This window comes from Clostridium sp. UMB9555A, from assembly GCF_030222355.1.
GTDB classification, from domain to species: Bacteria; Bacillota; Clostridia; order Clostridiales; family Clostridiaceae; genus Sarcina; species Sarcina perfringens.
Map to the genome: position 1 here is coordinate 691,716 of NZ_JASORQ010000002.1, position 57,671 is coordinate 749,386.

The 57,671-nt window shown below is 28.2% G+C and carries 41 protein-coding genes and 1 pseudogene (2 of these 42 cut by a window edge); 10 read left to right on the forward strand and 32 right to left on the reverse strand.

Annotation, left to right across the window (positions count from 1 at the left end; translation table 11 throughout):
• A protein-coding gene (locus tag QP548_RS08545; RefSeq protein WP_061426909.1) for a heavy metal-binding domain-containing protein crosses the window boundary here: on the forward strand, positions 1-221 show its 3' portion. 100 nt of this gene lie to the left of the window's left edge; the window shows 221 of its 321 coding nt (coding positions 101-321); its start codon lies off the left edge, out of view; it ends in the stop codon at positions 219-221.
• 330 nt (positions 222-551) lie between these two features.
• Here the strand turns inward: QP548_RS08545 and QP548_RS08550 are convergent, their stop codons facing one another.
• Positions 552-4,436, reverse strand: a complete 3,885-nt coding sequence (locus QP548_RS08550) for a beta-N-acetylglucosaminidase domain-containing protein (protein WP_061426907.1) — start codon at positions 4,434-4,436, stop codon at positions 552-554.
• 207 nt (positions 4,437-4,643) lie between these two features.
• Here QP548_RS08550 and QP548_RS08555 point away from each other — a divergent pair, with 207 nt between their 5' ends.
• Positions 4,644-5,405, forward strand: a complete 762-nt coding sequence (locus QP548_RS08555) for a DUF1189 domain-containing protein (protein ID WP_061426905.1) — start codon at positions 4,644-4,646, stop codon at positions 5,403-5,405.
• 255 nt (positions 5,406-5,660) lie between these two features.
• On the opposite strand, the gene QP548_RS08560 is transcribed toward QP548_RS08555, so the two are convergent.
• Positions 5,661-6,203 carry a GNAT family N-acetyltransferase gene (locus QP548_RS08560; protein WP_061426903.1) on the reverse strand — a complete coding sequence of 181 codons (543 nt, stop codon included), beginning with the start codon at positions 6,201-6,203 and terminating at the stop codon, positions 5,661-5,663.
• A 470-nt stretch (positions 6,204-6,673) separates the two neighbouring features.
• Here QP548_RS08560 and QP548_RS08565 point away from each other — a divergent pair, with 470 nt between their 5' ends.
• Positions 6,674-7,339, forward strand: coding sequence for a YitT family protein (locus QP548_RS08565; protein ID WP_061426901.1), 666 nt, complete (start codon positions 6,674-6,676; stop codon positions 7,337-7,339).
• A 183-nt stretch (positions 7,340-7,522) separates the two neighbouring features.
• On the opposite strand, the gene QP548_RS08570 is transcribed toward QP548_RS08565, so the two are convergent.
• The 4 genes from QP548_RS08570 to QP548_RS08585 form a co-directional block, all read right to left on the reverse strand.
• Positions 7,523-7,966 (reverse strand): GNAT family N-acetyltransferase, encoded by a 444-nt coding sequence (locus QP548_RS08570; RefSeq protein WP_061426899.1) that lies wholly within the window; start codon positions 7,964-7,966, stop codon positions 7,523-7,525.
• A gap of 103 nt (positions 7,967-8,069) precedes the next feature.
• Positions 8,070-9,197 (reverse strand): aminopeptidase, encoded by a 1,128-nt coding sequence (locus tag QP548_RS08575; RefSeq protein ID WP_061426897.1) that lies wholly within the window; start codon positions 9,195-9,197, stop codon positions 8,070-8,072.
• 243 nt (positions 9,198-9,440) lie between these two features.
• Positions 9,441-9,914 (reverse strand): hypothetical protein, encoded by a 474-nt coding sequence (locus QP548_RS08580; protein WP_061426896.1) that lies wholly within the window; start codon positions 9,912-9,914, stop codon positions 9,441-9,443.
• A gap of 147 nt (positions 9,915-10,061) precedes the next feature.
• Positions 10,062-11,837 carry an aminopeptidase P family protein gene (locus QP548_RS08585; protein ID WP_061426893.1) on the reverse strand — a complete coding sequence of 592 codons (1,776 nt, stop codon included), beginning with the start codon at positions 11,835-11,837 and terminating at the stop codon, positions 10,062-10,064.
• A 363-nt stretch (positions 11,838-12,200) separates the two neighbouring features.
• On the opposite strand from QP548_RS08585, the gene QP548_RS08590 reads away from it, so the two are divergent.
• The 3 genes from QP548_RS08590 (at position 12,201) to QP548_RS08600 (ending at position 14,154) form a co-directional block, all read left to right on the forward strand.
• The gene (locus QP548_RS08590) at positions 12,201-12,764 is read left to right on the forward strand and encodes an accessory gene regulator AgrB (protein ID WP_061426892.1); all 564 of its coding nucleotides are present in this window, start codon (positions 12,201-12,203) and stop codon (positions 12,762-12,764) included.
• Between the two features lies 1 nt (position 12,765).
• Positions 12,766-12,888, forward strand: coding sequence for a hypothetical protein (locus QP548_RS08595; protein WP_257722256.1), 123 nt, complete (start codon positions 12,766-12,768; stop codon positions 12,886-12,888).
• Between the two features lie 171 nt (positions 12,889-13,059).
• Positions 13,060-14,154: a sensor histidine kinase gene (locus QP548_RS08600; RefSeq protein WP_224386862.1), complete on the forward strand. Its 1,095-nt coding sequence runs from the start codon at positions 13,060-13,062 to the stop codon at positions 14,152-14,154.
• A 61-nt stretch (positions 14,155-14,215) separates the two neighbouring features.
• Here the strand turns inward: QP548_RS08600 and QP548_RS08605 are convergent, their stop codons facing one another.
• Complete coding sequence (locus QP548_RS08605) at positions 14,216-14,785, reverse strand: GNAT family N-acetyltransferase (protein ID WP_061426890.1); 570 nt, start codon at positions 14,783-14,785, stop codon at positions 14,216-14,218.
• Positions 14,786-15,178: 393 nt separating this feature from the next.
• Here QP548_RS08605 and alr point away from each other — a divergent pair, with 393 nt between their 5' ends.
• Positions 15,179-16,339: an alanine racemase gene (gene alr / locus QP548_RS08610; RefSeq protein WP_011010085.1), complete on the forward strand. Its 1,161-nt coding sequence runs from the start codon at positions 15,179-15,181 to the stop codon at positions 16,337-16,339.
• Positions 16,340-16,449: 110 nt separating this feature from the next.
• Here alr and QP548_RS08615 read toward each other — a convergent pair whose 3' ends face one another.
• From QP548_RS08615 to QP548_RS08670, 12 genes and pseudogenes are all read right to left on the reverse strand, one after another.
• Positions 16,450-16,629 (reverse strand): hypothetical protein, encoded by a 180-nt coding sequence (locus QP548_RS08615; protein WP_061426888.1) that lies wholly within the window; start codon positions 16,627-16,629, stop codon positions 16,450-16,452.
• A 260-nt stretch (positions 16,630-16,889) separates the two neighbouring features.
• A complete protein-coding gene (locus tag QP548_RS08620; protein ID WP_061426886.1) occupies positions 16,890-23,192 on the reverse strand; it encodes an alpha-N-acetylglucosaminidase TIM-barrel domain-containing protein in 6,303 nt (2,100 codons plus the stop codon).
• Between the two features lie 340 nt (positions 23,193-23,532).
• A complete protein-coding gene (locus QP548_RS08625; RefSeq protein WP_003454088.1) occupies positions 23,533-23,706 on the reverse strand; it encodes a small, acid-soluble spore protein, alpha/beta type in 174 nt (57 codons plus the stop codon).
• 106 nt (positions 23,707-23,812) lie between these two features.
• A complete protein-coding gene (locus QP548_RS08630) occupies positions 23,813-25,189 on the reverse strand; it encodes an MATE family efflux transporter (RefSeq protein WP_061426884.1) in 1,377 nt (458 codons plus the stop codon).
• A gap of 188 nt (positions 25,190-25,377) precedes the next feature.
• Positions 25,378-25,836, reverse strand: coding sequence for a hypothetical protein (locus tag QP548_RS08635; protein ID WP_061426882.1), 459 nt, complete (start codon positions 25,834-25,836; stop codon positions 25,378-25,380).
• Positions 25,837-25,989: 153 nt separating this feature from the next.
• Complete coding sequence (locus tag QP548_RS08640) at positions 25,990-27,426, reverse strand: DEAD/DEAH box helicase (protein WP_061426879.1); 1,437 nt, start codon at positions 27,424-27,426, stop codon at positions 25,990-25,992.
• Between the two features lie 303 nt (positions 27,427-27,729).
• Positions 27,730-27,909: a hypothetical protein gene (locus tag QP548_RS08645; RefSeq protein WP_061426877.1), complete on the reverse strand. Its 180-nt coding sequence runs from the start codon at positions 27,907-27,909 to the stop codon at positions 27,730-27,732.
• Positions 27,910-27,998: 89 nt separating this feature from the next.
• Positions 27,999-28,729: pseudogene (locus QP548_RS08650) on the reverse strand (IS1595 family transposase); the annotation flags it as partial.
• A 228-nt stretch (positions 28,730-28,957) separates the two neighbouring features.
• Positions 28,958-30,079, reverse strand: coding sequence for a glycerate kinase (locus QP548_RS08655; protein ID WP_003465955.1), 1,122 nt, complete (start codon positions 30,077-30,079; stop codon positions 28,958-28,960).
• A gap of 223 nt (positions 30,080-30,302) precedes the next feature.
• On the reverse strand, positions 30,303-31,562 hold the full coding sequence (locus tag QP548_RS08660) for a GntP family permease (protein ID WP_061426875.1): 1,260 nt from the start codon (positions 31,560-31,562) through the stop codon (positions 30,303-30,305).
• Positions 31,563-31,707: 145 nt separating this feature from the next.
• Entirely contained in the window at positions 31,708-32,769 is a 1,062-nt protein-coding gene (locus QP548_RS08665; protein ID WP_061426873.1) for a CdaR family transcriptional regulator, read from the reverse strand.
• Between the two features lie 296 nt (positions 32,770-33,065).
• A complete protein-coding gene (locus tag QP548_RS08670; RefSeq protein ID WP_061426871.1) occupies positions 33,066-34,238 on the reverse strand; it encodes an iron-containing alcohol dehydrogenase in 1,173 nt (390 codons plus the stop codon).
• A gap of 240 nt (positions 34,239-34,478) precedes the next feature.
• On the opposite strand from QP548_RS08670, the gene QP548_RS08675 reads away from it, so the two are divergent.
• Entirely contained in the window at positions 34,479-35,036 is a 558-nt protein-coding gene (locus QP548_RS08675; RefSeq protein WP_061426869.1) for a GNAT family N-acetyltransferase, read from the forward strand.
• A gap of 256 nt (positions 35,037-35,292) precedes the next feature.
• On the opposite strand, the gene QP548_RS08680 is transcribed toward QP548_RS08675, so the two are convergent.
• The 5 genes from QP548_RS08680 to QP548_RS08700 form a co-directional block, all read right to left on the reverse strand.
• Positions 35,293-38,361, reverse strand: coding sequence for an alpha-mannosidase (locus tag QP548_RS08680; RefSeq protein WP_061426867.1), 3,069 nt, complete (start codon positions 38,359-38,361; stop codon positions 35,293-35,295).
• Between the two features lie 511 nt (positions 38,362-38,872).
• Positions 38,873-39,412, reverse strand: a complete 540-nt coding sequence (rbr, locus tag QP548_RS08685) for a rubrerythrin (protein ID WP_061426865.1) — start codon at positions 39,410-39,412, stop codon at positions 38,873-38,875.
• Between the two features lie 217 nt (positions 39,413-39,629).
• Positions 39,630-40,547 (reverse strand): hypothetical protein, encoded by a 918-nt coding sequence (locus QP548_RS08690; RefSeq protein ID WP_061426863.1) that lies wholly within the window; start codon positions 40,545-40,547, stop codon positions 39,630-39,632.
• A gap of 164 nt (positions 40,548-40,711) precedes the next feature.
• On the reverse strand, positions 40,712-41,854 hold the full coding sequence (locus QP548_RS08695) for a pyridoxal-phosphate-dependent aminotransferase family protein (protein WP_061426861.1): 1,143 nt from the start codon (positions 41,852-41,854) through the stop codon (positions 40,712-40,714).
• 206 nt (positions 41,855-42,060) lie between these two features.
• A complete protein-coding gene (locus QP548_RS08700; protein ID WP_075808120.1) occupies positions 42,061-46,047 on the reverse strand; it encodes a discoidin domain-containing protein in 3,987 nt (1,328 codons plus the stop codon).
• A gap of 136 nt (positions 46,048-46,183) precedes the next feature.
• Between QP548_RS08700 and QP548_RS08705 the strand changes: the two genes are divergently transcribed.
• Complete coding sequence (locus tag QP548_RS08705; RefSeq protein WP_061426857.1) at positions 46,184-46,486, forward strand: Dabb family protein; 303 nt, start codon at positions 46,184-46,186, stop codon at positions 46,484-46,486.
• A gap of 144 nt (positions 46,487-46,630) precedes the next feature.
• Here QP548_RS08705 and QP548_RS08710 read toward each other — a convergent pair whose 3' ends face one another.
• From QP548_RS08710 to cloSI, 4 genes are all read right to left on the reverse strand, one after another.
• Positions 46,631-48,169: a glycoside hydrolase family 31 protein gene (locus QP548_RS08710; protein ID WP_061426856.1), complete on the reverse strand. Its 1,539-nt coding sequence runs from the start codon at positions 48,167-48,169 to the stop codon at positions 46,631-46,633.
• A 250-nt stretch (positions 48,170-48,419) separates the two neighbouring features.
• Positions 48,420-50,468, reverse strand: a complete 2,049-nt coding sequence (locus QP548_RS08715) for an FtsX-like permease family protein (RefSeq protein WP_061426854.1) — start codon at positions 50,466-50,468, stop codon at positions 48,420-48,422.
• Positions 50,458-51,225 carry an ABC transporter ATP-binding protein gene (locus QP548_RS08720; protein WP_061426852.1) on the reverse strand — a complete coding sequence of 256 codons (768 nt, stop codon included), beginning with the start codon at positions 51,223-51,225 and terminating at the stop codon, positions 50,458-50,460. The genes QP548_RS08715 and QP548_RS08720 overlap by 11 nt, the downstream gene beginning before the upstream one ends.
• A gap of 268 nt (positions 51,226-51,493) precedes the next feature.
• The gene (cloSI, locus tag QP548_RS08725) at positions 51,494-53,062 is read right to left on the reverse strand and encodes a clostripain (protein ID WP_061426849.1); all 1,569 of its coding nucleotides are present in this window, start codon (positions 53,060-53,062) and stop codon (positions 51,494-51,496) included.
• A gap of 391 nt (positions 53,063-53,453) precedes the next feature.
• Between cloSI and QP548_RS08730 the strand changes: the two genes are divergently transcribed.
• A complete protein-coding gene (locus tag QP548_RS08730; protein ID WP_061426848.1) occupies positions 53,454-54,065 on the forward strand; it encodes a hypothetical protein in 612 nt (203 codons plus the stop codon).
• Positions 54,066-54,489: 424 nt separating this feature from the next.
• On the opposite strand, the gene QP548_RS08735 is transcribed toward QP548_RS08730, so the two are convergent.
• From QP548_RS08735 to QP548_RS08750, 4 genes are all read right to left on the reverse strand, one after another.
• Entirely contained in the window at positions 54,490-55,200 is a 711-nt protein-coding gene (locus tag QP548_RS08735) for a Fic family protein (protein WP_061426846.1), read from the reverse strand.
• Between the two features lie 283 nt (positions 55,201-55,483).
• Positions 55,484-56,494, reverse strand: a complete 1,011-nt coding sequence (locus QP548_RS08740; RefSeq protein ID WP_061426843.1) for a sensor histidine kinase — start codon at positions 56,492-56,494, stop codon at positions 55,484-55,486.
• Positions 56,491-57,159: a response regulator transcription factor gene (locus QP548_RS08745; protein WP_003449171.1), complete on the reverse strand. Its 669-nt coding sequence runs from the start codon at positions 57,157-57,159 to the stop codon at positions 56,491-56,493. The genes QP548_RS08740 and QP548_RS08745 overlap by 4 nt, the downstream gene beginning before the upstream one ends.
• A 162-nt stretch (positions 57,160-57,321) precedes the next feature.
• A protein-coding gene (locus QP548_RS08750) for an MATE family efflux transporter (protein ID WP_061426841.1) crosses the window boundary here: on the reverse strand, positions 57,322-57,671 show its 3' end. Its footprint extends 967 nt past the window's final position; the window shows 350 of its 1,317 coding nt (coding positions 968-1,317); its start codon lies beyond the right edge, outside the window; its stop codon occupies positions 57,322-57,324.

Consider the following 57,671-nt stretch of genomic DNA (forward strand, 5'->3'; position numbering starts at 1 on the left):
ATATTACTGCAAGTTTTAAAAACTTGGTTGGTGGTGAAATGACTTCTTATACAGAAATGCTTACAGAAGCTAGACAAATTGCTATAGGAAGAATGGTTGATGAAGCTGAATCTTTAGGTGCAAATGCTATCATAGGAATGAGACTTGTTTCTTCTTCTCTTACTGCTGGCGCTGCTGAAATGGTTGCTTATGGTACAGCAGTTATTTATGAAGATGCCTAGATAGGAAGTGTTTTTATGATTATATTAGGATTAATTGCCCTATTTTATGGCTCTATGATTCTAGGATCTATAATTTTAATTATTTGGGCAATTAGGAGTAGACTTAAAGAAAAAAAACGTGAAAAAATTGATCACGAAAAATATAAAAAATACTAATTTTAGTTTGGTGTATACTTATATTTTAGTTCAATACTGACTTTATATGTTTTTTAAGATTTTCTTTAATATAATAATATAATAAAAAATTTCTATTAAATAAATAGCTGTATCAAAATAAGTTTTACTTTTGATACAGCTAATATATTATACAATAATTCTATTTCTTTTTAATTACTTTCTCTTTTTAATAGTTACTCCTCCAAGTGTAGCTAAAGCTGCACCTACTAGCATTAACTCACCTGCTCCTAAAGGTGATCCAGTGTTTGGAAGATTTCCATTCTCATCCTTATTGTCTTCATTTTCATTCTTATCTCCAGAGTCTTCTTTGTCTCCTTCACCTTCAGAACCATTTTCTCCACCTTCTGGTTTACTTGGCTTATTCTCCTCTTCTTTATTTGGCTCTGAATCAATAAAGTTATTTATTTTATTTGTTAAATCCTCATATGCTCTTACAATCTCATCATCTGAAGCTTTATTATTTAATAAATTCTCAATATTTTTTAATGCTTCTTCTAACTGAGTTCTTTCTTCATTTTTTTTATCTTTATTCTCAACTAAAACATCTTTTCCACGCTGAATTTCATTTTTAATATCTTCAATTATAGAATCTAAAGATACAAAGGTAGGTTTTACTTCAAAGATTTCCACCTTTCCAGCATCTTTTTCCCACACTAACTTTACAGATACTAATTGTCTTGGATTCTTAAGAACAAGCTCATTTAATCCCTTATCTAATACTCCAAGGTCTAAAGTTTCTCCATTTACAGTCTTTCCAATAACTTTCGCTCCTGATAAATTATCTGTACTCTGAGCAACTGTAACTTTTGAAACTAGTCTCTCATTAAAAATTCTACGTAGAAGATAATCTCCACTGTTAATTTCACCTTCTGGTATATATGCAGAATTTAAATTATTATCTCTTATATTCTCACTTCTATCTGTATAAGTTCCCTCTGAAGTAGCCTTAGTCTCGAATTCTTTTACTGTTTTGTTTACAGTAAATTCTCTAACTCTAGACCAACGATCCTTATATCCAGTTGAAATAACTCTAACATATCTAGCTTTTACATCTAAATCTTTTATTAAGGTATCAGTTCCTTCTACAACACCTAACTTTGTCCAATTTTCTCCATCTAAAGAATACTCAATATCTCCATCCATATAATCTCCGCCTGGTCCTTGAACTAAGCTTATATCTCTAATTTTCTTTTCTACCCCAAGATCTAATTGTACAAAGTCACCTTTTTTAATAGTATCTGAGCATACAAAAGATGTACCATAATCATTATCAGCAACAAAATCAGGATGTATATTTGCGTTTGAGCTTATTCTTCTATTTGTTGAAACTATTCCATTAGAATATCCTTCTAATGAAATCTTAATTTCATTAATATTAGCTTCAGTTTTTTCCTTCGCTCTTATTCTAAAGAACTTTCCTACTAAAGGAGTCTCATCATTAAAGCTAGTTCCATTGCAAACTTCTTCCCACTCTATATTATCAAAGGAACTTTCTAACACAAATTTATTGCTTTCTACATCTCCTAAGACTTCAAATCCAACTACATTTTTAACATCATTTATAGCAAGTCCTATAGAATCTCCCTCTTCAAAGGAAACCTTATTTATATTGCTTGCAGATATAATTTCATTTTCTCCCTCTGAAGACTTATTAATATTTGAGTCTTTAACTTCTATACTTCCTATTAATTTTTCCTTACTCTTTCCAGTATTAACTTTAAAATCTCTAACATATAACTTATTTTCAGAGTCTGAAAGAGCTCTATATCTTATAAATCTAGCCTTTATTCCTGTTTCAACTAGTAATTCCCTCTCTCCCTTATTAACCTCTAACTCTGTCCAATTTTCTCCATCTAATGAATACTCTATTACTCCATTTGTTAAAACATCTGTATCATTATTATTTCTTCCCATAAGAAGATATATGTCTTTAATCTCTTCAGCTTCTCCTAAATCAAATCCTATGAACTCATCCTTTTGTACTGGCGCTGCTGACCAAAAGCCTGTATTATCTTTATCATCAAACATATAATTTGGAACGTGCGTTTCTTCAGAAATAAACCATTCTGAATATTTATGATCAGCAATATTTCCAATTGATGTATAAGAATATTCCTTCTCCTCTAAAACAGTAGTTTCCTTATTGAAATATTCATTTCCAACTTCATGGACTTTTCTTATAAATGGATCTACCACATTGTTAGCAATTGTAGCTTTTATTCCATCTAAATTTCTAAGAAGTTTTATTCCTTCAAAACTATCACTCCAGAACTCTGACATATCCTTATTTACTATATCTTGTAATATTTCTATAGATTTAAGTCCAGCATTTCCATAAATCTCAAACTTTGATAAGTGTGAATCTAATTGATTTAATAAAGCTTTATTTTCTAAATTACTTCTTAATTTATTTGGCACCTGAACCATTTTAGAAAACTCATTTTGTAAATTGCTTAATTCTAAACTAATATCAGAACCTGCTTCCCACTTTTCCCATAAGCTATCTATAGTATTTTTAATCTCTGGTGAGTCTGGTCTTCCTGTATCTAATCTAGTTGAATGATTAGCAAAAATCTTAAATTCTTCTTTCATTTCTCCTGCAATAATTTCAATAGCTTTATCCCATGATTTTTCTGCTTCATATGAAACTGAATTCCATCCATAATCAGATCCTGTTAATGTGGAAACCTTTGATGCATCAGAAAATCTCATAGGATTGACTATGAATCCTGACACTTCCTCATCTAAATTTCTATCTAAATCATATATTGGTCCTAAAGCCATTTTATCCTCTTTATAATCATTAACAGGATAATTCCACCATAACATCATTTTTCTATTGTATACATTTGAAACCTTCTTTGCATCCTCTAAGCTAACTCCATTTGGAGGAATAACATCATTTCCTGTCCACATTACTTCAATATCCTTATCCAAAGTTTCTGCAAATTCTTTAGTATAAGTTTTTACCTCTTCTCCATTAAACATTGAGCTTCCCCAATATTCTACTGGAACAGTTATTAATGGCTTAACTCCTTCTTTATTTTTTATAAATTCTTTATTAAATCTATTTAAAACTTCTGCTTGTTGAACTCCACTACGATTCTCTATGTCGTCCCAAAGAATTGCAAAGCTTCTAACTCCCATATCATATAAAGTCTCCGCTTTATTTATTAAAGCTTTAAAATCTGCTTCTCCCTCAAACTTTATATCTAAACCTGGTGATATTGCAAAAACAAAATCAACCTTATTTTCATTAGCTGTTTTTATAAGTTCTTTCATTCTATCTAATTCAGAAGCTGGATAAGGCTCTCTCCACTTTTCTCTATGATATGGATCTGACTTTGGAGCATATATATAAGCATTCATTTTATATTCTCCATACATTTTTATTTGATCCAATCTTTCCTCTTGAGACCATGGTGTTCCATAGAAACCTTCAACTACAGCTCTCATTTTAAAACTCGGCTCATCTTTTATAATAACTTCATCTAAGATAACCTTATTATCTTCCTTTTTAATTAATTGCTTTAAACTTTTTACTCCATAAAAAGTTCCTGTTTCATCATTTCCTCTTATAACTATTTTATTTCCTTCTGTATTTTCATCAGTTACTAATACATAGCCCTCATCTTTACTTATTGAAGATGTGTCTACATTCATTTCTTCTAATGTATTTTCCATCTCTTCAATATTGTCATCGCTCTCTCCTATATAAATAGTAGTAGACCCCTCAATTTCTGATTCATTAATTTTTATGCCAAATTCAGTTAACATATTTTTCAAAAGTTCAAAGGCATATGTATCTGCTAAATCTCCTCCAACTATATTAACTGAATCTTCTAAGGTAAATTCACTATTTCCTACAGTCATATCCTTAGGAGTTGGATATATGCTTATATCTTTAGTAATATCATTATTCTTCATCTCATTTTTTAATCCCTCATCAGCTTTTACCGATACACTTATACCTAGGTTTAAAGCCATAACAGATGCTAAACACATAGTTAACTTTCTTCTAAAATCCCTTTTAATCATAAAAATCCCCCAATATTTCATTTAATATTTAATTATATTAATTCCTATAAAATACTTTTTATTATTTATTTTACATTTAATACATTTTTATGATATCATACGACACATTCTTTTAAAATCGTTTTCAAATTAATTAAACAAAAGTTAACAGTATTAATAAATTTCTATTTAATGAACAAACTAATAAAAAATAGAAAGGGTGATTATATGAATCTATTTAAAAGATTTTATATAAGTTTATTTACTCCTAAAAGATATAAAGAACTTATTAAAACTTCTGGAATAAGCACTTTCTTTTATTTACTTATTTTTTCTCTTTTATTAGGACTTTTATCTTTTAGTAGAAATTACACTGAACTTAATAGATTTTTAATTTCTAGAAAAGCTGCCTTTGAAGATAAAATTCCTCCCTTTGAAATCAAAGATGGAGTTTTAGACCTAAAAGATTCTAACTTTGTAGTTTTTCAGGAAGAAAATTGGACCTTTGTGTTAAATGATAAGGAACCTGCAAAGGACTTACTAAAAGATTATGAATCAGGAATTGCCTTTGGAAATGAATCTTTAATAATTAAATATAACAATAATAAAATTACTGAAGCTAATTATTCTAGTATGAATCTATCTTTAAATGATAATGACTTAAAAAATTCTATAAATAGTTTAGAGAGAACCTTTGGAAATACCTATTTATCCTTAATGGTTATTACATTTATTGCTTTCTCATACATTGCAACCTTAATATTAGCCATAATAACTAAAATTATATTTAGTATAAGAAATAACCCTATTGGATTTTTGGAAATAATAAAACTAAGTACTTATGGAATAACTCCATGCTTAGTATTATTAGCATTACTAAATTTAGTAAGCTTAAATATGCTTATTACTCTTCCCCTAAGCTTTTTAGTATCAATACTATATGTTTACTTTGGAATAAATTATTTAAATAAAAATAGAAATACTTTTTAGATATTATAAATAGATCCTATTTTAAATATTTATGATTATATAGATATTTAAGCCCTAATTATATTGATGTGTTCTCCCATACCTATATAAAAAACAACAAAAATTTAAAACTTTAATATAAAAAACAACAAGGTGATTGATAAAAAATTATAAAACTTATAAATTTTTTATACAACCACCTTATTATTTTACCTTAAATTAATACAACTAGAATCTTAATATTTAATTAATATTTAAATAAATATATCAAATTTATTACTTATTGTTATCTGCTAAAAATTCATTAGCATATCTTACAACTCCGCTTATATTTTTTAAAGCTTCTTCATTTAATTCTATTGCCATAAAGTTTTCTTCTGGCACTTCAAAAGGAGCTTTTATTCCAAAATCCCCAGCTTTTTTAAATCCAAATTTAGGATAATATTTATCATGACCTAAAACTATTATAGAATCATAGCCAAGCTCCTTAGCCATTCTCATTCCTTCTCTTATAAGTTCTCCTCCAATTCCAATACCTTGATATTTAGGTAATACTGAAACTGGTGCTAAAGCTAAAGTTTCATATTTTTCTGTTTCATTTTCTATATTAGCTTTAGTTAATAATATGTGCCCTACTATTTCCCCTTCTTTTTCAGCTACTAAAGATAAACCATCAATAAAGTTTTCTCCCTTTCTAAGTTTACTAACTAAAACATGTTCCATATGATCACTATATTCAGCATTTTTAAAGGCTTCTTCTACTAAAAGCTCTACTGTTTTATGATCTTGTTCTGACTCTTTTCTAACAATTATTTTCATAAATATAACATCCCTTCTCATATGTTTTATTCTTAAATTTAAAAATCAAATATATTTTTTGTAAAATATTCACTTTTAAATTTAAGAATACTCTATGTATTTCCTCTCTCTTATAGTATTTCAAATAAAAATAAATTTATATATATTAACCATTTATTCATGTGAAGTTTTCTCTCTATTAACAACAATATTTTAACCTTTCAGAAAACCTTGTAAAAATGAACACTTTAAAGAAAAACAGATGACCACAGAGGCTATTTATTTCTATTAAAGAATTGCCCCTTTAATCCTCATTACTCTTATTTTATATAGTTTGCTCTTAATATTTATTAAGATTATAATTAAAATATACAGTAATTTACTATAAAATATAATTTAAAATTCATAATTTTTTATTTCTATATAGTAGACATATGAGGTCTGCTATTTTCTTTATAGCTAAATTACCTTAATTTTAGGAGAGTGATATTTTGGAATCGAAAAAGAAGATCTTGAGAAGTGTTTTATTAATAGCACTAGGTTCAAGTATCTTAGCCTTTGGTAGCTATAACTTTAACTATCAAAATAATGTAACAGAAGGTGGAGTCTTAGGCTTATTACTTTTAGTAAAAAATGTTTTTGATGTATCTCCATCTATAACAAACTTAATCATTGACTTTTCATTATTTGCAATAGGTTCTAAATTCTTTGGTAAAAAATTCTTAGCATGTTCATTATTTGCAACTTTTTGCTTCTCAGTATCCTATAGATTCTGGGAAAGCATAGGATTTTTAACACCTAACTTTACTAATAATATGCTAGTTGCTAGTGTTTTAGCAGGTATTGGAGTTGGTGTTGGTGCTGGAATAGTATTACGTGGTGGTGGTGCTTCTGGTGGAGATGATGTAATAGCCTTATTAGGTAATAAATTTACTCCTCTTAAGGTACAACATGTCTACATGTTAACAGATGCCATTGTTTTATTAATGTCTTTAGTTTATTTAGACTTTAAGCAAATATTCTTCTCAATAATAGCAGTATGTATAAGTGGTAAACTAATAAGCGTAATTTATGAATACAAAAATGATGGTATTGATACTAAAGATGAAAATAAAGAAGCTGAAGTTTTAGAGAAAAATGGTTCTCTTACAGTTTAATAATATATAGAATTTAAATTAAATAGTAAAAAGAGCATGTATTAATGTTTTAAACTTAATACATGCTCTTTTATATTTTATATATTAATTTTTAATATATAGTTTTATTTTAAATATTTTTAATTTCTAGGTATATTAAAATACTCTTAATTGTCCACTAGAACTTCATTATTAAAGAATCTATTATTTCAATTTTTTTCTCATCATTATTAATTCTTTTGGAATTTCATACCCTCTCTTATTATAAAAGGCTTCAGCTGTGCTTCCTTTCATAGTCCAAAAGTGAACTACTCCAACTTCCTTTTCCATAAGTATATTCTCTAAGGCATTTAAAAGTTTCTTTCCTGTTCCCTTTCCCTGGGAACTTGAGTCCACAAAGAATTCCTTAACACAAAAATGCTCTCCATCATACCATTGCTCTAAATTTCCTAAGATAACACCTTCTATTTTTTCATCATTTCTTAAAACAGCACCCCTAAATCCTGGAGTTAAAACCACATCATTAAGTCTTTTTTTAGCACTTTCAAAGTTCCAAGGTTCATTCCATGGTTCCTGACTAAAAGTTTTAACAAAAAGCTCAGCACATTCATTTAAATATTCTTTTTTAAACTCATATATATTACTCATAATTCTTATACTCCCATTATTTTAAAATTCAACTAGAATTAAATTAGGAGATGAGTCTCTTCATCCCCTAATTTAATTATTATTCTATAATTTATATATAATATTAAAGATTATATTTTTCTAATATTTCTTTTTTAAACTCTCCATTTTCATAGAAAAGTTCTCCATCTGCATATATTCTTCCACCATTTCTCATGTCACAAAGCATATCCCAATGAAGTGATGATCTATTCTTACCACCAGCCTCTGGCATAGAATCTCCTATAGCCATATGAACTGTTCCTCCTATTTTCTCATCAAATAGCATATTTCTAGTAAACTTCTTAATTCCATAGTTTGTACCTATAGCTACTTCTCCAAAGTGGCTTGCTCCTTCATCAGTTTCTAATAAAGCCTTTAATAAATCTTCTCCTTTTTTAGCTTTATATGAAACAACTTTACCATCTTTAACTTCAAGCTCTATACCTTCTATTTCCTTTCCTGCATAAATACCTGGGAATGAAAAAGTTATGTGTCCATTTATCTTATTTTCAACTGGTGATGTAAATATTTCGCCATCTGGGAAGTTTACTCTACCATCACAATTTATCCACTTTCTTCTCTCTACTGAAACCTTAATATCAGTTCCTTCTGCTAAAATATGAAGTTCTTTTTTAGTATCTAAATATTTAACCCATCTTTCTTGCTCTTTGCTTACTCTATTCCATTCTGCTACAGGATCTTCATGGTCTAAAAGTCCTGCTCCATAAACAAAATCTTCATATTCACTAAAACTCATTGAAGCTTCCTGTGCATCTGCATATGTAGGAAATTGAGTTCCACACCATCTTAAAGAGCCATCTCCCATTCTTCCTGAATAGAATTTTCTCCATCCCTTTTCTCCAGCTCTGCTATCTTTTATTTTTTCTGAATCTATATTGCTAAAAGCTCTAGTATTCCTAGCTCCCCATGCACTTAACCAAACATCTGCCTTTTCAAGCATAGTTTCCATTATTAAATTCCCTGATAATAATTGATCCTTTGTAGAAAATTTAAGTCTTGCCTCCTTAGCCTCTTCTGATTCTAAAATATACTCAACATGAGCTCCTGCCTTAGTAGCCTCCTTTACTATCTCAGTAAGCCAAGGATTTGCAACCTCATTACAAGACACAAAAACAAAGTCTCCTTCCTTAACTCCTGTTGAATAATTTACAAGCAGTTTAGCTAATTTATTTAATCTTTGATCTGCCATATATATCCCTCCTAAACATACAAATTTATATATTTTAATTTTTGAACTCTATTTTAACTTACTATTTTTTATTAATAACAATAAATTTTTAAAACTATTTTTCTAATTTTCGCCTAATCTTTTTCTCTCTCAATAAAACGTCCTCCAGTTATGTCCATCTTATAAGTTTTATCTATTAATTTTATTATACTCCTGTAAAAAATTGAAAAACATATCAACCTAAAATAAGCTAGAATTATTATTTCACATTCTTTTTTTTAAATTTATTATAAAGTAACTTAAAGTTCCTAATACTGCTACATATAAAGGTACTATAACATCTGCTATTTTTACCACATTAAATCCAACCAATGTCCATATAATTCCTTCAAATGGTATAGTAGTATATATTGCAATGAAACTCATAATTGGAAATTTCAGCTCATCTGGAGTACTACCTAGATAAGATGCAAAAAACTCCCTATTTAATATTAAAAACAAAAGAAGAAACATTATTATTACTAAAAATATAACAACTGTTTCAAACCTAACTTTTAATACCCTTATTAGAAGCAGAAATACAAAACTAAACATTAATACTGCTATCCAATATTTCCTTAGCTCTGAATCTGTTGTAAACCCTTTTATCTCAGATGTCATAATAATTCCAAGCCAATAAGATATAGTTGAAATAAAATAAATTAATAATATTTTTCCTGTTTCTTTTATTCCTGTCATAAATTAATCACTTACTCCCTTATACAGTTTTATTTAATATTTCCCTATTATCTAATAAATACATATTAACTAAAAGTTAAAATAGGGCGTGTATCAAATTAACTTTTATTTGTTATATTTTGATACAGCCCCAAAAAACTTATTTACTTATATTTGTCTTGTTTCATTCTTTAAGAATTCTTTTTCCTCTTCATATAAATATGGAGATAATAAATCATAAACCTTTTTATGATAATTATTTAGCCAAGCCTTTTCCTCTTCATTTAATAAACTTATATCTAATCCTGCTAAGTCTATTGAACAAAGTGAAATAGTGTCAAACTTATAAAATTCTCCAAATTCTTCTGAAGAAGTATCTTTAACAACTACCATTGTATTCTCTGTTCTTATTCCATGTTTTCCTTCTCTATAAACTCCAGGTTCGTTAGTTATAATCATTCCTGGCTCTAAAGCTACTTTATTTGGTACTGGACTTATGCTTTGTGGTCCTTCATGAACATTTAAGAAAAATCCAACTCCATGACCTGTTCCACATTTATAATCAATTCCTTCATTCCATAATGGCTCTCTAGCTTTTATATCAAGGGCTGATCCAGTAGTGCCTTTTAAAAATTTAGCTCTCATAAGTCCTATATGTCCTTTTAAAACTAAAGTATAATCTTTTCTCTCTTCCTCAGTTAATTCTCCTAAAACAAAAGTTCTTGTTATATCTGTAGTTCCATCTAAGTATTGTCCACCTGAATCTATTAATAAAAATCCTCTTGGTTCTAAAGTGTAATCACTTTCTGGAGTTGCTGAATAATGCATCATAGCGCCATGTTCTTTATGACCTGCTATGGTTTCAAAACTAATTCCTTTAAATAACTCATCTAAACTTCTAAGCTCTTCTAACTTATCTGAAGCTGATATTTCACTTATTTCTATCTTTCCAATGTTATCCTTAAGCCATTTCATAAACTTAACCATGGCTACTCCATCTCTAACTTGACACTTTCTTAAGTTATCTAATTCAACTTCATTCTTAATAGCCTTAAACTTAGTTGTTATGTTTCCAAATTCCACAATATTATTTTTATCCTTGATGCACTCGTATAAATAAGCACTTATCTTATTTGGATCAATTAAAATCTTTCCTTCTAAATTACTAATATCCTCTCCAATTTCCTCATATGATTTTAAAGTAACCCCTTCATTTAAAAGTTCTTCCTCCATTTTAGGAGTGAACTTTGATTTATCTACATAAAGATATGCTTCATTTTCTTTAACTAAGACATAGCTTAAAACTACAGGATTGCATTTAACATCATTTCCTCTAATATTATAAAGCCAAGCTATATCATCTAAAGAAGCTATAATATAATTATTAGCGCCTAGCTTTTTCATTTCCTCTCTAACTTCTCTTAATTTTTCTTTCGCACTTTTTCCACAGTACTTAACTTCATGTAAAAATGCCTTTTCCTTAGGAAGAGATGGTCTCTCTTTCCAAACCTCCTCTAAAAGATCCTCATCTATTTTTATATTAAGCTTATTTCCTTTCTCTAATTTTTTAAAATCTTTATACTCTCCTATTGAAAATACCTTTCCATCAAAAGCAATAGTTTCTCCTGCCTTTGCATTTTCTTTAAGCCAATCTAATAAGCTTGGCCATCCTGGAATTCTCATTTTAAACATTTCAATTCCAGAACCCTTTAACTCATCTAAAGCTTGTATGAAATATCTACCGTCAGTCCACAAAATAGCATTTTCTAAACCAACAAGTAAAGTTCCTGCTGACCCTGTAAAACCTGACATATATGCTCTACCCCTGTAATGTTCACACACATACTCACTTTGATGAGCATCTTCACTAGGAATTATATAATAATCAATTCCTTTATCTTTCATGATTTTTCTTAATTTTTCTAATCTTTCAGTCACCTTCATAATTATAGCCCCCTATTTTTTAATCTAAATTGCTAATTTAATTTTAATTCTTAAACCTCAATTTAATTTTATACTTTCAATAATAGTAACATAAAAATATTCTCCTAAAAATACCAATTGGCAAAAATTAATTAACTTTATAAATATAACTTATTAATACTATTAATAAGTTATATTAAAAAATTACATATTACCTCATAAAATTACAATATAAAACATATATATTGACTACAGTATGAAAAAATTGTAAATATACCTTTAAAAAAGGAAGTATTCTATGTAAATCAATCATTTTTTTATTATAATGTAAGCATATTACATTTATTTTAATGTTTATAAAAAATATATAAGAGAGATTTCTTTATGAGAAAATTTTTAAAATCTGCTATAGAATATTTAGCAAAAGATCTTAACTTTGATAAAGAATTATTAGAGCAAATTCAATATGTTGTAATTGTATTGACCTTTGAATTTATTAAATGTATTTCTGTAATTCTAATTGCTGGAATACTTGGATATTTCAAAGAAAGCTTAATAGTAATTCTTAGCATGTGCTTTATAAAGCCATTTATTGGTGGATATCATGAAGATAGCCAATTAAAATGTTTTATTGCAACATTAATTATTACAACAAGTATAATCATACTTGTTACTTTTAACAATCTAAATCTATTTAGCATTGTTATTTTAAATTTGTTTAGTATTTTTAGTATTTATAATAAAGCTCCAGTAATAGATAGTAGATTCCCATTGACTAAAGAACATTTAATTAAAAAAAATAAAATATTAAGTGTTACAAACTCAAGTATTCTTTTTTTATTAACCTTAATATTTTTCAAAATTCCATGGGTTTCTCAAACAATAACTTGGACTTTATTGATACAAACATTACTATTATTTAATAAGTATAAAAGGGAGGATTCTTAAAATGAAAAAAACAATATTATCAATGTTAGCATTACTAACTACATTAACTATCAACGCTTCAACAACTTCTTTTGCTACTATAGGATTAGAAGAAATGCCTGAATCTATGAAAAAATCTAGATAAAAAATGCATACATCAATATTTTTAGCTGATACGATAAACACTTTTTTACAATGTGTATTGTTTATAAATACAATAAATTTATGTAGTAAAGAAGATTGCAAAAAACCAAAGTCGAAGATGTTATTTTATATATTTCTTTTGTGGACAATGATATCTTTAACAACTTTTTTTATGGGAAATTCCAGTGTTGCAACACTAATTCTTCACTTAGTAATGTTAATCATTGGAGGACTAATATATAAAAAAGATTTTTTAGCCGCAGCTATTGGATTTAGCTTGGTTTATTCATTTATTGCTATAACTTTAATAATTTCATCTTTTATGTATAATGTCTTATCCCAAAATATATCATTAATAAATGAAAGTAATATATTTTTCATAACTATAATGTATTTTCCTCAGTATATAATTTCCTTTTTAGCTATATATAAGAAGAAAACTATATACTATATTTACAAAACTATAAAGTCTAGAAATAGCTCAATTATATACTTATTACTTCTTACAATAGTGCTAGACTTTATAGTTTCATTTAATGCTATTATTAACGCAAAGGATAATCCTATATTTACAGAAATAATATTACTATTATTGTTTGTATTCATAATATTTATAATAATATATTTTTCTAATATAGAGAAAAAATCAAAAGAAATTGAGCTACTAAATTCAAATTTAGAACAGAATATTAGCTCATTAAGAAAATTAAAACATGATTATGGTTCTCAAATATCTTACCTATATGGGTTGCATCTTATGGGGAACTATGAGAAATTAGGAGAATTATTAAAAAACATAATTGATGGAAATGACAATATTATTAATAATATTGTTATGTCTCATGACACTTCAATTATATCAATGATAGTAAATACTATTAATTTAAAAGATATTACTGTGTTGATAGATGAAAATGCTGATTTATTAGAGACTAATGTAAACGAATTAGACTTTCAACGTATAGTTTCTAATATATTAAGAAATTCTGTTGAAGCTTTAGATGGTAGTGGTTCAATAAAAATTAGTACTTATTATAGCTTTAATTATTTTGTATTAAAAATTAGAAATAATGGTCCTAAAATTCCAGATAAAATATTAAATAAAATATTTGATACTGGATTTACCACAAAAGAAAATAAAGAAAGTAGTAATGGATTTGGACTAGCTATAGTAAAAGAGTTGGTAGAATCATATAATGGAAAAATTCAAGTAAGTAGTACTGATGAATTCACTGAATTTACAATATACTTACCTACAATAAAGTAAGGTAAGAAACAGAGTTCTATATTCTGTTTCTTTTTTACTTTATTTATAATATACATAAAATTTATATTAAGTTTTTTATTACTTTAATACCTTCTAAAGTTTCATTTTTAATTCCACCTGGAAACTTTTCTTCTGTTTCAAACTCAAAACCCGCCCATCTGTATAACCTAATTGCTTTATAACTCCAAGTCTGAGTTGGTATGTACATATCACAATCTCCTTCAATAGCTATCATAAGTTTAACTCCTTCTGAGATAAGGGCTTTTCCTAATCCTTTTCCTTGATATTCAGGCTTCACAGCAACCCACTCCATAAATGGATGTCTTCTTTCTCCTGTATATCTCCACCAAGCTGTAAATGTAGCAATTTTTTCTCCATTATTATTTTCTATAAATATAGTTCTTCTTTCTAACTCATCTATATAAGGTAAATATTTGTTTTTAAAATATTCTTCTCCATCTTTAGCATTTTCAAATTCCAGTACAGATTTTTCTATTTCCGCCCAAGCTTTTTCATCACCTTTTTTAAACTTAACAAATCTAAAAGCATCTGGTAAAGTTTCACATTTTAATTCTCTTCCCTTTTCTCTTTTCAAAATTATTTTAAAAAATTCTATACTTTTATCTAACATTTTATCTCCTCCAAATAAACCATATAACCTATTTAAACTTAATTTTAGCATTAGAGATACTTATTAATAAGACTATAAGTAACTTCTTATACCTTTCTATATTTAATTTTATCATTAAACTTATAGCTCTAGCACCAAAATACTTTTGTCATTCTATATAAATAGTATTTATTGAAACCACTCCATATAAAAATTACAATAATGGTGGTTCTTCACTTTATGTTACAATATCTTATAATAGTATTATGTAGTTGAGTTTTTAAAATAAAAAATATAATTATTTATACTTAATAGTTTATATGAACATAATAATTTAGCTACAACTTCTTTATTTAATGATTTAAGTATTAAATAAAAATCACAAAAGCTGTAATTAATTTGAGGTGTTTTAAAATGGATATATGTGTTAGACCTGTATGGGCTGAAATAGATTTAGATATAATAGCAAATAATATGAAAGAAATAAGAAACCTAGTTGGTGAAAAGGAAATAATAGCCGTTGTTAAGGCTAATGCTTATGGTCATGGAGCTTTAGACATAGCTTCTACTCTTTTAGAAAATGGTGCTTCTAGATTGGCAGTAGCTATAATCACAGAGGCTGATGAACTTAGGGATGCTGGAATAACTGCGCCTATTATGATTTTAGGCTATACTCCTATAAACTTCGCTGAAAATTTAATCAATAATGAAATTGAACAAACAGTTTATGATGTGGAATATGCTAAGGAATTATCTGATTTTGCCTTAAAACTTGGCAAAAAAGCTAAAATACACATTGCAATAGATACAGGAATGGGTAGAATAGGTTTCCTTCCAAATGAAGAGGGATTAAATAAAGTTTTAGAAATCTGCTCTTTACCTGGAGTTGAGGTAATAGGCTTGTTTACTCACTTCTCAACATCAGATGAAAAAGATAAAACTTATACTTATGAACAATTTTCAAAATTAACTGCTTTTAATAAAGCTTTAGAAGACAATGGAATCCACATTCCTTTAAAACATGCTTCTAATAGTGGGGCTATTATGGATTTACCAGAAACTTATTTAGACGGAGTTAGATGTGGAATTATTTCTTATGGATACTATCCATCTGAAGAAGTAAAAAAAGAAAACTTAAAACTTAAACCAGCACTTACATTAAAAACTAATGTAGCCTTTGTTAAAGAGTTAGATGAAGATATGTATGTAAGCTACGGAAGAACTTATAAAACTGAAAAGAAAAGTAAAATTGCCACTCTTCCAATAGGATATGCTGATGGATATTCAAGACTTCTTAGTGGAAAAGCCAAAGTTATAATAAAGGGTCAATTTGCTAATGTTATAGGAAGAGTTTGTATGGATCAATGTATGATTGATGTAACTCATATAGAAGATGTTAAAATTGGTGATGAAGTAATTCTTTTAGGGGAAGAAAATGGATTAAAATTTGATGCTAATGATATGGCTGAAATTATGGGAACAATAAACTACGAAATACTTTGTATGATCAGCCACAGAGTTCCTAGAATATATAAAAAGAATAATGAAATAGTTAAGGTAAGAAACTATATTTAATAAAAATATGAGTGTATTAAAAGTTATTTTAATACACTCTCTTAATTTAATCATTAAAATTTAAATAAACCCTAACCTAATTTAATCGTAATTATTTATAGCACTAATTTTTATTTTGTTTTTTCCTTATCATTTAACACTATTATTAACCCTAAAATAGCAAACATCACACTAGTGGATGTAACAAAACCATCTGCAGATATCCATGACATAAATGAAGCTAAAAAAACATATATTTCTGAAAAAATTAATCCTAAAATTGGACTTAATAAAATTATAATATACCCCATTAATCCTCTCCTATAATTAAACATATTTTTCTAAAAATCTATTATTAAACAAGTTTTTTCTTTTTATTATATCTTTAAAATAATTAATTTCTATTTAACTAAACCTCCCCTATTATATATATGCTCCCTTACAAAATAAAATTCTAATAAAAAACAAAAGAAGCTGTATAAATACAGTTAAATAAATTAAACTTAATTCTACTTAGCTTTTTAATACAGCTCCTTTTCATATAAAAAAATATAATTATTTAATTTTTATTTTATCTTTCAGTTCTTAAAGTTATGGATTCTTTTGAAGAAATCTCTCCATTATTATATTTTGCTGCAATTTTAAAGTTATATATAGTATGTCTATTTAATCCTTTAAACTTATAGGCAGTCTCATCTTTTCCTAATTCAGCTACTTTTTTACCATCTTTATATAGTACGTATCCTTCTAATCCAAATGAATTTTCAGGTGTGCTCCACTGAACAGTTACATTTTTCTTTGAAATATTAGTTGCTTTAAAATCTCTAACTGGACTTACTATAACTTCTGAGGAATCAATAGATTTTAAAGCTTCTTCTATTACAATCTTTAATTCACCTAAAACTTTATCCACATCTACTTTTAATGAATTTTCATCATTTTTAACTCTTTCAGCCTCTAAAATAGCATCTTCTAACTTTATTTTTATTCCTTCACCTTTAAGTTTTTCTAAAACACCATAGGCTCTTTCTATCTCAGAATTTAATTCATCTTTATTAGGGACTTTTGAAAGTTCAAAATTAGCTTCTGCTTCAGTTAAATCGGAAATAGCATTATTTATATTCTCTTGATTTGCACCTTCATTGTTTAATACTTCCTTAGCTTTATCTAAAGCTTTTCTAAGTTCTTCTATAGCATTAGGAATATATACTCCTTCTGCATTTTCTAATTTACTTTCTATTGAAGATATTATCTCTTCTAATTGTGCTTTATCAATTACATTGACTGATTCAACGAAAGTATCTATAGCTTCTTTTAAAGTCTTTGTTACATTTCTAATTTCTTCTAAGGTTGTAGAACTTTCAAAACCTTCCTCAGCAATTCTTATAGCTTCATTTAAAGCATCTACAGACTCTTGAGAATATTGTCCATTTCCATTTCCCACTACTGCATTTTCTACTTTTTCCTTAGCTAAAAGTACCATTGATTTATATGCAGTTTCAACACTTACAGCATCATAGTATGAATCTAATGTATTTTTTAACTCATCATAAGCTGTATCTATTTCACTTTGTGAAACTTGCTTTTTATTGTAAACTTCTTTAGCCTCATTATTTTCTAACTTTAGCTTTTGAATTTCTGCATTTACTATAGCTTTTTCATTATAGTTCATGCTATTCATAAGACTTGGTAATATTTCGTTTAGTAAAATATCAACATCACTTATTAAAGCTGCAAGTTTAGTTCTGTTTATTTGAACAAATCCCTTATAGAATTCATTTAAAGCTGATTTTAAAGTACTCATAACTTCATTAGCCTCTTTTGAATTTATATCATTTCCTAAAGCTAATTTTGCCTCATTTATAGCATTTCCAAGGGATTCCTTAGCCTCTTCAGTATAGTTTCCAGCCATATCCCCAACTACTGCACTATTATATATATCTTCAACTACTCTTATATAAGAAGCAAGACTTGAAGTAGAATCTCCTTTATAAATTTTGATTTCTCCAATTTTAACATTCTCACTATTAAGATTAACTCTTACAAATCTTCCTATTTTGCATGACTTTAATATATTAGAATATACAGCTTTATTTTCTTCATTTTTACTCTCATCAACTAAGCTCATCCATTCTGTTCCATCATTAGAAATCTCTATAGAGTATTTTAATGGAGAATTTCCTTTACTTATTATATCTATTGCGGATATATCCTTTTCCTTACTTAAATCAAAAGTTACAGACTTTTCCTCTTCTTGTCCTGGAACCCAAAGAGTATTTTCATTTCCATCTCTTAAATTATTTGCTTCAGAATTATTTGAAGTAGTCTCAACCTTAGTCTCATCTTTCATAGCTAGGTTTTCTGGAATTGCAAATACATTTAATTCAGCAGCTGAAGCAAATCCTCCAACTCCTTCTAAAGCTACAAGTTTAACATGAGTTGCCTTTGTACTATTAAATTTTAATGTTTTTAAACTTCCACTATCATCCCAATTTCCTTCAGATATTTTTCTAAAATCATTTCCATCCTCACTTACATGAAGCTCATATTTAGTTATATTTCCATTTTTAGCACCACTTCTTGGTAAGTAAGTAAACTTATTAATTTCATAACTTCCTCCAAGTTCTAAAGTAATACTTTGTGGTAACTCTTCTACGGGATCATATTTTGTATGCCATATAGTATTTTCTTTTCCATCAATAGCAAACTTAGCTAAACCTTCATTCCCTACATCAGAATGCTCTGATGTTGCTGTAGCTTTCATATTTCCTTGAGGTAATGCTATGGAAGCTTGTTCAACTTTATTTATAGCCTCTTTGCTCATAGCTTTAATTTCTGCAATAGCTGCCCACGCTAAAGGATATTGTCCACCATCAGCTTTTCCTGTAATAGTAGCATGTATTTTACTTATTTCTTTTTTTACAGGAATATTATATGACTTTTTATTATCCTCTGTATTAGAAGTCATATCCAATACTGTTTCTCTATTTCCACTCTCATCTTCAACTTCCACTTTAAATTGGAATCTAAATCCTTCCTTTTCAAAATGAAGTTCTAAGAAGTCTACAAAATTATTTCCTTCTAAGTCAATTGTAGCATTAGCTGGTATAGCTCCATTATCACTTATCCAAAGTGAGCTTAAATCTCCATCTGTAATATTAGATAAAGGATTTCCACTTTGAGAATTAGAACCACTTACATTTTTATTCTCTGCTATATTTACATAGTTAGCTGGTTTTTCTTTTGACATGGCCTTTACTTCTGCAATAGCTGCCCAAGCCCCTGGATGTTGTCCACCTTCTGCTTTTCCTGTCATAGTAACATGTACTTTATTTATTTCTTTTCCTACAGGTATTTTATATGATTTTTCATTATCTTCTTTATTTGAAGTCATATCTAATACAGTTTCTTTATTTCCATTTGCATCTTCTACTTCTACTTTAAATTTGAATCTAAGTCCTGGCTTTTCAAAGTGAAGCTCCAAAAATTCAACATTTTCTGTACCTTGTAAATCAATAGATGTAGTTGCTGGAGTTTGTCCATTATTACTAACCCAAAGAGAATTTAAATCTCCATCTGTAATATTAGATAATGGTTTCCCATTTTCAGCCTCTGCTCCAGTAACTGGTTTTCCTAAAGCAACGTTAGTATACTCATCTTCCTTTTCTTTTCCTCCATATACCATTATTTCTGCTAATTCTGGTATTTTATATGATGGACTTAGGTTTAAATCTACATTAATTAATGAAACCCTAACCTTTTGAGCCTTTCCAGTAAAGTCAACCTTTTCAATGACTCTCTTACTAGAATAATCCTCAGATTTATCTGATACTGTTTTCCACTGTCCACTTTCATCCATAACTTCTACTTTATATGCTACTGCCCTATCACCAGCCTGATTTCTAAAAGCAAATTCTATTCCATCTACACTTTTAACCCCTTGTAAATCTACAGTTACACTTGCAGGATATCCCTCTCTATCAGCAACCCACATAGTTCCTGTATTTCCATCTGTAATGTTACTTAAAGAATTAGCTTCACTTTCCCCATGAGTTTCACTACTTACAGGCTTTCCTAAAGCAATATTAACTCTTTCAACTGATTCATTTTCACCTAATATTTTATCCATATTAGTTACTGAATAACTTTCCATGGCTATCTTAGCAAGTTCTCCTAAGTTTTCATTAGAAGCTTCTGTAGGATAAAGCTTATCTGTATCACTCTTCTTGTTTACCCAGTCATACTCCATCTTAAACCAATCTATATTAGGCGCTTTAGCTCCTCCATCTAATTCAGTTTGTAATCCATTTATCCATTTTTCCCATCTAGCATAATAATAATCCTCAGTTAATCCTGACCATTGTCTATTAGAATAATCTTTAAGACCCCCACCGTCAGCATTATTTCTTGAACCCCAAGTTGTTACTAAAGCTCTAGCATTAAATTCAAATAAGTCCTTAGTCCAATCATCAGCATTCTTAAGCATAGTTCTAGAATCTTCAATCCAATTTCCTATTAAGAATTCAGGTCTAGTTGATAATACTCTCTCTTGAAGCTTTATAAGTTCTAAAAACTTTCCTGAAACGAATTTAAATTTCTCTCCATTTCCATTATTATAAGCATTACACATAATCTCATAATATTCTTGAGCTGAGTTAGCTAATAATTGTTTTAATATATCAGCGAAATCATAAAGGAATGCATCACTATCTTTGAATTCATCATAGTTCTTTGCAAATATTTCAATAGCTTTTTCAAATTCACTCTTATCATAAACTATTTTTGAATGTCCCCAAGTTGAAGCACTTTTTATTCCAAAGCCAGGTCTTGCATTTATAATAGACTCAGCAGCACCTTGGTAATAATCATTTCTCTTTTTGTAAGCAGTATCTAATATAATATTCCAAGCATCTAAAATCTCTTTATTAGTCTTACCATATCTTCTTTCAATATAATCTTCAGTCCATGTTCTAAAGTTTATTTGATCTCTAGTCCAAGCCATGTCAAATAAAAGTTCATACGCTAAAGGATTTGTATTTATAGCCTCTGGTGTAATACCTATACCAACCATATGCTCTGAATTAGCTAAGGCTTTAGGAATTTCTGTTGCAAGTTTTTCTGGTGCTGCATCCATTCCCATTCTTCCCCCAAAGTTATGAAGCATATTCCAAATCCACGGTAAATCTCTTTCCTCTAATCTATTCCAGTCTGGACTTACCTCTGAGAAAAGATCTAATACCATAGCTTGGTCTTTTTTAGTTAATCCTTCTAACTTATTATTACTAGGATTTCCTTGCCAGTTTTGTATAACCCAAACTGCATCATTATCATGCTCTATCATCTTATTTTGAATTATTTCATATATCTTTCCATTATCTAAATCACCAGTATTTCCTCCCTCATGGAATGGATCTACTCCATAGAAGTTAGTTACCTCTCCAAACACTTCTTTTTGCTTTTCATAGAAAACATCTGCAACCTTTTGGAAATAATCTACCTCCCCTTCATTTACATATGTTTTAAGCATATCTGGTCTATCAAAGCCACACCATCCCCCTTGTGAAATAGTTTGTGCTTCTGGATTTTTTTCCTTAAAGTCTCTAGGTACCATACCTGAGTATCCTTGAAGAACAGGATTTATTCCAAAACTTTGCATTCTATCATGCATTTTTCTTCCAAGCTCTGCTCTTTGCTCAAACCAATCGTTAGGAAGTGGACCTCCAAATCCAGTCATATTTTGCATATAAAACCAAGCAAAATATGCAGGTCCTGAAATAAATTCTTTAACCTCTTCATCACTATATCCAAATTCATTTAAGGTTCTTCTTAAAACCTCCTCTTGTCCAATTATATCTAATACTAAGTTAACCCCATTCATAGCACACCAATCTAGGAATTCTTCATATTGATCCCAATCCCAGAAAGCCATTGTATAAGAGTAAGTACAAAAGTTTAATGCATATCTATGCTCATATGGAGTATCTATAACTACTCTCTCCCCAACAGAAGGCATTGTTTCAGGCATTTTTAAATTAGACCCCATTATTGGATTGTAACTTACATTACAATAATTTTTTAAATAATAGTTAAATCCTGATGCTAAAGAAACACCATTATTCCCCTTTATTAAAACCTTTCCATCTCCTGAATCAGAAACCTCAAAAACATCATTTCCATTTAATTGATCTCTTATTTCAAAAATAAACTTGTCCTTAAATTCTTCTCCTATTACTCTACCAACTAAATTCTTTATTTCATTTAAAGTCTTTTCATTGGCATAGGCACTATCACTATTAAACTTCTCATATTCTGTAGCCCAAGGCGTTTCACTAAAATTACTTGTAGTAATTTTCTTAACTTCTGGTAAACTCTCTCCTGTATTTTTACCAAATACATTTATTTCAGCTATATTCACCCTATCACTATTACTATTTTGAACTACATCAATTCTAATCTTTCCTGCCCTTACATTATCAATAGTATGTATATTACCGCTGTTGTCTGATGCATTATCATTATTTTTATATGCTATTTTATTAAAATTCTCTCCATCCTCTGAAGCATATATATTATATTTATACACAGCTTCATCCTTATTAAATATTTCAATCTTTGATAATTCGTAAATTCCACCTAAGTCAACTTCTATCCATTTATAATCATTTGAAGATTCCCAATAGGTAGATAAATCACCATCTATGACTAAATTAGCTGTGTTACCATCAGTATTTCCCTTTGCAGTTACATTAATCCCTTCTGTAATCTCAACACCAGTTGATGCCATTACCTTAATTGAAATTGGATTAACTAATCCAAATACAAAAGTACTTGCTAAAACATAAGCCATTTGTTTTTTAAACCTTTTACTAAACAATTTAAAATCACCCTTCACTATAATATATTTAATAAAACTACTTTTTGTTGTGTTTTACTATTATATTAATATGTTTAGTAAAATAAAAAAATGTATGTTATTACAAAAAACTAGATGTTCCTACAAAAAACAACTAAATATTTAATTTTCATCTTAACCAAAATAAACAAAAAATTTTTTTAATCCATAGTACTAAAATTTTTGATAAAAACTAAATTTTTAATCACTATCACTTAATTAGAATTAATAGCAAAAATTAAAGCTTATAGCTAACTTTAAACTTATTAAAATTAGCTACAAGCCCTAACTACTTAAATTAAAATATTTTATTATTTTTTAATTATTGTGGTCCCATATATGGATTATTTCTAGTTTTATCTTTTCCAAGTTTTCTTGATTCCTTAGAGTATCCTATTTCATTAGCAGTTTCATTTTTCATTTTCTCTACTTCTTTTTTAGTTTTTTGACTAGTCTTTTTGTTATCTTTGCTGTTTTTATTATTTTTATGAGACAAAGTTAAACACTCCTTTCAATTTAAGTTCTTAATTAGTATTTAACTTTAATAACTCATATATCCTTAAAACAACTTTCCAAAACTGTTGAGTATTTCCTAAAAACCACTAACACTTTATTTCCTCAAATTCATAATCCTTAGTTACATCATTTACCCATTTTCCACTAATTACCCTATATACACTGGTAAGAGATTTTAATATTTCATCACATTTTATAACTAAGAATACTAAGGCAACTGGAAGTTCTAAAACAAAGGCTACAAAAAATCCACCTGGAATAGCAACAAGCCACATAAAAATAAGATCATTTATCAAGACAAACTTAGCATCTCCACCACCTCTAAGTACACCCATCATAAAATTACTTGCAAGAGATTGAAATACTATTATTCCTGAAGTTACAGTCATTATTTCCATAGCTATTAATTTTGTTGAATAAGATACATTATAGAAATCAACCACAAATGGTTTTATAAGTAAAATCATAAGTCCTGATATACATCCCATAACAACACTGAAAATCCCTATACTATAGGCATATTCCTTTGCTTTTTCTTTTTTACCTTCTCCTATGGTATTTCCTATAATTACTGCTGTTGCATTAGACATACCAAATATAAAAACTGTTACAAATTGATGAGCAACTCCATTTATGCTATTAGCAGCCACAACCTCTGTTCCCATTCTACCAACTATTACAGATATCATAGAAGCTCCAATTGCCCAAAGTAACTCGTTACATAAGACAGGAGTACATAATCCAACATAATCTTTTAAAATCTCTTTATCAAGCTTTAATAAATGTTCTAGCTTAAGACCAATCTTTCTTTCATATATAAACATAAATACTAAAACTATTGAGAACTCAGTTATTCTAGCACAGACAGTAGCTATGGCAGCTCCTCTTATTCCAAGTTCAGGAGCACCTAAATTTCCAAATATAAGAATCCAGTTTAATATTGAATTTACTACTAAAGAAGCAGTATAAACTATAATTGATATACTCACAGTTTTTACTGAACGAAGCATCATTATTGTACAGTTTGTAATAGAATAGAACAAATATCCTATGCACACAATTCTTAAATAACTTGCTCCAAAATCTATAACAGCCTTATCAGTTGTGAAAATCCCCATAAAGTATTTTGGTAAAAATAATGCTATAAATATGAAAATACCAGTTATTAACAAACATACCCTATACATTATGGCCAAAATCTTATGAATTGTTTTAACATTTCCCTTTCCCCAATACTGAGAAATCATGATATTAGACCCCCCAGCTAGTCCAAACATTAAAATTGTAAGTACAAAAAATAAATTGTTAGCTATAGAAACTGCTGATAGTTGAATCTCCCCCAAAGCTCCAACCATCAAAGTATCTACCATACTTACCATAAAGGTTATTAAATTTTGTACTGCTATTGGCAAAGCAATACTAAAAAGTAATCTGTAAAATCTTCTGTCTCTCGTTATAATCATAATTAGCCCCCTTAATAAAAATATATTCTTACAAAAGTCAATGTACATTATAGCATTCTGTATTGACTTATAATACGTGTTTAAATTTAATAATATATGAATATTAAAGTAAAATTATTAATATTTTTATTTTTAAATTAATTCTTAATTTAAAAAAGCCCTAAGTTTTAAACTTAGAGCTTTAAAATCTAAACTAAATTATCATTTGCATAATAATAATTTCCATTTATAACTTCCATATCTTTTAATTTTTCAGAATCAATATAAGTTCCTGGTATATAAGTATATTCTATTAGTTTGTTTTTTCCTAGCTTGTCAGAATACTTAGTAAAAGCTAGCATGTACACATCATTTATTTCTGAGGTGTATGTTTTTTCTGGTGCGTAAGTATTCATCTCTTTTAAAAAATCGCTTACATCTTGGTATGGAGCTATTAAATAAACCTCATCCCATTCAAAAGCTATATTTTTATTTAAAGAAATTAAGTCTAGCTTTTTATCATCTTCACCTTCTATAATACTTATAACTTCTTTGTTTAATGACTTATTTTCTCCAACATAGTCATTATGATACAACCCTAGATATACTATAGATATTAAAAATATTATTACTAAAGTTGTAATAGAGATAGTAACCTTTTTCTTCATACAGACCACCTCTCAAAAATAAAATTTCCTTTAAAAAAAGTAAGATATATTTTACTATATCTTACTTTAATTTTACCACATATTACATAATCATTATATACTTCAAAATAATTTAATATTATAACTAATTTTATACTTAAATTAATAATAATTTTATTTTCTTGCTTTTTGTATTTTCACTTTTTTACCCTTTATAGTAACTTCCTTAAAGCTCTTTAAAACTTTATCACCTTTTCCATTTAATATGTCAACATAAGAAAAACCATCTTGAACATCTATTATTCCAATATCTTCCCCTGTTAAACCTGGTAAATTACTAAAACATCCAACAATGTCAAAGGCTCTTATTTTCTTTTTCTTTCCGCCATTAACATGTATTTTAACTATATCACCATGAACTTCTTTCTTAGGTTTTTTACTCTCTTTTAATTGAACCTTTTGACTTTCCTTAAATATTTTTCTTCCAGCTTTAACTTCTTCATCAGAAGGAAGACTTGCTTTTCTTATTTCATAACCAATATATTCTTCAACATTCTCTAAATATTTCTTCTCATAATGATTTACAAAGGTAATAGCCTTTCCTTCTCTTCCTGCTCTACCAGTTCTTCCTATTCTATGAACATAGCTTTCTGTTTCCATTGGAACCTCATAGTTTATAACAAGCTCTATGCTATCTACATGAATTCCCCTAGCAGCTATATCAGTACAAACTAAAACTTTAAAGTGCTTATCTCTAAAGTTTTCCATAACCTCAATACGCTTCTTTTGCTCCATATCTCCATGAAGTTCATTACAAGTTATTCCCTCATCCTTAAGCATTTTATAAACAGACTTAACCTTATTTCTTGTATTACAAAATACTATAGCACTCTCTGGATGATAAGCATAAAGGCATTTCCATAAAGCTTTCCCCTTATTTTTCTCCTCTATTTCAATTGCACTTTCTTCTATTCTATCTCTATTGAATACTTTTGATTTAACCTCTAAAAGCATAGGATTTCTCATATACTCTTCACATATTTCCTCTATTTCCTTAGAAAATGTAGCAGAAAATAATGCAGTGGTTTTATTTAATCTTAATTCTCCTAATATGTCCTTTATTTGATCAATAAATCCCATTGAAAGCATTTTATCAGCTTCATCTATGACTACATAGTTAACCTCACTTAAGTCTAAAGTGCCTCTTTCCATATGATCAAATACTCTTCCTGGAGTTCCTACTACTATATGTACTCTTTGTTTAAGCTCTCTAATTTGCTCATTAAAAGGTTGTTTCCCAAATATAGCCGCACATCTAACCTTTTTTATTCTTCCTATATTAGAAAGTTCATCTTTAACTTGAATTGCTAACTCTCTAGTTGGTGTTAAAACTAGACACTGAACCTTTTTTTCTTCAATATTTATCTTTTCACAAACAGGTATTCCAAAACTTGCAGTTTTACCACTACCAGTTTGAGATTTAACTATTATATCTTCACCCTTTAATAATTTTGGAATAGAAGCTTCCTGAACCTCTGATGGATTTTTATATCCTAAATTATTAAGTGCTTTAATAATATTCTCACTTAAATTTAATTCATTAAATTTCATATATTATGTTTATCTCCTTTTTTAAAACTTTATTAGTCTTCTTATAGTTATACCATATATTCATTTTTTCTACTAATTTTAATTTTTAAAATCCTAATAAAATGAGATTATATTATATTTTTTCCTTTATTCTTTGCTATGTTTTAATACAATATTGGTATTAGGAACAATTTTAATAATAAAAAAGTAGGAGTATACCAATTACTAAATATAGTATACCCCCTACTTTTTTGTTGCATTATATTAATATTGTCACATTAAATCTTATCCGATTTTTACAATTTATCTAACTTAGTATTATATTTATAATTCTAAGATACTTGATACAAAACAGGTTTTAACAATCTTTACCTTACTACTTTTTGCATATTTAAATTTAATCCAATCGTCATCTACACTAATGATACTTCCCTTGATTTCATTAATACCTAAAAAAGTAATTTTACATTCCTTGCCTACCATATCTAAAAGTAACTTACTCATGTTATCCCCCTATCCAATTCATATTATATGACAATCTCATACTTATTTTTATTATAGCATTCCTTTTACCAATTTATTAACAGTTACACAAATTTAATATATGACTTGTGACAGTCTGTACATAATATAGCACTTTCTCCTATATGCCCTTTATAAAGTCTTTCAAGTTCTTTATGTATCATTCTACCTTTACATAAAGACTCTATTATTAAATTTCCATATCTATCTAAAGCTGTAGCGACCAAATTTACTTCTTAGATATATACCTCTTTTTAATCTCTTTACCTTTTTTATGAGATTTTCTTAGCATATTACCAGTTCTTGTACCTTTAAAACTTTCAGTAAAAAATACTTTATCTGCTTATATTACACCATCCACATGACCTGTTCCTAAAAAATATCTTATACAATCTAATATTTTATGTCTCCAAAAGAAACTTATTGCTATATTTATACCTACTATTTTAGCAGATTTTCTTATTTATACTCCAATAATCATGTATTTATCATATTTAAGCCACTTGTATAAGGATTTCTTACTTCTATATGTTGCGGAGTTTGTAAAATCAGTAAAAGTCTTTCTACAAGTTTTACAGATATATCGCTGTTTACAATTATATTTACCATTTCTTCATATCGATTCAGAATTGCAATGAGGAAACACTTTACCCTTTAAAAATCTAAACTCTTTAATCTCTTCACGAATTTATCCTACTTGAGAACCTAATGCAGGAAATTCTTCTAAATATCACATCAATTTCTCCACTTGCTTTAATGTTAAAGTTTGCATATCTATTAATATATACTTAATAATTGGCATACTATAACCTCCGAAATATTGATGTATCTATGTTATAACCTATGTATTTTAAAATATTAATTTTCAACATTTATTTAAAACATAGCCTAAAATAAAAAAGTGAACACAAACAATATATTTTTTATTGCTTATATTCACTTTAAACTATCTATTGTAAGCAAGTATTAAATTTAGTTAATTCTTTATCTTCACTTGATCATCTCATAAATAGCTTCTAAATCATAAAATTTATTTTAAAAGTCTAACTACATTTTCAGTTGTTAATTCTAAATTTCTACTTCCTTCTTTTAAAGCTTCATCTAAAGTTGAAACTCCAGTCATTATACTAAATATACTCTTTATACCTATTTCATAAAGGCCTTCTATTCCCTCTCCAACTTTTCCTGAAAAGGCAATTGTAGAAACTCCATTCTCCTTAGCCACAGTAGCAACTCCCATTGGTGTTTTTCCGTATATAGTTTGATCATCTATACTTCCTTCACCAGTGAATACAAAGTCTGCTCCCTTTACCTTTTCAGCTAACTCTGTATGTTTTATTACAAGCTCTATACCTCTTTTTAATTCTCCACCTAATAGTAATAAAGCGGCACCTAATCCTCCAGCAGCACCAGAACCTTCTATGTGTGAAACTTCTTTTCCTAGGTCTTTTTTTATTACTGAAGCGTAATGAGCTAAATTATTATCTAATTCTTTAACAATCTCTTTAGTTGCTCCCTTTTGAGGACCAAATACTGCTGAGGCTCCTTTTTCCCCTACCAATGGATTAGTTACATCACAAGCTACTTCTATTGATACTTCCTTTAATCTTTCATCTAAAGAACTTAAATCAATACTTTCTATATCCTTTAATGCTCCTCCACCAAAGGCTATTTGATTTCCATCCTTGTCTAAAAGTTTTCCACCTAAAGCTTGAAGCATTCCACATCCTCCATCATTAGTGGCACTTCCACCTATTCCTATAACTAAATGTTTTATTCCTTGATCTAATGCAGCCTTTATAAGCTCTCCAGTTCCAAAAGTTGTTGTTATTAAAGGATTTCTTTCTTCTCTCTTAACAAGTTGAATCCCAGAAGCACTAGCCATTTCTATGACAGCAGTCTTTCCATTACCTAAAACTCCATAAAAAGCTTCCACCTTGTTTCCTAAAGGTCCAGTAACATTTACTCTTTCAATTCTTCCAAAGGTAGCATGAACTAAGGCTTCTACAGTTCCCTCTCCACCGTCAGCCATTGGAACCTTTATGCATTCTGCATCTTTAAAGACCTTTTTAATTCCTCTTTCCATAGCATTACAGGCTTCCATTGAAGTCATACTTTCCTTAAATGAATCTGGTGCTAATACAAATTTCATCTTTATTTCCTCCTACTAGATTTTATCTTAACCTTTGATTTTAAAATCCACTGTGCTTTTACTAAAAACTCTATTTTAAATCATAATTCTTAAAAGTTAATAAAATTCATACTAAGTTTAAATTAAACCTTATTAAAAATTTTCTTTATTATAAAGTAACAAAATATTTATAACTTAGTGATAATAAGCATATAGTTAAAACTTTTCTTTATTTATTAAATAACTATTTTAATATTATTCCAAATATTATAGTTGATACAATTGTCATTGTTAATCCAACTAAAGATTCATATGGTATAAGTTTAAGTCTCTCTTTCATATCCATTGAAACGCTTCCACCAGTAGAGTGGAAGAAGCTTCCATGAGGTAAGTGATCTAAAACTGTAGCCCCAGCATGTATCATAGCTGCTGTAGCAAGTGGTGCCACTCCTAATTGAACAATTGTTGGTCCAAAGACTGATGTAGCCACCGCTGTTCCTGAAGTAGTAGAGGCAGTTGCCGCTGACATAAGTATTCCTGAAACTGGTGCTAACATAAAGCTTGGTAATCCTAAAGCATTTATTCCACTTATAATAACATCTTTTAATCCTGAGTTAGCGATTATTCCTGCTAAAGTACCTGTACCTATTAAAAGTATAGCCACTCCACTCATCTTAGCTAGTCCATATGTTGCATATTTATTAATATGCTTAATTTTTCCCATAGCTAGTATTCCACATATACCACCTACTGGTAAAGCTATTAATGGATCTATAGCAATGCCAGCTATTGGTCTTAACATTAATAATATTATTGCTACTAATGGTCCAACCATCGCTGGTAAAAATCCAGGCATATCTGTTAACTCTTTCATATGTTCATCAGATTCTACTAAAGAACCTTTTTGTTTTATTCTACTTGCTAATATACATGTAATTATAACTCCAAATATAGCTGGTACTATACCTGCTATCATAACATTAGTTAATGAAACTCCTAAATTATCTGCTGCCGCAATGGTATTTGGGTTTGGAGACATTATATTTCCTGCCTTACCTCCACCAACCATGGCTAATAATATAGCTGGTTTACTTAAACCTGATTTGTGAGCTATTGCTAAAGCTATTGGAGATACTGTTATTACTGAAACGTCTACAAAAACTCCAACCATTGTTAAAACCATAGTAGCTATTGCTAAGGCTATAAGAGCTCTTGATTCTCCAATCTTCTCAACTATTGTCTCTGCAATCTTGGCTGCCGCTCCTGATTCAATTAAAACCCCAGCTAGTACCCCTGCTGTAAGTATTCTAAGGATAGCAGGCATCATATTTTTGGCTCCATCCATCATTAAATTAACTGTCCCTGTTAGTCCTGCTCCACCAACAAGTCCACCTATTAAAGCTCCTAGTATAAGTCCGTATGCTGGATGAACCTTTTTTATGATAAGAGTGATTGCAATAACTAATGCAATTACTGCACCTAAAGCTGTAACTGTTACATTCACAATAAATTCCTCCTTCTTATTAAACTCATTTATTATTATTTATATTGACGATTTTCATTGTATAAGTTTTCATATTCAAAATCATTATCTAATATTACTAAAATAAAAAGGTTTTCTTTATGCAAACGCATAAAGAAAACCTTTTTTATTTTAATTGACTTACTATATATGCAATCAAAAATTGAAATAAATCTAAATAATTATCAAAGCTTAAGCCTGTTATTTCCTCAATTCTCTCTAGTCTATAATTCAATGTATTTCTATGTATATGTAAGGATTCTGCGGTCTTTTTTCTCTCTCCACTATGCTTCATATAAGATATAAAGGTTTCTAATAATTCTTCTCCCATATTTTCCTGTAATATCTTGTTTTTAATAATTTTCCATTCCTCTTCATCTAAAAAATTATCTAAGTAACTAAAAACCTTTACTTTTTTATAATCATAAAAGAACTCATTTTTATATAATTTAGTTCCTATGTCTACTGCTTCCACTGCCTCATTCATAGATTTTGATATAATTTTATGTTTTGAGCTTAATCCTATCTTCGAATTTGTATCCATCATAATTTCCTTTAATTCTTTTAACCTTTTATAAAGCAAATTATTATCTAACAAAATTACAACTATTCTATTTGAAGTTAAATTTATATAATACTCCTCTTCTTTTATGAACCTTTTTATTTTTTTAATTATTTCCTTAAATTGATCTTTCTGAAACTCCAATACAAGTATTATTCTATCTAAGGAAATATCAATACCTACATTGGCTCCCCTTTGAATGAATTCTAAGTCATAGGCCTCTTTTGAATACAGCCACTCATAAATAAATTCCTCTTTCAATCTTTCTTTAACTATATGTTTATTCAAAGTGTATTCTTGATTTATTAAAAGTTCAGCAGTAACAGTTACAAGTTGTGTAAATTGCCTAACATTTTTAGGATTCCCTGTTATACCAATAACCCCTATAGCTTTTTCTCTAAAAAATATAGGTGAATTAACTCCAGATTTCACCTTATCCACATCCTTAGATATTTCAACCACCTTTTTTACCCTTAAGGCTTCTAAAGCACCATTATGTATCATTCCTATTCTACTTGAATCACCACTACCTATTATTACTCCCTTATGATTCATTATGTTTACATTGTAAGGAATAACCTCCATCATTTTATTAACTATATTTTGAGCTAGTTCCCTATTTAACATTATATTGCGCTAAGTATATTCCCTATTTATACTTAACTCCTCCTCTCTTTGAACCTCCCACAATTATAAAAGCTTAGATAAACTGATACTAGCAAAATATTTAAACATTTACAATACTTAAAATAAAAAAGGATATGTATCAAAACTAAATAATAAAACTTATAAAAAATATAATCTATTAATTCTCATAATATAGTTAAAAGTTTTATTAAAAGTTATTTTGATACATACCATACTATTTTACATATAGTTATTTTCCTACTTGCTATTATTTATTTTCTTAAGGGTAAAATATCCTATAAAGCTAATTTGTATATTTCAAGGATGTCCTCTGTGTTTAATTCTACAAAATGACCTACTGTATGCTCATCATTATCTGTGCATTTTTTAGCCATTTCTTCTAATCTATCTTCACCTATTTCTAACTCTTTTAAAGTTACTGGAAGATTTATTGATTTGAAGAATTCTTCAAGTTTCTTAATTCCTTCTAAGGCAACCTCTTCCTTAGTTTTATCTTCAACTTTAACATCAAATACTCTAGTAGCAAATTGATTGAATCTATCTAAATCATGTTTATAAACAAACTTCATCCAAGCTGGGAATATAACAGCTAATCCTGCTCCGTGAGTAACATCATATATTCCACTTAATTCATGCTCTATATTATGTGATGCCCAATCTGTTTCTCTTCCTGTGCTTAAAAGATTATTATGTGCTATTGTTCCAGCCCACATAACCTCTGCAAAGCTATCATAGTCTTCCTTATTTTTTAATACCTTAGGAACATTATTTATTACTGTTTTCATTGTTCCCTCGATTAATCTATCTATAAGTTCAACATTCTTTGTGTTTGTGAAATATCTTTCCATTAAATGTGCTAAAATATCTGCACTTCCAGCTGCTATTTGATATTCTGGTAAAGTAAAGCATAGTTCTGGATTTAACATTGAAAATTTAGGATATAAAAGTGGTGATCCTGTTGATCTCTTATACCATCCATCTTCATTAGTTATAACAGTTCCTGAACTTGATTCACTTCCTGCCGCTGGTATTGTTAATACTGTACCTAATGGTAAAGCTTTTTCTATTTTAATATTTTTAGTAAAGAAATCCCATACATCTCCATCATAAGGAACACCAAGAGCTATGGCTTTAGCTGAGTCAATAACACTTCCTCCCCCAACAGCAAGTATAAAGTCAACTTTACTATTTTTACAAAGCTCGATTCCCTTTTTAACTAAACTTAATCTAGGATTAGGCTTAACTCCTCCAAGTTCTATTACATGTAATCCTGCTTTATTTAAAGAATCTAAAATTCTATCATATAACCCATTTTTTCTAATACTTCCTCCACCATAATGAAAAAGTACTTTACTAGCTCCTAAGCTTTTAATTTCTTCTCCAACAGAGGATTCAACTCCTCTACCAAAGTTAATTTTAGTAGGATTATAAAAAGTAAAATTATTCATTTAACTCACCCTTTCTCTTTTTTTCCATATTATTTAAATTAATTACGTTTACAATATTATATATCACTTTTAATTCTAAGTAAAAGATTATATAAATATATTTTAAAACTCTAATTATGTTTAAAATATGTATATTCATATAAATTTAAAATAAAAACCAACAATATAATAGGAAAATATTGAAATATACATTTTAAAGTATATAATATATTTAAATTATTCTTATGAGAGGTGATTAATTTGATAAATCATAAAGGAACAAAATGCATTACAACGGAAAGAATAACTCTTAGACCTTTTTGTTATGATGATGCTGAAAATATGTTTAAAAACTGGGTAAACGATCCTGAAGTTACAAAATATCTATCTTGGACTCCTCACGGAAATTTAAATGTGACTAAGGAATGCTTAGATAATTGGATTAAAGCCTATGAATCTGATGAAAACTATCACTGGGCAATAACCTTAAAAGAAAATCCAAATGAAGTTATTGGAAGTATTGGTGCAGTATTTATTGACAATTATTTAGAACAAGCTCACATAGGTTATTGTCTTAGCAAAAAATATTGGAATAAAGGAATAGTAAGTGAATCTTTAAAAGAGGTTCTTTCTTATTTATTCCAATGTGGTTTCACAAGAATAGAAGCAGTACACCATGTTCTTAATCCTGCTTCTGGACAAGTTATGAAAAAATGTGGCATGAAGTTTGAGGGTGTACTTAGAAAAGCTAGAAAAGATAATAAAGGTGAATTTTTTGATATAGCTCAATATGCTCTATTAAAAACAGATTTAGAGTAAGTACTATAAAATTTCAGTAATACAATTTTTAATCAAACAAAAAAGACAACCCTCCCTCAAAGGTTGCCTTTTCCTTATACCTAATTTCCCCCTTGGCAAGCTATGCTTACCATTTTCTTTAAGTAATTAGAAGTGTTTCTTTTAATTCCCTTATTATCTGTTAGTATTATCCTTCTATATAAATATTACTTAAATTCTTAATTATAATTTAAAGCTTAAAGTTCTTTAAAGGTTTTAATACTCTTTAAATTCTTAACTACTTTAATGTTACTTTTAAAGTATGAACCTCAAATGGTTTAAATGTAAGGTGCATTGTTTCTTTGTTTAATTCTTTTCCATCTATGCTATCTTCTATTAAGTTAACCATTTCTACCTTTTCATATGGAACATTTATATTAACTTTGGCCTTAGCATCTTCTCCATGACACTCATATAATCTGATTATCATTTGGTCACCATCTTCAGCTTTTTTAATTGTATCAATTATTACATTTTCACAATCTATTGAAGCCATTGCTTCTTTAACTAGGTTTTCACCTAAATTTTCACTATAAATTACTTGTATTGGAACATTAACTTCATGAGCTTCATGAACAACATTTCCTTCAATATAGTCTCCTCTGTGTGGGAATAAGCAATAAGTAAATTCATGCTCTCCTCTATCAGCATTTGGATCTGGATATCCTGGACTTCTTAATAGATTTAAGTCTATCTTAGTTTCTGAAACATTGTGTCCATACTTAGAATCATTTATTAAAGCAACTCCATAATCCCTTTGTGATAAATCTATCCATCTTTGAGCACATATTTCACCCTTAGCCATATCCCATGAAGTATTTCCATGAGTAGGTCTCTTTATTGTACCAAATTGTATTTCGCAATCTGCCTCTCTAGTATAAACATTAGTATTGAAAGAGGTTCTAAGCATCTTACCATTTTCTTTCCAATCAACCTTTGTTTTAAAGTCGATTCTCTTACTACCTTCTAAAATGCTTATTTCTTGTACTAAAGTAGAATCTCCATATTTATAGTTTTGCTTAATAGTTGCCTTTGGTCCATCTACAATAACTTCTGATTTTACTAACTCAAAAATTTCAGATGGTCTATCTTCATAAACTCCTGAGAAGTCCCAAGCATCTCCATTATCTTCATAAACTCTAAATTCATTTCCTTTTTCATCTCTTAAGACTTCTTTATTTAATTCTTTATCAAAAATTCTTGCAATTGTTCCATTTTCATTAAACTCAACTTTAACCAATCCATTTTCTAAGTTATTTTCTGAAACTTTTAAAGTTGAAATTTCACAATATGGCTCAATTTCTTCTTTTTTAATTATTTCTCCACTTAAAGAGTTTAAGTTAACTCTTGTCCATCTATCATAAAGCTTAATCCATTGCTCTCTACTCCATGATAAAGAGTTTACTAATATAGCTCCCTCTTCTTTGCTATCTGCACTTTCTAAAATATCTCTATATAACTTTTCAGTCATTCCTTCTACCTTAGCAAGCATCTTTTCATAGGCTTCCACTGACTCATCATAAACTCTGCCTATGGATGATCCTGGTAAAATATCATGGAATTGATATAAAAGAACTTCCTTCCAAACTTTTTCTATTTCATCTTGAGGATATTCTCCCTTTCCTAAAACTTTAGCTTGCATTGCTGCTAACTCTAAGTTCTTAAGAGCTATTTCCATCTTTCTATTATATTTTTTATTCTTACCATGTGTAGTGTAAGTTCCTTGGTGTTTCTCTAAGTATAACTCTCCACTCCACACACTGTATTTATCTATATCTTTTTCTATTCTCTTAAAGAAATTACTTGAAGGTTCTTGCTTAACAGGAGATATTCCATTTATATTTCTTTCTCTTCTTAATCTCTCTAAATGCTCTTCTCCTGGGCCACCGCCTCCATCACCAATTCCAAATAGCATTAAACATTCATCTGATAAGCCTTTATCTAAGAAAGCTTTCTCTGACTTAGCAACGGCTCTTGGTGCTGCTGAACTATTATAAGTTCCCTCTGGTGGCATGTGTGATAATACTCTACTTCCATCTAATCCTTCCCAGACAAAGGTATGATGTGGGAATTGGTTATGATTGTTCCATGATAATTTAATTGTCATGAAATAATCTACACCACTCTTTTTAAGAATTTGTGGAAGAGCTGCTGAATATCCAAATACATCTGGAAGCCATAAAGTATCCATCTCTTTTTTAAATTCTTCTCTAAAGTATCTCTTTCCATATAATAATTGTCTTACTAAAGATTCTCCTGATGGAACATTAGTATCTGGTTCAACCCACATACCTCCTTGAGCTTCCCATCTTCCTTCTTCTATTTTTTCTTTAATTCTTTCATATAAATCTGGATAGTATTCTTTCATCCATTGATAAAGTTGAGGTTGACTTGCTCCAAATACATACTCAGGATATTTTTCCATATTAGCTAAAACTGTTGAATATGTTCTAGCTCCTTTTCTTATAGTTTCCCTTATTGGCCATAACCAAGCTAAATCTATATGAGCATGTCCAATAGCTGAAACTGAAAGTGAAGGATCCCCACCTTTTTTATCTAATTCTTTCTTTAAAATTTCTCTGGCTTTTTTAACTTCTTCTTCATTTAAGATTGTAACTTCTTGTTGAGTAACAACTCCGTCCTTTAAGAAATCACATCCACTCATTCCAGTTTTAACACTTAATACCTTTGATGCTTCATAAAGTGCATTTAATATAGTATGATATCTAGCACTATCTTCTGGTAATTGATTCATAAGTTCATGTAAAACTTCTACATCATAATAAAGAGCCTTTACTTCTTCATTACAAGTTGCAATATACGCATCTTTTATAATTCCATTATCTCTATATTTACCAAATAAATCGTTACATGCACAATCTGCCCATATATCTATAACTTCTCCACCTTCAGCTCTCTCAAACATAGGAACTTCTCTCTTACCTGGCATTCCTAAGCTTAAATCAAACTCTGAGTTTAAAGTTGTAAGCCCTCTCATAGGATTTCCATTCTTATCTACCACAAAGGCTTCTCCACTTATATCTATTAGAAGGACAATATTTTCTCCTTCATAACTTTTAGGTACTTCTCCCTTGAAGTTAAACCAACCACAGTCCCAAAGTTCTCCCCAAGACTCTCCTATAATTCCTTTTTTGTACTCTCCAATTAGTCTATTTTCATAACTTACTGGCTCCTTAGTTATATACATATCTATTTCTAAAGGCGCAACTACATTGTATATTGCCTTTTCTAGCTTTTCACACAAACCGTTTACAATATTCTTACGTTCATTTATCTGAAATAACATTCATCTCACCCCTTGATAAATTTAAAAATCATAAAATAAATCTTAGAATCATACCTTAATAATCAAATTAATGGGCTTCTTTTCTTTCGATTCATCTAAATTCTATATTTTAAAGATATCTTATAAGCAATTAAGTGTAAAGTGGACAAATATTAGTTTTATAGTTCATATTTTTAATAATTTAAATTCAATTTAAAATCTCTTAAATTATAATTTTAACTTTTAAATTCAGGTTATCTTTTATAGATGTTGAATTTAGGTATTTTCTATAACCTAAGTTAACTTCAAATAAGAAAGCTTTTAACTTCTATATTTTGAACTTTTATCTTATGAATGAAAAAATGGAGTAAAATAAATAAGACCAAGGCTAGGAAGAAATCTTAAAACCTAAGCCTTGATCTCAATTTATTTAAAAAGGATTAAAATAAATCTTTTTATAGGTAATATGCTAATTTGCGGAAGAAGTTAATTCTATAAAACAATATAATTTAATCCTTATTAAATACTATAATTAGAATTTATCGCAAACTAGTTCAAAGTATGCTTTTGGATGATGACAAACAGGGCACTTTTCTGGTACTACTGTTGATTCTAAAATAAATCCACAGTTTTGACATCTCCATAATTGTTTTTCATCTTTTTTAAATATTTCACCATTCTTCAATAGATTATATAATTCTAAATATCTTTCTTCATGGTGCTTTTCTATTTCTCCTACTTTTTCTAATATGAATGCTATTTCATTAAAACCTTCTTCTCTTGCTTCCCTAGCAAACTCAGCATACATATCTGTCCATTCATAGTTTTCTCCACCAGCTGCATCTTTTAAATTATCTACAGTTTCTCCAACTGTACCATCATTTAAAAACTTAAACCAAATCTTTGCATGAGCCATCTCATTATGAGCAGTTTCTTCAAAGATATCAGCTATCTTGTTATATCCTTCTAGTCTAGCTTTCTCTGCATAGAAAGTATATTTATTTCTAGCTTGTGACTCTCCAGCAAAGGCTGTTAAAAGATTCTTTTCTGTTTTACTTCCTTTTAAATCCATGAACTCCACCTCAAAATTTAATTTTATAGTCTATCTACTCTTATTTCTAAAAATATAAGTACAATTTAATTTTTCCCTTTTTGAGGTTTTATATTCTAAATTTAAAGTTAAAATTTTTAGCTAAAATAAAACAAAGTTCTTATTAATACAACCATAATAAAATTCGCCTAAACAATTTATAAATAAACCTCATAAATAATTTCAATTTATTAAGTTGTTATATAATACGTATTTCCTCTTTGGTTATATTGTTAATTAAATAAACTTCCATATTATCTCTATCAACTTCATTTAAGTTATAGAATATTCTTGACATATAAAACTGATCATGCTTTGAATCCTTATCATATCTTTCATCAATACTACTATATTTTCTTATGGCTAACTCAGTAAACCCAACCCATTTTTCTAAATCAAAGCTTCTTTCATAACCTCCACTTATTAACTTCACAGCATACTGATTAGCAATTCTTTTACATTCTTCTTCATCTTTATTACCAACAAAAATATACAGTAATGAGCCAAATTCAAAATTTGATAAACTACGAATTTCAAAATCAACATTATCAAAAGTAATTTTTTTATTTAAACTTAAATAATCTTCTTCTGTTAAACAAACTTCTTCTTTTATGGATACATCCTTTGCTATATAACTACCATCAGCTGATCTAGCATTAATTGAAAAGCTTAAGTTTGCAGGTGAATCCGTATTTTCTTTAGCAATTATTTCTCCAGTTGAAATAATACGTACAGTAGAATATTCCCATCTTCTTTCAACATCATTTGAAGATATATAAAATTCTCTCCCTTTAAAATTCACATTTCCAGTAATATTGACATCCGTAAGATTTATATATCCTCCATCAATCTTTTTTACTGAATAATCAAATAATGCATAATCTTTAAATACTTTTACTGAATTTATAGTTATATTATAATCTAGAAATTCTAATGTGTATGGAAAGCCTCCACTTAATTCATTTTCTTTTTCTAACTTTCTATTTGCCTCTAAAAATTTTTCAAATTTACTTGTTTTTTTCTTTGATTCATCTTCTAATCTAAATCCAATAAAAATAACTATAGAAAATAAAACTATTCCAATTAATAAATATACTATTAATTTCTTTGATTTCATTGAAAACTCTCCTTACTATTTCATTTTCTACATAATATCATTTTTTTATATCGTAATTTTAAATCCACTGTTAAATTTATACAAACATAAAAAGTGCTTAATAAAGAGTTGCTATTTCCTTTATTAAGCACTTAAATACAAATTAATTGTTTTAGTAAAACCTATTAAATATTTTCTATAAATAATTTATTTAATTGTTTTTCACTTGAAAAGCCTAAATCTTTTAAAGCCTTGTCTATAGCATTTAGGACATAGGTTATATCTTCTATATTTGCATTTTCTCCCATATGTCCAATTCTTAATAATTTATCTTCATATTTATCTAAAGATGTTGACATTAATACATTATATTTTTTATTTAGATGATTTCTTAAGTTTAAAGCACCTATTTCTTCTGGTATTTCCACAGCTGTAACTGTATTTGAATATCCACTTTTTAAGAATAAATCTAATCCATATTCTTTTACTGCCTTTCTAGTTGCTTCTCCAATTTTTCTATGTCTTTCAATAACTTTTTCCTTTCCTTCCTCTAGAATATTGTCTATAGCAACCCTAAGAGAAATAATATCACTTATTGGCATTGTATATGGGAACCACTTATCTTCATAATAATTTTTCCATATATTCAGATTGCAATAAAAACCTATAATAGGTGTTTCTCTATTTTCCATAACCTTTCTTGCATCATCACTTATACTAACCATAGTAAGTCCTGGTTCTGCTGAAAATGCCTTTTGAGAACCACCTAGGGCTATATCAATTTGCCATTTATCCACCTTAAATTCTTCTCCTACCATAGCTGATACAGAATCAACAACTGTCAAAATTCCATAACACTTAAGTAATGGACAAATTTTATCAACAGGATTTAATACTCCCGTTGGAGTATCACAATGAACAACTGTGGCATATTTAAAATCATTATTATTCTCTAAAAACTTAGATAAAGCTTCAACATCAATCTCTTTAGTATAATCTCCTGAAAAATAAGTTACCTCTCCTCCATACATGGTTACAAAGCCATCAAACCATCTTCCATATAAGCCATTGTCAATTACTAAAACCTTATCTCCTTTTTCAGTTAAGGATGCACAAGCAGCTTCTAATCCTAAAATTCCTTCTCCAGAAAGTATATAGCAATCATTTTTAGTATTTATAATCTCTCCAAATCTATCACAAGTTTCCTTATAAAACTCAACAAAATCCATATCAACATCTGGATTTGTAGTTTTTAAAGCCCTTGCTCCTCTTACATTCTCCCTTAAATTAGTAGGCCCTGGTGTATAAATAGTTTTATTACAATTCATAATTCATTCCTCCAAACACTCTCATTTTTCTCTTGTATAAAAAATAACACAACTATTCAAAATCACCAATAGAATCGATACAATACAAAAATTAAAAAGGGATGTATATAAAAGCAAACTTTCAATAAAACTCATAAATAAACACTTTTATAAGTTTTCATATTTATCTTTAATACATCCCAACTCTTAATTTAACTCTTTTTAATTTAATCTAAAACTCTTTCAGATATAAAGTTAATCTCATATTCACCTATAACCTTATCTCCATCTAAATCCCATTCTTCTTTTTCTTTTCCATAATACTTAGATGCTAATGCCAAGTCTCCTAAATCTACATTTCCATTTTCATTAAAATCTCCTTGTAAACTCTCAACTTTTTTCTGTTCTCCATATACCTCTAATTCAAGAATTGAATATGGAGAATTATTAGTTCTCTTAATACAATTTACTCTTACATATCTTGCTTTTTCATTTCCAAACTCTATACTATTGATTTTTTCTAAATTATTAGTTACACTTGAAATCTTATTCCAGTTCTCTCCATCTTCTGATATTTCAATTGAAAATTCACTTGCTGGATTACTCCATCTTACTAAAACTTCATTTATATCAGTAACTTTTCCTAAGTCAACCATAAGCCATTGATTATCAGAATTTTTTGATACCCATTTAGAGCCTTCATTTTTAATATTACCATCTGTTGCTCTCCACTCATTTGTGTATAATAAATCATTTGAAGAAGAATATGCATCCTTTCCACAAGCCAAATTGACTTTAGAATTCTTTTCTCCTCCTATAGCTTCATCAGATAATACTCTATTATATAGTTTGATGTTGTCTATTCCTCCCTTTAGTCCTTCTCCTATCTTTTCTAGTGGAAGAACGAAAGTAGTATAAAATTCTTGCCCACTTATTATAGAATTATCATGCTTTCTATTACTATGAAGTTGCTGAACAAACTCTCCATCAACATATAAAGCTAAGTTTTCAAAAGTACCAACTAAGGTTATATTTGTCCACTTATCTTTTTGTATTTTGTAATCAAAATTTTGTTCATAAAAACTTCTTCTTATTGATAAAGTTCCATCTTCTAAAACTTTTAACTCTCCCTCATAACCTGAGAAAATATTCATTACATTACCTAATTCCTCAACCTTAAGATCAAATGAAACTGTATACGGATAAGTTATTGCTTTTAAAGGAGTTTCAATTACTGTTTCTCCATTTAAACTTAAATATTTATTTGCCTCTTCTTCTTTAAACTCTCCATTTTTAATTGTTCCATCATATGCATTACCACTAGTATCTCTTCCATCTGAAGTTTTAAAATCATATTCTAAAACAATATCACTCTTACTTTCGACTTCTCTTGAAACTTCAGTATTAGGTCCTTCATCAAGAGAGTTAAATGTTTTTATAAACTCAGTGTAATCTTTATCTTCTCTATTTCCTCTCCATGTTTTTTCACCAATAGTTGCAACAGCTGGAAGCAATCTTTCATGTAAGTCCATTTCGACTATTCCTTCCATTGATTCATCTCCCCAAATTGCCATTTTTCCTCCTAAAAGATTAGGCTCTCCTAAAGGTAAAGATGTATTTCCATTGAACTGAACTGGCTCCCAATTATTATATACATATTGAGTATCCATAAAATCCTTATGCCATCTTGATGGTGTTATATAGGTATATGGTTGAGGAACATTTACTAATTTATATCCTTCATCAATTCTGGCTTTTGGATCTTCCCATCCTAAGCTCCAAACATCTATAATTGTATCCTTTGGTAGCATTGTTTCTCCACCAAATGGTTTTAAAGAACCCCAAACTCTAGGTGTTTTACCTTTATCTATTAAATATTGAGACATATCTGCTGCATATTTTCTAAACTTGTCTCCAACTCTAGTATCATATTCATCTATTCCTAAATGAACTGTATCTCCCAAGAAAATAGGATTTTCTTCATCTAAAAATTCATCAAATAATCCTTTTATAAATTTAGCTCCCTCTGGATTATCTATATCAATATGATCAAACCAATACTTTTCTGAGTTTATTGGTGTTCCTTTTTCCCTATTATATTTTGTAAAAGGAAGTGAATGTGCAGGAGTATCTATTTCTGGAACAACCTCCATTCCCCTATTCATTGCATCTTTTTGCAAGTTCACAAATTCTTCTTGAGTGTAATATGGATCATTCAAATCATCATTACTAGGCTTTAGTCCAGGATGATTTTTACTTTCTAGTCTAAATGCACTATAAACTGAATCCCAATTTTCAGGTTTATTAAAATTAGTACCTTGTGGAGCCCACTGATTATCATTTAAATGAATATGGAATTCATTTATCTTATACCAAGATAATATCTTTGAATAGTCCTCTAAAAACTCCATTCTCATTGGCATCCTAGCCACATCAAGCATAGCCCCCCTAATCTCATACTTAGGGAAATCTCTTATAACTCCACATGGAATAGAACTGTGATTTTCATCTTGCCATAATATTTGAAGTAAAGTGGTTGTACCATATAAGGCGCCAGTATAATAACTTGAATAAATCTTTATAGAATCTTGAACTTGTGTAAAGTACCCTTCTTTACCAACCTCATATTTATCTTCTAGCTGAGACTCTATATAAATATCACCTTCTTTAACTGATTCATCTGAAGAAACTTCCACTATTTCTAATTCAATTCCCTTAAAATCCTTTAAACTTTCATTAAAAAGCTTAGCAACTTTCATTAAGTCAACATTATTTTTATCATTAATTAAAATCCTTGACCCTTCTGTTAAATTAAAGTTTCCTTCTAAGCCATACCATTCTTGAAGGCTTGGAATAACCTTCGGCTCTCCATTCCCATTATCTACCTTAGGGAAAAATTCCTCATTTAAAGATGTTTTTTCTGGTACAGTTAGTGTTAAACTTTTTTCCACAGTCTTTTCTGGCTCATCTTCCTTATATATTTCAAATAATAAACTGACATCTCTATCAACTATATTGGAATCATTAATTTCTCCTCCGTGAGTTATTACATTTTCAAATTCACTTCCTTTTAATTCAATTCCAAATCCCTCAGGCACTTCTGGCAATTTAATCATTTCGTCACTTATAGTCACTTCTGGAAGAGAGGTTATTCCATTTGCAATTTGTTCTAAAGAAGGAGTAAAATCCGGTACTATTTTTTCCTCTCCCAAAACTTCTATCTCACGTATAGAGACATTATTATATGCATTAGCATTTCTCTCTCTTATATAAACTCTTAAATATCTAGCATTTTCTTTGTTGTCAAAATTTATCTCATCAATCATATTCATATCGTTTCCTGAATCATGAGTTACCTTTTTAACTTCTCTCCATTCCTTACCATCATCAGAAACTTCAATGCTATAGTCCTCTGCAAAGGCCTTTTTATACCAATGAATCTTTGCACTTTCAATATCTAGACTTTTCCCAAAATCAATATAAACCCATTGGTGGCTATCATTATTAGGTATAACTGGCATTGTAGGACTTGACCATCTAGAGTCATCACTTGTTTTATCTCCATCTACTACCTTATTAGCGCCCCAGTTTGTATTATTATTTTCTACAGCAGATGCCTTTGTTTCCTTACCTTCAGCTACGTTTCCCTTAAAAAGTTTATAACCCATAACTTCAAATTCTCTAATACTAACACTATTCCATTGATTTTTCTTAGTTATTAATACTCTTATATATCTTGTTGTTTCTTCCTTTTCTAAATCTATTCTATTAACTTTGTTTCTATCCGCTTCATTTTTGCCTAAAGGATTAGTTAAAGTGCCTGTTATATCAGTCCAATTCTCATTATCAGAAGATTTTTGAATCTTAAACTCAGTTGCATAAGCAAAATTCTGCCATCTTATATTTAAATGATCTATAACATATTCATCTCCTAAGTCCACAGATAACCATTGTGGATTTGTTGAAGTTACCTCTCCACTTGACCATCTAGAATCTTCCGTAATATAATCTCCATCTACTGCCTTATCTCCTTTCCAACTATTAGTAGATTCTAAACCCGAAACCTTTACATCCTTTTCTAAAGCCAAGTTCACATATTCTCCCCTTAAATCATCAACTTTATCCTTTGCCTTAACTGTAATCGTAGCAGAGCTTCCTATGAAATTTGCAATAAAAATCCCACAGAGCAAAGCTCCTATTTTCTTTTTATTCATCTTTTATACCCCCTATGATGTTTTAGAACATTATTGATAAGTTAATAATGAAAAAACTTCCTATATATTTTTATTCTAGAAAATATTATTATATAATTGATTTATAGAAATACATGTAAACTAGGAGATGATTTTTATGATAAAACATATAGTAATGTGGAAATTAAAAGATGAAGCTGAAGGAAATTCTAAAGCCGAAAACGCTAAAATAATAAAAAACTCACTAGAAGATTTAAAAGGAAAAATTAATGAAATAGTTCATATTGAAGTAGGAATAGATGTTAATAAGTCAGAGCAAGCTTATGATGTAGTTTTATATTCAATATTTAATTCTTTAGAAGATTTAGATTCATATCAAAAGAATCCTGACCATGTTAAAGCTGGTTCCTTTGTAAAAAAAGTAGCATCATCAAGAGTTGTTGTAGATTACGAATTTTAAGTTCAAAACATAATAATAAAGCTTACAAACATATTTCGAGAATTACTAGATTTCACTAAGAATTTAAATTCTAAAACTCATCTAGATATTCTTTTCATATTGTTTGTAAGCTTTATAAAAAGTTATTTTAATTCACTTTATTTATTAATTTACTCTTTCAAAAATTAAAATCTCTTCTAATGGTGAATTAAATTCTTTAATCCTTGGCCCTATAATAAATTCATCATTTTTATATTTCCATTTTCCCCTTGGAAAGTTCACCATTCTTTTTCTAGCTCCCTTTTTTATATTAGGTGCTATCATATATTTTTCTCCTAACATAAATTGATCTTTAATTTCTTCTAAATTCTCATTAGGAAATTCATACTCCATATATCTAACTATTGGCTCCCCACTTCTACTAGATTCTTTTGCTAAATCATAAATATATTCTGAGTATTTAACATGCTCCCAAGCTGCTTTTTTACAAATTTCAAAATTTTCTTTAGATAATACTCTCCAAGGTGCTGCTGAAAATTGCATCATTGGCATAAGGGCTGCACATTGAGCATATCGTACAAATAATTCTTCATCTAAATTAGAACTATTTTCTAAAAAGTTAAGATATTCTCCCCCTCCAATCATATCTGGACAAGTATATGAATATCCTAAAATCCCCTGTGCTAACTGATTAGGAATAAGAGATGAAACACCATTATATTCCCAACTATGATTTTTATCTGCTAACCTTTGTACTAAAGGTAATCCTGCACATTGAAAGCAAGCTCTAAACTCATTAAATTCATAGTTCAGTCCTAATAAATCCCAAAGTTTACTATGTTCATTAGCCTCTATTTTCTTATATGTTAAGTCATCATTACTATAAAAACTAGCATCTCCAGCATCAAATTTAAATCCATCAACTCCATATTCTTCAATTAAAAAATCATTTTGATCTAAGTACCATTTAACTGCCTCAGGATTTGTTAAGTCTAGTGCTGCTGAATAACCATTCCACCATTTTTTTATTGAAACAGAGCCATCTTTATTTTTTACTAAACACTCTCTATCTCTTAAATATCTAAATTCTTGTGTATCAGGAGTAATAAAGGGACATGTCCATAACATTACTTTAAAACCTAACTCATGTAATTTATTTATCATCCCCTTAGGATTTTTAAACTTTTCCCCATTAAATTTCCATCTTCCATAATAGTCACTCCATCCATCATCAATCATTATTATTCCCTCAGGCATACCATTTTCTACTATAGAATTAGCATACTCTAATATTTTTTCCTCTCTTTGATCATATAAAAGTTCAATCCAAGTATTATATTGTGGTTTAGTGAAAAAACTCTTAGGTGGTACTTTACCATTAGGCTTAAAAAATTTATTTGCTGCATGTAAAAAAGCTTCTTTTAAAGTTTCTCCCTTTTCATACAATTGTGGAACAGATTTTTCACTTAATATTTCTATAACTCCACTATAAACTTTTAAAACAAATACTGAATCACACCATATATATCTTCCTTTATTAGAAAGCAATATTGTATTAACCTGATTAGGACTCTTATTTGGATATACATCCACTTCATATTTAGAATTAAAATTAAGTGGATATTTTATGCCATCGTTAACTACAGGTCCATACCAATATTCACTTTCATACATTTTAAAAATATAACTTTTTAACTTTCCCATATAACCTACCCTCTCAATTTATTGAATTATACCTTTATAAAAACATAATTTGTAAGATTTATCAATAATTATATTTTAGCTTTTCTTTTCATTTTAAATAACTTTATATTTTCTAGATATTAATGTTACTTTTGATTAATTTATACAAGAAGTTTAATATAAATAATAGGGTAAATATAAATTATATTTTAAATAGAATATAATTTAAGGAGCTTGATTAAATTCAAGCTCCTTAACTATTTTTATTATATTATTTTTGCTTTAAAGCATTTTTTACTGTTGATTTATATCCAGTATATGTTGCATAGAAATATCCACCATAAACAATTACCATTATTAAGGCAGTTACTAAGGATGAGGCTCCTATATCTGGTTTATTAAACATAGTTAGGAATCCATTCACAACCTTTATTGCAACCACTGAGTGAACTAAAGCTACAACTAATGGTAATCCAAAATAAATACTTACCTGTGTAAATATTGATTTATTTATCATCTTTTGAGATACACCAATTCTTCTTAAAGATTTATATCTATCAATACTATCACTAGCTTCTGATAATTGTTGAAGAGCAAGTACTGCAGTACTTGATATTAAGAATATAACTCCTAAATATATTCCTATAAATAATACTGTATTTGTCATTCCATTATTATCTTCATAAATACGTGCTCTTGTATATCCATTTACAAAACCATATTTACTTAAATCAACAATTCCATCTCTATAGTCATTGAATAATTTTTGTACTCTTTGTTCTTCTTCCTTTGAATTTTTAGGGAAGTTTATATTGATTTTATTTGCAATAGGCTTTAAATTAGAAACAATATTATCTGGCACTATTAAAGTGAAAAAGTTATTTGTCATTCCAGTACTTTCAAATGCCTCTTTTATAACTTTTCCCTCTCCAATTAAGGCATTATTGGCAATCTTATATTCCTTACCATCAATTTCTATTTTGTCATTATTTTTAATAATATTTTTTAAAGTATTCTCTACTTCACCTAAGTTAGATGAAATTAATACTTCGTTATTAGATAAACTTACTGATTTTTCACCACTTAAAGCTCTTATATCATTATATGAACTTATACTTATGGCATTTGTTCCCTTGTAAGTCATTGCTTCTACTATATCTTTTATATTTTTACCTTCTGAATTTTTGTTTAATAAGCTTTCTAAATTAGTTTTTTCTAATTTATATTCATTATATGAAACAATTTTATCCTCTGGATTAAATTTAAAGCCTAACTCTTTTATTGACTCTTCAGCAGTTTTTATTTTATTATCCTCATCAACATAATAAGTAGCAGATGCGTCAAATGGAGTTGTAGATTCTAATCCTTTTTCTAAGGCATTTTTAAAACTTAAACCAGTTGCTAATGTACTTATTGTTAAGAATAACATAAGACATATTACTGTCATTGATAAAAAGTTAGTATTTATTTTACTATTCATTTGTCTTAATACAAAAATATTTAATCCTTTTAAGTAAACATTCTTATTTTTTTGTAAAACATATAAAACAAATCCTGCTAAACTAAAGAATAAAAGTAATGTTCCTAAAACTCCTAATACTATTGACCCTAAGAACATACTATTTGTAGGATCTAATCCAACTTTAATTACTAATTTATACGCAACTCCTAATAATCCTAAAGATATAAAGAAGATTATTGCTGTTAATATAGGATTTTTTATTTTTATATCCTCATTTTTCTTAGCAGCTGTTAACATATCTATAAGTTTATACTTTGAAATTACAAAAGTATTAAAAAGCATAACTAAAATAAAAATTATACCAAAGTATAAAATAGTTTTTAAAATAGCATCAGTTGATAATAAGAATTTATAATTGCTTAGAGATACCTCAAATAATTTAGCTGCAAAGGCAGATATTCCTTGAGAAACTATTATCCCTGCTCCTAAACCTACAACTAATGATATAATTCCTACTAGAGCTGTTTCATATGTAAGTATTTTTGAAATTTTGTTTTTTCCCATACCAAGGGTCATATATATACCTAATTCTTTTTTACGCTTTTTAACTAAAAAGTTGTTTGCATAAAGAATTAATCCACCTAAAACACAAGATATAAATACAGATATTCCAGATATTAACCTTTGTAATATGTTTATATATTCAGCCTGTCTTTTTCCAAGTTCTAAAAAGGCTTTTTGATCTCCTACGGAGTTAAATGCATAGAATATACATACTCCAAGAGTTAATGTTAGAAAGTATATTGAATAATCTTTAAAGCTCTTTCTAACATTGTTTAAAGCAATCTTAAAATACATCCCTATCATCCCCTCCAAGAAGTGTTATAACCTCAATAATTCTATCAAAAAATTCTTTTCTTGAATCTGTTCCTCTTACTAATTCATTAAATATTTTTCCATCTTTTATAAATAAAATTCTATGAGCATAGCTTGCTGTGAAAGCATCATGAGTTACCATAAGTATTGTAGCTTCTAAATCTTTATTTAAACTTTCAAAAGAATCTAAAAGCATTCTAGCTGATTTTGAATCTAAAGCTCCTGTTGGCTCATCAGCTAAGATTAATGATGGATTAGTAACAATTGCTCTAGCTGAAGCAACCCTTTGTTTTTGTCCACCTGATATTTGATATGGAAACTTATTTAATATTCCATCTATCCCTAAACTCTTTGCAACCTTTTTAATAAGAGAATCTATTTCCTTAGGCTTTTTACCTTGTATTGTTAATGCTAAAGCTATATTTTCATAAGCTGTTAAGGTATCTAATAAATTAAAATCTTGGAATATAAATCCTAATTCATCTCTTCTAAATTTCTCTAATTGCTTTGCTTTTAATTTTGTAATATCTTTTCCATTAATAACTATACTTCCTGTAGTAACATTATCTATAGTTGATATACAATTAAGCAATGTTGTCTTACCACTTCCTGATGGTCCCATTATTCCAACAAACTCTCCCTTATCAACCTTAAAGTTAATATTGTCTATTGCTTTTGTTATGTTATCTTTGTTTCCATAATACTTTTCTATATTTTCTACACTTAAAATATTTTTCATATTTTGTTCCTCCTCGTTTCATCTTACAATATTATTTTATCCTCTTTAAGAGAAATCACATATTTATTTATCTTTCATAAACCTTACAATGTTGTAAGATTTCCTTAGAAAAAAATGTTTAATAAATAATAGAAGTTCAAATGAGAAAATCATTGTGATATTCAAGATATTATAAAAATTACACAAAAAGAAATAACTCTACTTATAAGGTTTAAGTAGAGTTATTTCTTAACTTAATTTCTTTTATATAATCTTAAGAAATCATCTTTTAATATCTATATCTATTATATCCACCAAGTGAAGTATTATCTTTATCGAACCAAGAATCTAAAAGTTCAAACCAGTTACCAACTTTATTTATTTTTGGATCTAATCCATCTTTACACCATGCTAGTTTTCCATAACCACTTCTTAATCTATAAGCATTAGTGTCTAAAGGATTGTACCATCTTTGAATAGCCCAATGTGGTATTGCTTGTCCTGAATATGGATCATAATAATCTCTATTACCATCAGGAAGGAAAATACTTATACCATTTTTACCTTCTTTGAAATTTTTAAACTCTTTTCCTCCAAATGAATATAAAATTAATTGGTCAACATTTTTCATAACATTCTTTGATAATTTTTTAGTAGTTTCATTAAATTCATCACTTAAGCTAATTTTTTCACATAAATCATATAAATCAAAATATGGATATTCAATCCATTCATATTCATCATGTGCCTTAAAATAATGCATTACTGGTGCATTTTTTCCTGTACCTCTTAAGCTTTCAATAGCATCTTTTTTATTATTTTTACTTAAATTTCTAGCTAAAGCATCAACTGATTTTTTAACTTTTTCAATTTTTGAAAGATCGTAGCAACTTAGTTGTTGACTAGTTACTCCATAGCTATTTACAGAATCACGCTGCTCTTCTACAAACAAGGCACCAAGTTCATTATTTGTAACAAGTGATGGATCAAATATTTTTTCTTTTCCTCCTAAAGTAGAATCAACTTCTCCATTGTCACCTTTAGTAGATCTTAAACGAGAAAATATTTTGTCATATGGATATCCATTTCCCCAAACAACGGGTGCTGATGCTACAAGTGTTTTAGCTTCAAAACTTCCATTATTAGGTCTATATTGATAAGCTACCTCTGAAGTTCCCATTAAACAAGCATCAAATACTAAAACATCAACAGATTCATCCTTAGTTAAAACATCTGAAATTTCTCCAGTATAAAGACAATCTTTGTTGTTACTATCATCCCAGCATATTGCCTTATTTACAGTACTAGCTCTATCTTTATCATCCTTAGCCCCACCACCATGGTTAGACATGATTAACATATACTTATCAGCTTCATAGTTCTTTTTACAAAATTTAACGAATTTTTTTAAAGTATTTGCATCTCCCATGTTAGCTTCATAATTACTTGTAGTAGTTATCTCTGGAAATTCACTTTTCCCACTAATTCTTTCAGCAGAATTTTCACCTATTTTATAAAGTCTTGTGTCTTCAAAATTAGAACCTAACACTTTTGAATCATTAGAATAACCAGGAATTCTATCAACTAATACTATAATATTTAGATTAGGATTATTTTTATAACCCTCTTTCATTTCTTCAATATCATTAAGTATGTACTCTTCTAGGTTATTATCACAATCAGCATATACCATAACCGTTAGTTTTTTATCACCTTCAGTCTTTTCGGCCTCTTTAATTTTCTCTGATACAGTTTTATGCTTTTGTCTTGGAGCAGCACTTACTGTTGAAGCTCCTCCTAATAGAACGCTACCAATGGTAATGGTAGCCATCAATAATGATAACTTTTTCTTAAACATATACATCCCCCTCTGAAAATTAACATTAAGTTAACATTAAGTTAATACTAATTTAATATTAATTTAATATATGAAATTTTCAATACAATTTGCATAACTGGTCAAAATTTATGCATAACTGGTTATAATAATCTATTATTTAAGTTTATAAATATACAAAAAGCATTTAATTTTTGGGGATATTATGAATAGCAAAAAAATTACATAAATACTAACTTCAATACTATTATAAGTTTAAATCAATATAAATATATTGAAAGAAAAAGAATAAAAAATTTTTAATTGACCCAGTTTAACATAAAAAATGACCAGTTATGCACACCCTATTAAAAACGTTTGTAACATTGCTATATAATCTATTTAAAACATATATGTTTAAGGGGGAATATTTATGAAAAGAAAATTAATCGCTTTAAGTTTATCTATTTCTATTTTATCAGGTGCTTTATTTACGTTACCCATTGATAAAAATGTTTATGCAAATGATTTAAAAAATGAAGGTAAGTACCAAGATGAAATTGTTCTTTTGGATGAAGAAATTTATTTAGATAAAGAACAGTTGGAATTATTTAAACAAAATGCATTAGTAGAAGAGAAAAATTCATTAGGCAGGAGCTTTTCAAGCGATTATAATACATATGTTCAAAAATCAGTTTCAAAGTCTGAAGCTATTCAAATAATAAGTGCCTATGATAAAGTAACTGGTATGATAGATAATTTAGGATTTACAATAGGTGGTTCAACTTTAGTAGCAAGCATCTCTAAAAGTTCTAGGTATAGAAATGCAAAGAATTTCATTACTAAATACGGAAGTTGGGGTGGCAATATCATATTAGTAACATCATTCGTTGCATATAAATCTATAGGTAAATTTAAAGGTGAAGTTCAAAATGCTGTATATAAAATGAATTCTTATGATAAATTATTATTTAGAGTAGAATCAGCAACTAATTTACAAGATTCAGGTATGTGTAGATATAAATTAGTTGTTCAAAAGAGGTAATTTATATGTCTAAAAAAATGATTGCTGGAGTTTTCTTTGCAATAGGAATAATGTTCGTTAGTTCGATAAATTCGTTATTTGAAGGAAATTTGTTAATAGGATTATTCAAATCTATATTACTAATTGTATTGTTCTCAGTTTCTTATAAATATGTTTTTGATTAATCTTAAATAATAAAAAATATACTTTCAAAATAAATTAAAAATATTTTCTATGTAAACCATTCTGTCTTATAGCCTTCTCCTGCAAATTAAGTACATAAAGCATAGTTTCCTTCTATTTTGCGTAATGGAAGTCTTTCACCATTTTTACGTACCTAATTCTGCTTTAGTCAGGAGAAGGCTCATACCTATCATATAACTCTGCAACTCCAATTATTACTTTTACATTTTTGAATAGTACGGTATAAATAATTCTTGATTTATTAAAACATATTCCTATTATCTTCAATAAAATCTTTTTGTTTATTCAAATATTCGATTAATGGTCTTACATTATCATTTGTAGATTCACCTAAAGCTTTTTTATATTCAGTTGAACTTTCGCCATTCATATATTTAAGTGGTAATCTATTATCAAGCAATTGTTTTAAGAATATAAATCTACCAATTCTCCCATTTCCATTTTGAAATGGATGTATTCTTTCAAATACCAAATGAAATTTTGCTATTTCTTCTAAAGTTGCTTCTTTTAAATTATTAAATCCATTTATTAAAACATTAAGTTTATCTTCAACTTCCCAAGGATTCGCAGTTTCAAAATTAGCTCCTAATATTTTATTAGCATATTTTTTTAAAACTCCTGCTAATCCTAAATCATATAATCTAGTTTTATACATTAAACTAGCATGCCACTCTTTTAGCATTTCTAAAGTTAAAGGTTTATCTAAACTATCAATAACTAAATCAAATGTATAAAATGAATTAACAGTTTCCTGTACATCATCTAATGTATGAGTTCCTGTAACTATATTTTTTTCCATAAGCATTTGTAAAGCTTCTTTTGTAAATGTACTTCCTTCTATTTTATTAGAATTATAAATAAAATCATATTTTAATATCTCATTTAATGAATTATGAATTCCCTTAGTTTTCTTTAATATTTTTAGAAATTTCTCATAATGTTCATTATTCATTTTAATCACTAGACCTCCATTAACTAAATTCTCATATGTTCTTTAATTTTAAAGTTTATAATACATCCATTAATTATTATAATGCTATTATCTTACTCAATTACTTTTACTAAACTCTTAAAAATATCTAAGTTTCTAATATCTAAATATTATATTTTATTTATAGTATTTCTGACTCTTTATTTTTAGGTTTAACAACACTAAATATCATATAGTTAATCTAAAAATACAATTAGTTTTCATTATTTAAACTAATTGTATTTTTAAATTCAAATTTATTTCATTAATTCGCTATTATAGCATCTCCTATTGGGAAAATTATGCTAACTTCTGTTCCCTCATTTTCTTCTGAAGTTATTTTTAAGCCTAAGCCTAACTTATCACAAAGATTTTTGCATAGGTATAACCCCATACCTGTAGACTTGGTAAATCTTCTTCCATTTTCTCCAGTAAAGCCTTTTTCAAAAACTCTACCTAAATCTTTATTAGGTATTCCAACACCACTATCTTTTATTTTAAGAGTTATGCTATTTTTAGATTTATTTGCAAATATTTTAACTCTACTATTTTTAGAACTATATTTTATTGCATTATTTATAACTTGATTTATTATAAATTCAACCCATTTTTCATCACTATAAACCTTGTAATCTAAATCTTCTAAGTCTATAGCTATTCTTTTGTTTATGAAATCCCTAGAATTTTTCTTAATTACATTTCTTACACTTTTCCCTAAGGAAAATTCTTTTACAATATAATCTTTGCTAACATCTGTACTTCTAGCATAATATAAAGCTTGATCTATATATTCTTCAATTTTCTTTATTTCCTTTTTGATATTTTCACTAGACTCACTCTCATTATTTTCTAAAATAAGCCTAGTGGAAGCTATTGGAGTTTTTATCTCATGAACCCATGTTTCTATATATTCTCTATATTCTTTTTGCTCCAGTATATATTTTTTAACATGCTCATGCATATCTTTGTCAGTTTCTTTTAAAACCTCATATAAAAATTTACCATGATAGAAATTGGGCTCTTCTATTAACTCAGGTAATAAATACTTTTTATCTAAATTATCTAAAATACCACTTATGTTATCATAAAATTTTTTACTCTTGTAAAAATCTAAAATTATATATGTAAAAAGAGGAATAAACCAAAAGCATCCTATTAAGAATATTATTCCTGAACCAATATTGCCTATGAACAATAAAACTGCTATAGTAGCAAAAATTATACAGTTTACAATTAAAAAGAATATTTTATCCTCAAAGTAATCCCTTAGTTTCATGGCATAATATACCCTAATCCTCTTCTAGTTTCTATAGCTCCTTTTACTCCAACCTCTTCTAATTTTTTTCTAAGTCTAGTTACATTTACTGAAAGAGTATTATCATCTACAAAAATATCAGAGTTCCACATATAATCCATAAGATCTTCCCTTGAAACAACATTTCCTTTATTTTTTAAAAGATGTGATAATATCTTAAGTTCATTTTTAGTTAACTCTTCCTCTTTTCCTCTGCAAGAAATTGTTCCATTAGATAAATTAAGCTTTAAATCACCATATGTTAAAACTTCTTGCTCTGATAAAGAATAGGTTCTTCTAAGTAATGAGGCTATTCTAGCTAATAAAACTTGAGTATTATAAGGCTTTGTTATAAAATCATCAGCTCCTAAATTCATACTCATAATTTCATCCATATCACTATCTCTACTTGTAACTATTATTATAGGTACATTAGAATCTTTTCTTATTTCTCTACAAATATGATATCCATCAAAATAAGGTAAGTTTATATCTAATAGGATTAAATCTGAATTATTTTCTTTAACATACTCTAATATATTTTCAAAATCTGTTGGAGCTAGAACTTCATATCCATATCTAGTAAGAAGTTTTGTAAGCTCTTCCCTTATGGTATCTGTGTCTTCAATTATAAGAATTCTCTTCATAATAACCATTCCTTCCATTATAATTAATTTTATAATATCCTTAACAGATAAAATTTTAGTATTACGATTTTATTGTCTTTAATTTATTATATAAAAAAAACTGTATTAAAGCACTTTTTAATTTAAGTTCCATAATACAGTTATAATGAAAAATACTATTAATTACACAATATAGTTTCTATAAATTTTTAATCTATAAATTATACAAGATGTGCTTCCTTTTAATATGTTTGATATTGCAATGCTCCACCAAACTCCATTTATGCCCAAAAACTTTACTAAAACTAAGGCCATAGGAATTCTTAACATAGTAAAGATTATACTTATAGCTGATGGTATTTTAGGAAGTCCTAATCCTGAGAATACTCCATTTGATATCATCTCAAAACTACTAAATATCTGAACTATTCCAAGTACTCTTAAATAACTGCTTCCAATTATTATTGTAGCCTCATCCTTAACAAATAATCCTACTAATAATCCTGGAATACAAATAAATAAGGCTGAAACAA

Bases quoted from the DNA above. Each gene is read 5' to 3' on its own strand.
- QP548_RS08550 (WP_061426907.1), bottom strand. From the start codon at position 4,436: ATGATTAAAAGGGATTTTAGAAGAAAGTTAACTATGTGTTTAGCATCT.
- QP548_RS08555 (WP_061426905.1), top strand. From the start codon at position 4,644: ATGAATCTATTTAAAAGATTTTATATAAGTTTATTTACTCCTAAAAGA.
- QP548_RS08560 (WP_061426903.1), bottom strand. From the start codon at position 6,203: ATGAAAATAATTGTTAGAAAAGAGTCAGAACAAGATCATAAAACAGTA.
- QP548_RS08570 (WP_061426899.1), bottom strand. From the start codon at position 7,966: ATGAGTAATATATATGAGTTTAAAAAAGAATATTTAAATGAATGTGCT.
- QP548_RS08575 (WP_061426897.1), bottom strand. From the start codon at position 9,197: ATGGCAGATCAAAGATTAAATAAATTAGCTAAACTGCTTGTAAATTAT.
- QP548_RS08580 (WP_061426896.1), bottom strand. From the start codon at position 9,914: ATGACAGGAATAAAAGAAACAGGAAAAATATTATTAATTTATTTTATT.
- QP548_RS08585 (WP_061426893.1), bottom strand. From the start codon at position 11,837: ATGAAGGTGACTGAAAGATTAGAAAAATTAAGAAAAATCATGAAAGAT.
- QP548_RS08590 (WP_061426892.1), top strand. From the start codon at position 12,201: ATGAGAAAATTTTTAAAATCTGCTATAGAATATTTAGCAAAAGATCTT.
- QP548_RS08595 (WP_257722256.1), top strand. From the start codon at position 12,766: ATGAAAAAAACAATATTATCAATGTTAGCATTACTAACTACATTAACT.
- QP548_RS08600 (WP_224386862.1), top strand. From the start codon at position 13,060: ATGGGAAATTCCAGTGTTGCAACACTAATTCTTCACTTAGTAATGTTA.
- QP548_RS08605 (WP_061426890.1), bottom strand. From the start codon at position 14,785: ATGTTAGATAAAAGTATAGAATTTTTTAAAATAATTTTGAAAAGAGAA.
- alr (WP_011010085.1), top strand. From the start codon at position 15,179: ATGGATATATGTGTTAGACCTGTATGGGCTGAAATAGATTTAGATATA.
- QP548_RS08615 (WP_061426888.1), bottom strand. From the start codon at position 16,629: ATGGGGTATATTATAATTTTATTAAGTCCAATTTTAGGATTAATTTTT.
- QP548_RS08630 (WP_061426884.1), bottom strand. From the start codon at position 25,189: ATGATTATAACGAGAGACAGAAGATTTTACAGATTACTTTTTAGTATT.
- QP548_RS08635 (WP_061426882.1), bottom strand. From the start codon at position 25,836: ATGAAGAAAAAGGTTACTATCTCTATTACAACTTTAGTAATAATATTT.
- QP548_RS08640 (WP_061426879.1), bottom strand. From the start codon at position 27,426: ATGAAATTTAATGAATTAAATTTAAGTGAGAATATTATTAAAGCACTT.
- QP548_RS08645 (WP_061426877.1), bottom strand. From the start codon at position 27,909: ATGAGTAAGTTACTTTTAGATATGGTAGGCAAGGAATGTAAAATTACT.
- QP548_RS08655 (WP_003465955.1), bottom strand. From the start codon at position 30,079: ATGAAATTTGTATTAGCACCAGATTCATTTAAGGAAAGTATGACTTCA.
- QP548_RS08665 (WP_061426873.1), bottom strand. From the start codon at position 32,769: ATGTTAAATAGGGAACTAGCTCAAAATATAGTTAATAAAATGATGGAG.
- QP548_RS08670 (WP_061426871.1), bottom strand. From the start codon at position 34,238: ATGAATAATTTTACTTTTTATAATCCTACTAAAATTAACTTTGGTAGA.
- QP548_RS08680 (WP_061426867.1), bottom strand. From the start codon at position 38,361: ATGTTATTTCAGATAAATGAACGTAAGAATATTGTAAACGGTTTGTGT.
- rbr (WP_061426865.1), bottom strand. From the start codon at position 39,412: ATGGATTTAAAAGGAAGTAAAACAGAAAAGAATCTTTTAACAGCCTTT.
- QP548_RS08690 (WP_061426863.1), bottom strand. From the start codon at position 40,547: ATGAAATCAAAGAAATTAATAGTATATTTATTAATTGGAATAGTTTTA.
- QP548_RS08695 (WP_061426861.1), bottom strand. From the start codon at position 41,854: ATGAATTGTAATAAAACTATTTATACACCAGGGCCTACTAATTTAAGG.
- QP548_RS08700 (WP_075808120.1), bottom strand. From the start codon at position 46,047: ATGAATAAAAAGAAAATAGGAGCTTTGCTCTGTGGGATTTTTATTGCA.
- QP548_RS08705 (WP_061426857.1), top strand. From the start codon at position 46,184: ATGATAAAACATATAGTAATGTGGAAATTAAAAGATGAAGCTGAAGGA.
- QP548_RS08710 (WP_061426856.1), bottom strand. From the start codon at position 48,169: ATGGGAAAGTTAAAAAGTTATATTTTTAAAATGTATGAAAGTGAATAT.
- QP548_RS08715 (WP_061426854.1), bottom strand. From the start codon at position 50,468: ATGTATTTTAAGATTGCTTTAAACAATGTTAGAAAGAGCTTTAAAGAT.
- QP548_RS08720 (WP_061426852.1), bottom strand. From the start codon at position 51,225: ATGAAAAATATTTTAAGTGTAGAAAATATAGAAAAGTATTATGGAAAC.
- cloSI (WP_061426849.1), bottom strand. From the start codon at position 53,062: ATGTTTAAGAAAAAGTTATCATTATTGATGGCTACCATTACCATTGGT.
- QP548_RS08730 (WP_061426848.1), top strand. From the start codon at position 53,454: ATGAAAAGAAAATTAATCGCTTTAAGTTTATCTATTTCTATTTTATCA.
- QP548_RS08735 (WP_061426846.1), bottom strand. From the start codon at position 55,200: ATGAATAATGAACATTATGAGAAATTTCTAAAAATATTAAAGAAAACT.
- QP548_RS08740 (WP_061426843.1), bottom strand. From the start codon at position 56,494: ATGAAACTAAGGGATTACTTTGAGGATAAAATATTCTTTTTAATTGTA.
- QP548_RS08745 (WP_003449171.1), bottom strand. From the start codon at position 57,159: ATGAAGAGAATTCTTATAATTGAAGACACAGATACCATAAGGGAAGAG.